Below are 55653 nucleotides of genomic sequence, written 5' to 3'. Positions count from 1 at the left end.
GACCCCGAGCGCGCCGGTCACCGCGTCGGTGACGCCGAAGCCGGCCCAGCCGGTGAAGGAGTTGCCCGTCACCAGGACCGTGCCGGTGGTGGTGTCGACCACCCCGGCGGCCCCGACCCCGACACCGGTCAGGGTCGCGCCGTGCCGGTCGAGCAGCACCGCCACCGCGTCGAGCGCCGCCGCCGTGATCTCGGCACCGCCGTCGTGCGCGGGTGTCGGCAGGTCGACGCGGTCGAGCACGTCGAGGTCCCCGGTCGTCAGCACCACCTTCGTGTTCGTGCCGCCCACGTCGACGCCGGCGATCGCGGCGGTCACCCGGCCACCGCGGCGAGGGTCGCCAGGCGCTCCGTCCGGCGCCGCCGTTGCAGCACCGGGTCGGGGACGGGCACCGCGGCGAGCAGGCGCCGCGTGTAGTCGGTCGTCGGGTGCAGCAGGGTGGTGTCGGTGGTGCCCTGCTCCTCGACGACACCGCGGCGCATCACGACGACCCGCTCGGCGAAGTGCTGCACGACGGCGAGGTCGTGCGACACGAACAGGCAGGCGAACCCGAGGTCTGCCTGGAGGTCGGTGAGGACCTCGAGCACGGTCTCCTGCACGCTCACGTCGAGCGCCGAGGTCGGTTCGTCGGCGACGAGCAGCCGCGGGTCCAGCACGAGCGCGCGCGCCAGGCTGACGCGTTGCCGCTGTCCGCCCGAGAGCTCGCGGGGAGCTCGGTCGGCCAGTGCACTCGGCAGCCGGACGGCGTCGAGCACCTCGGCCACCCGACGGCGGCGGTCGGCGGCCGAGGTGCCGCGGCGGTGCACGGCGAGCGGTTCGGCGATGCACTCGCCGACCGACATCCGGGCGTCGAGCGACGCGACCGGGTCCTGCAGCACGACGCCGATGCCCGAGCGCAGGGACCGTCGGCCGCGACGGGGTGTCCGGCGTAGGTCCTGCCCGAACAGCGCGACCGTGCCCGAGGTGGGCGCGACCAGGCCGAGCGCGACCCGCGCGGCCGTGGACTTGCCGGAGCCGGACTCGCCGACCAGGCCGACCGTCTCGCCCGCGTGCACCGCGACGTCGACCCCGCGGAGTGCGTGCACAGCGCGAGCCCCGCGCCCGAACGTCACCGAGACGTCCCGCAGGTCGACCACCGGGGCCGCACCGGGCCTCCCGGCCGCACCGGAGGAAGCCGGACCGGGCGGAACCGTACCGGACGGAACCGCACCGGACGGAACCGCACCGGACGGAACCGCACCCGACGCGACCGGACTCGACGGAGCCGTACCGGGCGCACCCGGCGCCCCCGGTGCTGCGACCCGCTCCCGCACCGCGAGCGACTCCGGGGTGTCGAGCCGCGGCACCGCGGCGAGCAGCCGCTTCGTGTACTCGTGCTGCGGACGGAGCAGGACGTCCTCGACGCTCCCGGTCTCCACGACCTCGCCCTGCAGCATCACGGCGACCCGGTCGGCGAAGTCCGCGACGACGCCCATGTTGTGCGTGACGAGGAGCACGCCGGTACCGGTGTCGGCGGCGAGCGCCCGGAGCAGTTCGAGGATCTCGGCCTGCACCGTCACGTCGAGCGCCGTCGTCGGCTCGTCGGCGATGAGGAGCTGCGGCGCGTTCGCGATCGCCATCGCGATGACGACGCGCTGTCGCTGCCCGCCGGACAGCTGGAACGGGAACGACCGCGCTCGCTCGGCGGGGTCGGGGATGCCGACCCGGTCGAGGAGGGCGACCGCCTCGGCGCGGGCCTCGGCGGCGGACACCTGCCGGTGGTTCCGGACGACCTCGGCGATCTGCGCGCCGACCCGGGTGAGGGGGTCGAGCGCGGTCGCGGGCTCCTGGAACACCATCGACACGGTGCTGCCGCGCAGTGCGCGCAGGGTGGGTTCGTCGGCACCGACGACCTGGTGGCCGGCGACCTCGACGCTCCCGGTGGCGGTCGCGTTCCCGGACAGCAGCCCCATCGCGGCGAGCGCCACGGTGGACTTGCCCGAGCCGGACTCGCCGACGAGCGCGAGGGTCTCCCCCGGTGCGACGGTCAGCGAGACGCCGCGGACGGCGTCGACCGGTCCGGACTCGGTGGTGAACACGACCCCGAGGTCGGTGGTCTGCAGCAGGTGGGTCATCCCCGTCCCCTCACGTCGAAGGCGTCCCGGAGCCCGTCGCCGACCGCGTTGAACGCGCAGACGACCAGGATCACGGCGAGACCCGGCGGCACGATCAGCCACCACCGTCCCGAGTACGCGGCGGTGAGCCCCGCCGAGAGCATCCCACCCCAGTCCGTCGCGGGCGGCTGCACCCCGAGGCCCAGGTAGGACACGTAGGCGACGAGCAGGATCGCGTCGGCCACCTGGAACGTCGCGGCGACGACGATCGTCGACACCGAGTTCGGCAGCAGGTGCTTGCCGATCGCGCGGGCGTGGGAGCCGCCGATCGCGCGCAGGGTGAGCACGTAGTCGCGGTTCTTCAGCGTCAGGGTCTCGGCGCGGACGAGCCGGGACGGCACGAGCCAGGACACCAGGCCGAGGATGACGATGAGCCCGCCGACCCCCGGCGTGGTGATCGCCGAGATGACGAGCAGGATGAAGAGCGCCGGGATCGCGATGCCGGCGTCGACGACGCGCATCATGACGGCGTCGACCCACCCGCCGACGTAGCCGGCGACCGAGCCCCACAGCGTGCCGACGACGGTGGCGAGGACGCCCGCCGCGATGCCGACCGTGAGTGACACCTTGCCGCCGTACATCAGGCGGCCGAGCACGTCGTGGCCGACGGCGTCGGTGCCGAGCCAGTGCGCGGCGCTCGGGGCCTGGTTCGCCTGCTCGAGCATCGTGTGCGTCTGGTCGGTCGGGTAGAGGAACGGGCCGACGAAGCAGAACAGCACGATCACGACGATGACGGCGAGGCCGACCACGGCGAGGGTGTTGTGGCGGAACCGGCGGGCGGCGAGGCGGAACCCGGTGGCGGCGACCGCGGCGGGCGCGCCGGGGGCCTCGGGGGCGATCTGGACGGTGGTCATGCGCGACCTGCCTTCACGGTGCGGGGTCGGGGTGTGCCGGTCGCACGCGACCGGCGCGTGCGGGGTCGGGGCGTGCCGGTCATGCGCGACCGGCCTTCACCCGGGGGTCGATGAGCGTCTGCGCGACGTCGGCCAGCAGCGACCCGACGACCGTCGCGACCGAGATGACGAGCACGCAGCCGAGCAGCGTCGGGTAGTCCGAGGACTGCGCCGCGTTCCAGAACAGCAGCCCCATGCCCGGGTAGTTGAACAGCTGCTCGGTGACGAGCGCGCCGCCGAACAGCACCGGCAGGTAGTAGCCGAGCATCGCGACCACGGGCGTCAGCGAGTTCCGGAGGACGTGCCGCCGCAGGATCGTCGTCGTCGACGCCCCGCCGGCGCGGGCGGTGCGGACGTAGTCCTCCTGCAGGTTCTCGAGCGTCGCGGCGCGCATGTACCGGCTGAACACGGCGATCATCGCGAGGGCACCGGTCAGTACGGGCAGGACGAGCCCGGCGGGGTCCTGGAACACCTCGGCGAGGGTCGTGCCGGTGGGCGCCTGCGACGGCAGCCACGGCAGCTGCTGGGTGAACACGACGATGAGGACGAGGCCGAGGAAGAACGCGGGCGTCGAGTAGAAGACGAAGGCGAGCGCCGTGACCGTGTAGTCCACCGCTCCGTTGCGGCGGGCCGCCTGCCACATCCCGACCGGGATCGCGATCGCGAGGCCGACGACGGCGGACAGGCCGGTGAGGACGAGCGTCTTCGGCAGCCGCTCGCGGATGAGCTGCGCGACCGGCTCGTTCAGGGTGAAGGAGGTGCCGAGGTCCCCGCTGAGCAGCCGCCCGAGGAACCGCAGGTACTGCACCGGCAGCGCCTGGTCGAGGCCCTGCGCCTGGTTGAACGCGGCGATCTGGGCGGGGGTCGCGGAGACGCCGAGGACCCCGCGAGCGGGTCCGCCCGGCAGCGCGTGCAGCAGGCAGAACACGACGATGGTGACGATGAGGACCACGACGAGTGCCTGGAGCACCCGCCTGGCCAGGGAGAGGACTGTGGTCATGCGGCTTCCGTTGGTCGGGTTCGGGCCTGGGTCGGTCGGGAGGCGCGGTGCGGGTCSGACCCGCACCGCGCCTCCCGGCCGTCTGGTCGCGTCAGCGACCGTCCGGTCGCGTCAGCGACCTACTTGCTCCACTTCCACTGGGCCGGGTGGAAGTTCGCGAGGGAGTCCTGCTCGAACCCGGTCAGGCCCTGCTTGACGACCGAGATCTGGTAGTCCGGGCTCGGCAGCCAGATCACCGGCAGGTCCTTCGCGACGGCGGCGCTGTAGTCCTGCACCGCACCCGCGTCGGTCGACGTGGTGGTCGCGTCGATGAGGGCGTCGACCTGCTTGTTCGAGTACGAGCCGAAGTTCGCCGAGCCGCCGGTCTGGAAGAGCGACTCACCGGTCGGGTACGCCGGGAAGTACCAGCTGCCCGCCGTGCCGAAGAACGACAGGTCCCAGTCGCAGCTGGCCTCGTCCTTCGTGCAGGTCGGGGTCTGCGACAGCACGCTCGACACCGGGGCGGTCTTGATCGTGAACCCGATGCCGGTCTTCTGCAGCGACGACTGGATGGCGCTCATCATGTTGTCGGTGACGGTCGAGCCGGACTGCGACAGGACCGACATCGTGAACTTCGTGCCCGCCGCGACGCCCGCGCCGCACTGGTCGTCGCCGGAGCCGGCGTCGGTGCAGACCATCGTGCCGCCCTGCTCGGTCCAGCCGTGGCTGGTGAGGAGCGCCTTCGCCTTCGACGTGCTGAAGGGGTACGGGTTGTCCTTCTGCGTGCTCGACACGTAGTCGGACGCCTGCGCCTGCGGGATCGGCCCGTAGGTCGAGGTGGCGGTGCCGTTGAAGACGACCTTCGACAGGCTGGCCTGGTCGATCGACATCTGGACGGCCTGGCGGGCGTAGAGCTGCTGGAAGACCGGGCCCATCGTCGGGTTGTTGAAGTTGTAGGGCATGTAGGTGATCGCCCACCCGGTCCACGGCTCCACGTCGTAGCCCTTCGACGTGAAGGAGTCCTTCTGGTCGAGGTCGGTCGCGTTGATGTAGCCGTAGTCGACGGCTCCCGACCGGACGGCGTTCGTCTCGGCGTCGGTGGTCGTGAACGGCAGCAGGTTGACGGTCGTGATCGACGGCTTCTCGCCCCCGTCGTACTGCTTGTTCGCGGTGAGCTGCACCTTGCCGGCGGTCGTGAACGCGGTGACGCCGTACGGGCCGGAGATGGTCTTCCACAGGTCGTCGGTCGCGTAGTCGGCGATCTTGCCGGCGGCGGTGTTGAGGTACTTCCAGACGGCCTTCGCCCCGTCGGCCGTGCGGTCCGCGTCGCCGACCGTCCCGCTGGCACTCGTCTTGTCCCAGGCGTGCTGCGGCAGCGGGATGATGTGGCTCAGCTGGTTGGCGAGCATCCAGTCGCTGTTGTACGCCTTGTCGAACGTGATCGTGAAGTGCGTGTCGTCGACGGCCGTGAACGAGGTCCAGTCGTCCGGTGCCTTGCCCTCGGAGTACGAGCCCCACTGGTCCTTGTTCGCCTTGATCAGGTTGAACCAGAACTCGACGTCGCGGCTCGTGATCGGCTTGCCGTCCGACCAGTGCCGGTCGCCGAGCGTCATCGTGACGCTCTTCCCGTCGCTGGCGAAGTCCGCTGCGGTGGCGACCGAGCCCGCCTTGTTCCAGGCGATCTTGCCGGTGGAGCCGTCGTAGGCGACGAGCGGCTCGTACAGCGACTGCGCGATCGAGCCGTTGTTCGTGTTGAGGTGCGCCGCCGTGCCGATCGGGAGGATCCAGTTCGGCGTGAAGTTCGCCGGCAGGGCGTAGTTGATCGCGTCGGACTTCGTGTTCGTGGCGGCGGAACCGCCCCCGGAACATCCGGCGAGCAGGGCGCTCACCGCGAGTGCGGCTCCGGTGAGCAGTGCCCAGCGACGGGGCTTCATCATGTGGACTCCTTGAGCGGGGACGTCGGTCGGGCGAGGACGTCGGGGTGCGCACAGTCAATGGCCAAAGTCGTTGGAGAAACAATTGTTCTCGTGTAAATAGTCTGTTTCTGCCGAACGGACGAAAGCGAAAGCGCGGCGAATCCTCCTAGAGTTCCTGGTAGGCGGCCGGATCGGTCGTGCTTCGTGCCTGATTGGAGAAAGTCGTGGCCGACCTCAGCTCACGGGTGTTGGAGCTCGTCGCCTCGGGCCAGGCGTCCAGCCGGACCGAGATCGCGCAGCTGCTCGGCGCCGCGCCGTCGACCGTCTCGCACGTCGTCGCGCAGCTCATCAGCCACGGCATCCTGGCCGAGGAGGGCACCGACGTCTCGACGGGCGGGCGCCCCCGCAAGGTGCTCCGGATCGGCGGCGTCGACGAGTACGCGGTCGCCGCCGACGTCGGCGGCGGGCACGCGCGCATCGGCGTCGTCCTGCCGGGAGGCGCGCTCGAGTCGGTCGCGGACGTCCCGTTCGCGCTCTCCGACGGCCCGGCGTCGGCACTGCAGCGCCTGGCGGCGCTGCTCGAGGACCTCGCCGAGACCCGTGGGCGCTCCGGCCTGCACGGCGTCGGGCTGAGCCTGCCCGGCCCGGTGGACGTCGAGGCCGGGGTCGTCGACCTGCCGAGCCGGATGCCCGGGTGGAACGGCTTCCCGGTGGCCTCGTGGCTCGAGGAGCGCTTCGGGGTGCCGGCCGCGGTGGACAACGACGCCAACTGCATGGCCGCGGGCGAGCAGACCGTGCAGGACCCGAGCCGGCGGCAGGCGATCACGGTCAAGGCCGGGTCGGCGATCGGTGCCGGGATCGTCATCGACGGGCGGCTGTACCGCGGGTCGACGGGGGCCGCGGGCGACATCACCCACGTGCGGATCGACGCCGCCGGGGACACCCCGTGCTCGTGCGGCAACACCGGCTGCCTGGAGACCGTGGCGTCCGGGGCGGCGCTCGTGCGGATCCTGTCCACCGCCGGTGCTCCCGTGACCAGCACCGCCGACGTCGTCCGGCTCGCATCGGACGCCGATCCCGAGGCGACCCGCGCGGTCCGCCTGGCCGGGCGCTACCTCGGCGAGGTCCTCGCCGCGAACGTGAACTTCTTCAACCCGGACGCCGTCTACCTGGGCGGCATCCTCTCCACGCTCGACCCGTTCGTCGCGGCCGTGCGGAGCCAGCTGTACGAGAGCTGCCACCCGCTGATGACCGAGCACCTCGCCATCGAGCGTGTCTCGCTCGGCGCGGACGCGGGTCTCGTCGGGGCCGGGCAGTTCGCCCTGCAGCGCGGGCTGGCCGCGACGCTGCAGGAGCTGTCCGCCCCGATCCCCCAGTCGACCACCAGGAACAGGAGCGTCCGTGTCTGAGACGAAGACGAGCAGCACCACATCCACCGCAGTGTCGGCCGCGTCGGCAGACGGCGCGCCGACGCGTCGGCCGGTGGTCGCGATCGCCGGGCTGGCGATCGAGACGTCGACCTTCACGCCGACCAGGACCCTGGCGCCGGCGTTCCACCCGGACCGCGGCGACGAGGTCGTCGCGCGGTACCCGTTCCTGGCGGACCTGGCCGACCGCGCCGCGTTCCGTGGCGCGCTGATCGGGCACGCGCTGCCCGGTGGGGTCGTCGCGCGTGAGGCGTACGAGGCGCTGGCGGGCGAGATCGTCGAGCGGCTGCGCGCGATCGTGGCAGCCGAGCACGTCGACGGGCTCTGGTACGACATCCACGGCGCGATGGTCGTCGAGGGGCTCGACGACGCCGAGACCGACCTGCTCGGACGGATCCGCGCGGTGGTCGGCCCGGACGTGGTGGTGTCGGCGTCCATGGACCTGCACGGCAACGTCACGGCCGAGCTCGCGCACCAGGTCGACCTGGTCACCTGCTACCGGATGGCACCCCACGAGGACACCCTCGAGACCAAGGAGCGCGCGGTCCGCAACCTGGTCGACGTGCTCACGACCCGGCCCGTCGGGTCGCAGCGACCCGTGAAGGCCTGGGTGCCGATCCCCGTCCTGCTCCCCGGCGAGCAGACCTCGACGCGCATCGAGCCCGCGGCGTCGCTGTACGCGCAGGTGCCGCTCGTCGAGCAGACCGAGGGCGTGCTCGACGCCGCGATCTGGGTCGGCTACGCGTGGGCCGACCAGCCCCGCGACCGCGCCGTCACGGTCGTCACCGGGTGGGACGAGGCCGCGGTGGCCGCGGGCGCCGAACGGCTCGCGCAGGCGTTCTGGGACGTCCGCGAGGACTTCGTGTTCGTCGCGCCGACCGGGTCGTTCGACGCGTGCCTCGACGCCGCGCTCGCCCCCGGTGCCGCGCGGCCGTACTTCCTCTCCGACTCCGGCGACAACCCGACCGCGGGCGGCTCGGGCGACATGACGTGGGGGTTGACCCGTGTCCTGGAGCGCCCGGAGTTCGCCGACCCCGCCGGCCCGGTCGTCCTCTACGCGAGCGTGCCCGGGCCCGCAGCCGTCGCGACCGCCGTCGCCGCGGGGGTCGGCGCGACCGTCACCGTCACGGCCGGGGCGGCCGTCGACGCCGTGCACGCGGGGCCGATCACGATGACCGGCCGCGTGCACGCGATCAAGCACGGGGACCGCGACGCCGGGACCGAGGTCGTGCTGCAGGTCGGCAGCGTCTTCGCGATCCTCACGGAGCGCCGCAAGCCGTACCACCACGAGCACGACTTCACCGACCTCGACCTGGCCCCGCGCGAGGCCGACGTCGTGGTCGTGAAGATCGGGTACCTCGAGCCGGAGCTCTTCGCGATGGCCGCCGACTGGATGCTCGCGCTGACGCCGGGCGGGGTCGACCAGGACCTCGAACGGCTCGGGCACCACCGGATCGTCCGACCGATGTTCCCCTACGATCGGGAGTTCCCCGAGGCGCCGGACCTGCGCGCCCGGATCATCCCGCCGTCGAACGAACCCCTCGGAGCCATCGCGTGACCACTGCCCCCGCGGACGCCCCGGCCACGCACGCCCGACCCGCCGGAGGACCGGTGGCGCTCGAGATCGCCGTCACCGCTCCGGCCGGGGCGCTCGTCGCGCGTGACGCCGGGGCCGACCGTGTCGAGCTGTGCACCGGGCTCGAGCTCGGCGGACTCACCCCGTCGCAGGCGCTCGTCGAGACCGTGCACGAGACCGGCATCCCAGCGCACGCGCTCGTGCGCTGCCGTCCTGGCGGCTTCGTGCACGAGCCCGACGAGGTCGCGCTCATGGAACGCGAGGTCCGCACCGTCCTGCGGTCCGGCGCCGCCGGTGTCGTCGTCGGTGCGCTCCGCCCCGACCGCACCCTCGACGAGGACACGCTCCGCCGCTTCGTCGATGCCGCCCGGTCGGTGAGCGCCGCCGCCGAGGTCACGCTCCACCGCGCGGTCGACCACGCGGTGGACCCGGTCGCAGCGGCCGCGGCGCTCGCAGCCCTCGGCTTCACGCGCGTCCTGACCTCAGGCGGCGCGGCGAGTGCCCGTGCCGGGTCTGCGACCATCGCCCGCATGGTCGAGGCCGCCGGACCGGTCCAGGTGATGGCGGGCGCCGGTGTCACGCCCGGTGACGTCCCCGTGCTCGTGGCCGCGGGGGTCGCCGCCGTGCACCTGTCGGCGAAGCGATCGTCGGGCGGTGGGCACGACGGCGTGCCGATGGGCACCGGGGACGACGGCTCGGCGCACTTCGTGACGGACGCGGGCGTGGTGGCGGCGGCGCGGGCCGCGCTCGACTCTCTCGTATGACAACTTTCAATATCGATTGCGGCCCTCTCGTTCGACCGACACGCTGGTCAGGCCGGCACTCCGCCGACACGAGAGGACGTCATGAAGGCCACGCGAGCAGTACTCCGGATCCTGGGCCTCGCGCTCTCCTGCGTCGGCGTCGCGTTGAGCATCACCGCGTTCGTCACCGCCGACAGCCCAGGCTCCCGGCCGCTCACCGCGGTGGCCTCGGCGACCGTCACGCTGGGGCTCGCCTGCCTGGTCGTCGCACTCGGGCTCGGACGGCAGGGCGAACGGCACGGCCGGTAGTCGAGCCCGTCGCTCCGTCACCCTGACGTCAGCCCAGTGTCACGACCCGGTCCGCCGCCGCGACGGCGACCGGGCCGTGCGCCGCGTGCACGACGACGACACCCCGCGCGGCCTCGTCGGCCAGCGCCGCCACGCGGCACCCCGTGGGGCTGACGTCACATGAGATCGCGAGCAGACGTCGGCATCCGGAGGAACGGCCGATCAGCTCGATCCATCGCGACCGCGACTTCGAAACCACGCTGCGCTGTCAACTCACCGTTTGCCACGAGTTCCTCGATCACCGCGCGACTGTCCCTCGCCACGATCCCCATGGTCTTTGCCACGCGCAGTGCCCCTCTGTCCTCACTCATCCACACACTCCCGGCGTACTGGGGCCGGGTGCGGAGGAGATGCAGTGTCTGGCTCTCGCCGAGGTGCTCGAGCGGGCGGTCTTCCTCGCCACCAAAACGATACTTTCGTATGCTTTCAATTGCTCGTTGATCCACCTCATCGACGAAGTCGATCGGCTCCCCGAACCAGTCGGCCACCGGCAACTTCGTCAGGTTCGGCACACGGTGCATCGAACGCTCGATCTCGTACCGAACCGCCTCGACGATCTTTCCCGCACCGTGGATGCTCGCCTGGAGGAGTTCGAGCTCGTCGACCGCTGCGAAGTTGCAGATCAACGAGTTGTCGGGAAACCAGTGGATCGCCATGTTCAGACCTGAGGCGCTTCCGGCGTGGCACCCTTCGTCTCGACGTCCTCGAGCGCGAAGAAGTCCTCGACGTCCTTGACACCCCAGCCGAGCAACTTCGCCACCGGTTTCGCGGTGATGTCGCCGTTCCGATACGCGTCGACGTAAGCGTTCACGATCGGCCAAGCGGGTCGAGGCTCCTGCGATGCCGTCGAGAGCTCCACGTACTCAGCAGGTTTTCCGAGATTCATGTAGACGGAACGAGCGCTGACCCCTCGGAGCTGCTCGCAGGTGTTGTCATCGATGAATCTCTCGTTCAGCAGACGCCAGGCCATCGCGTCCGGCGAGAGTTGGAAGTGCTCGACCAGCGAGGGGAACACGTCTTCCGCTGCCTGCCCGGCAAGGACGTTCTTGATCTCGTGCGCAGGCGCGAGGAACGCTGCGGCGAAGCTGTTCGCGCGCTTCTCCTCGTTGGTCTTCGTTTCCCACATGCGTTCTTCGAGAACACCCTGACGGGCGTCCCCGAACGCAATGTGCGCCACCTCGTGAGCGAGCGTGAAACGTTGACGAAGTGGTTGGTTCGTCGGAGCGAGGACGATGATGCGTGCATCATCGTCCTCGTAGGACAGACCATCGATACCCGCGGGCAGCTCCGCCACCTGTACTACGACACCGAAATGCTGTTCCACGGCCGCCATCATCTGGCTGGTCGAGAGCGCACCGAGGGGCTGATCGATCTGCGCGACGTACGAGGCCGCCATCCGAGAGACCTCCACCGTGTACCAACTCGATCGCGAGTCGAGGCGCGGAAGGACCGGTAGCGCGAAGGGCCTCCCCAACTCGTTGAGACCTCTGACGGCCGAAACGAGGCGCTCGACGACCTGGCTACCAGCCGAGTCCTCGACTCCCACCGCACGCGTTCGTCGGGCCAGCACCGGGCGGAACGGTGGTCGCCCCGTGATCAGCCAATCGACGCTCCGCCGGCCGACCTCCGCGATTCGCGCCAGTTCGAGGGACGAGAAGCGTCGGCGCCCGGACAGCGACTTCGACAGCTTGCTCGCGTCGAGGCCGATGGCCTCCGCGAAGTCGGACTTGGCCAGCCCTGATTCAGCAACGACCGCTGCAACCCGCTGCTCGATGGTCTCGCCCATGGAGAGATTCTACCGCACTTGCGATAATCGCAACAGGCAATCGTTGCGTGCCCGTCAGCAGAGAGTCACGATACGGCCGGCGGCTGCGATCGCAGTCTGGTCGTGCGCCGCGTGCACGACGACGACACCCCGCGCGGCCTCGTCGGCCAGCGCCGCCACGACGAGTGCGGCCGACGCCGCGTCGACACCGGCGGTCGGCTCGTCGACGAGCAGGACGGACGCCTGCTGCGCCAGACCGAGGGCCACGAACGTACGCTGACGCTGCCCGCCGGACAGCTCGTCGAGGGGACGGTCGGCCAGGTCGGCGATCCGCAGCCGGTCGAGCTGCTCGTCGACGACGGCGCGATCGGCGCGGGTCGACGGCCGCCACCAGGGGCGGGCACGCCAGCGGCCCATCGCGACGGTCGCGCGGACGGTCAGCGGCAGGGCGGTCGGCGGGACGGCCTGCGTCACGTACGCCGCACCGGAGGACGGGAGGCCCGTCACGGCCCCGGCGGACGGCGTCACCACTCCGGCGAGCGCGTCGAGCAGGGTCGACTTGCCGGAGCCGTTGGGGCCGGTCAGCGCGGTGACGACGCCGGCGGGGAAGGTCGCGTCGAGGGCGTCGAGCACGGTCCGGTCACCGCGCCGGACGACGAGCCCGCGGACCGCGACGGCCCGGTCGGCACCGGCGGCGACACGGGTACCGGCGGACGTGCCGGCACGGGCGGCGGCACGGGTGTCGGGGGCTGTGGGCACCTGTGGAGCCTATCAGTATCGATAGTCATTTTCATGTAGCGTCGTCGACCGTGACCTGGCTGACCGATCCGTTCTCCGTCGACTTCATGCTGCGGGCCCTCGCCGGCGGTGCCCTCGCCGCGGTGCTCTGCGCGGTCGTCGGGACCTGGGTGCTCGTGCGCGGGATGGCGTTCCTCGGCGAGGCGCTCGCCCACGGCATGCTGCCGGGCGTCGCGGTCGCCACGCTCGCCGGCTTCCCGCCCGTCCTCGGTGCCGCGGTCAGCGCGGGGGTCATGGTGCTCGGCGTCGGGGCGCTCCGGCGTCGGGCGCGCCTGTCGTACGACACCTCGATCGGCCTGCTGTTCGTCGGCATGCTCGCGCTCGGGGTGATCGTCGTCTCGTCGTCACGGTCCTTCGCCACCGACGTCACGGCGATCCTGTTCGGCGACGTGCTCGCGGTCACCCGCACCGACCTCGGCGGACTGGCCGTCGCGGTCGCGGTGGCGCTCGTCGTCGCCGCGGTCTTCCACCGGCCCTTCACCGCCACGGCCTTCGACTCCCGCAAGGCGGCGACGCTCGGTCTCCGCCCACGGCTGGCGGAGGTCGTGCTCATCGCCCTCGTCACGCTCGCGGTCGTCGCGTCGTACCGGGCGGTGGGGACGCTGCTCGTCGTCGGGCTGCTCCTCGCCCCGGCCGCGGCGGCACGGGCGTGGACCCGGCACGTCGGCTCGACGATGCTCCTCGCCGCCCTCGTCGGCACGGCCGCGGTGGCCGTCGGCCTGCTCGTGTCCTGGCACCTCGGCACCGCGGCCGGCGCGAGCATCGCGGGCGTCGCGGTCGCCGGGGTCGCCGTGTCGCAGGGCGCCGCAGCCCTGGTGCGCCGCACACCACGACGACGCAGCACCGAGCCGGTCCCCGTCTGACACGACCACACCCACCCGACCACCACGAGAGACGACCACGAGAGGCACCATGCGCCATCCGACCACCACCCCACGGACCCGCCGGCCCGCAGCCCGCGCCCTGACCACCACCGCGGCCACGATCGGCCTCGCGCTCGGACTCGCCGCGTGCTCGACCACCGACGCCGGCTCCGGCACCGGACCCGGCTCCGGCTCCGGCTCCGGCTCCGGCTCCACGAGCAGCAGCACCGCGAAGCCGCACGGCTACGTCGCGGGTGCGAGCGAGGCCCAGGAGCCGCAGGTCCGCCTGCTCGCCGTCGGGCCGGACGGCGCGTCCGCCGTGCACGACCTGCTCAGCGGCGAGGCGACCGGACTCGACCGCGTCGACGCCCCGACGCACTCGGCGACCGACGGACGGTTCCTCGTCACGACCACCGCGGAGCGCACCACGGTCCTGGACGGCGGCGCGTGGACGGTCGACCACGGGGACCACACGCACTACTACGCCGCCGAGCCCCGGGTCGTCGGGACCCTCGCGGGCGGCGGCCCGGTCGAGGTGCACTCCTCCGAGACGACCACCACGATCACGTGGCCGGAGCGGGGCGAGGCCGTCGCACTCGACCGCGCAGCGCTCGGCCAGGGTGACGTCGTCGAGACCGCCCGCGTCGCGGCCACGGTCCTGCTCCCGACCGCCGACGGACTCGTCGCCGGGACCCCCGAGGGCGTGCAGCTGCTCGACGCCGAGGGCGCACCGACCGGCACCCCCCAGGCCTGCGCGGACCCGGCCGGCGGCATCGTCACCCGGGCCGGTGCGGTCGTCGGCTGCGCGGACGGCGCGGTGGTCGTTGGCGAGGACGGGTCCACGAAGACCGTGGCGCTGCCCGCGGGCGCCGAGCGCCCGACCACCTTCGCCGCCCGCGCCGGCCGCCCCACGGTCGCCGGCCTCGCCGGGACGACCGGCTTCTGGCTGCTCGACAGCCGTGAGGGCACCTGGCAGCTCGTGCCGACCGAGCGGCCGCTGCGTGCCGTGTCCGCGGTGGACGACGAGGACGGGCACGTGGTCGCGGTGGACGACGCCGGACGCGTGGTCGTCGTGACGGCGTCGACCGGTGCGGTGGCCACGACGGCGCCGCTCGTCGACCCCGCCGCCGGACCGGTGCTGCAACTCGACGGCCAGCGCGCCTACGTGGCCGACGCGTCCGGGGCACGGGTGCACGAGGTCGACTTCGCCGACGGCGCCCGGGTCACCCGCACGATCGACCTGCCCGTCGCCCCGACCGCCCTCGCCGAGGTCGGGCTGTGACGCGCCGGTCCCGCGCGCTCGTCGCGGTCGCGGTCACCCTCGGGCTCGTGGGCGGCACGGCGGGGTGCAGCTCCCCCGGCTCCGACCGCCCGCTCGTCGCGGTGACGACGAACGTCCTCGGCGACGTCGTGACCGAGGTCGTCGGCGACGCGGCCGAGGTGATGGTGCTCATGCCCGCCGGCGCCGATCCGCACTCCTTCGAGGTCTCGGCGCAGGAGGCCGCGCGGCTCCGCTCCGCCGACCTCGTGGTCGAGAACGGCCTGGGGCTCGAGGAGGGCGTGTCCCGCCACGTCGAGGCCGCAGAGCAGGACGGGGTCCCGGTCACCACGGCCGGGGACGCGGTCGAGGCCCTGGAGTGGACGACCGAGGACGCGAGCGGTCCGGACCCGCACATCTGGACGGACCCGACCCGGATGGCCGACGTCGTGCGCGCGCTCGACACCGACCTGCGCGAGGTGGGCATCGAGCCGACCGGCACGGACGCGTACCTCGACGAGCTCGCCGCCCTCGACGACGAGATGACCGAGGCCTTCGCGACGATCCCGCAGGAGCGCCGGGCACTCGTGACGAACCACCACGTGTTCGGCTACCTGGCCGACCGGTACGGCTTCCGGGTGGTCGGCGCGGTGATCCCGAGCGGCACCACCCTGGCCTCGCCGAGCGCGGCGGACCTCCGCGACCTCGCCGACGCGATCGAGCAGGCCGGGGTACCGACGATCTTCGCCGACCTCTCGCAGCCCGCACGCCTGGCCGAGGTCCTCGCGGACGAGGTCGACGTCCACGTCGAGATCCGCTCCCTCGCCACCGAGTCCCTGACCGCCGACGGTGCGGCCGCGACGTACCTCGGCATGATGCGGGCCAACACCGCGTCGATCGTCGCCGGCCTGTCCGTTTTCAAATGAGAATGAGAATCAGTACAGTGAGAGGCATGACCACGTTCCGCACCGCACTCGCGCCCGCAGCACTGCTCGGCGCCGCCGCCCTCGTCCTGACCGGCTGCTCGGCCGGCTCCACCGACGCCGGCTCCGACACCGACCGCCAGGACCGGTCCGCCGACGGCGACCGTGTCGTCCTGACCTACGACGGCGGCCTGCTCACCCTGGACCGCGACCTCCGCGTCGTGTCGGACGACCCGATCGAGGGCTTCACCCGCGTCAACCCCGCGGGCGACGGTCGGCACGTGCTCGTCACGGTGCCCGCCGGCTTCCGGGTCCTCGACACCGCCGCGGAGCCCGCGCTCACCGACGCGGTCTTCCCCGCGGACACCGGCGGCCACGCGGTCGTGCACGGCGACACGACGGCGCTCTTCGCCGACGGCTCCGGCGACGTGACGGTCTTCGAGCACGACGAACTCGACGGCGACACCCTGCCCGACGTCGAGACCACGACGTCCGAGGCCCCGCACCACGGCGTCGCCATCCAGCTCGAGGACGGGACCCTCCTCACCACGATCGGCACCGAGGAGTCGCGCTCGGGCGTCCGCGCGCTCGACGCCGACGGCACCGAGACCGCCCGCTCCGAGGAGTGCCCGGGCGTCCACGGCGAGGGGGCCGTGCGCGACGAGGTCGCCGTCTTCGGCTGCACCGACGGCGCCCTCGTGTACCGGGACGGCGCGTTCTCGAAGATCGACGCCCCGACCGCGTACGGCCGCACCGGCAACCTGTTCACGACCGCAACGAGCTCGGTCGCGGTCGGCGACTACAACGACGACCCGGACAGCGAGGGCTACCTGCTCGACCAGGTCGCGATGATCGACGCCGAGTCGGGCGAGTACCGCGTCGTCGACATGCCGGAGGGCGTCGGCTTCACGTTCCGCGACCTCGCCCGTGGTCCGAGCGACGAGGCCGTCGTGCTCGGCTCGGACGGCGCGCTGCACACCTTCGACACCGAGACCGGTGCGGCGCTCGACACGATCGACGTCATCGCCGCGTGGGAGGGACCGGCCGAGTGGCAGGACGCGCACCCCGCGCTGAAGGTGGTCGGCGACGTCGCCTACGTCACCGACCCGGCCACGAAGCGGGTGCACGCGGTGGACCTCACCTCGGGCGAGGTGGTCGCCTCGAGCGACACCCTGCCCGGCGTGCCCAACGAGATCGCGGTCGCCTAGCGTCCGACGCGACCACCGGACGGACGGGAGGCGCGGTGCGGGCCCGCACCGCGCCTCCCGTCCGTCGTGTGGTCGCGACCCGGTCGCGCACGTCGCGTCAGCGCCGGCGACGGATCTGCGCCACCGACGCGTCAGCGCCGACGTCGCGTCAGCGCCAGCTGCTGCGCTCCGCGTCGAGCCGCGCCCGCGCACGGGCGATCAGCCCGCGCACGGTGGACGCGGGGAGCCCGACGACCTCGGCGACGTCCCGGTAGCAGAGCCCGTCGACGTGCCGCAGCTCCCAGCACCGCCGCTGCAGGGGCGGCATCGCGGCGAGTGCCCGCCGGGCTGCGGCGACCAGCGAGGCGCGCTCGACCACGGCCTCCGGGCGGTGGTCGACGGGGGCGACGGACTCCTCCGGCGCCTCGCCCCGACGGCGGTGCGCGGCGGCGCGGAGCCGGTCGACGCTCCGTCGCCGGGCGGTCGTCACGAGCCACCCGGCGATCGCGTCGCCCTCGACGACGTCGGCGAGGTGGAGCCAGGCCGCGACGAAGGTGTCCTGCACCACGTCGTCCACGTCGCACGAGCCGTCGAGCATGCCCGCCGCGACCGCGCGGACCAGACCGTGGTGCCGTCGGACGAGCTCGGCGAAGGCCCGGTCGTCGCCGGCCGCGACCCGACCGACGAGGCGCCCGTCGTCGGTGGTCGCCGGTGTCGAGGGCGGGACGCGCGTCGCGGGCGGCGCGTCGAGGGTCGTCGTGCGGGACGGCAGGGTGGTCCGGGTGGGGTCCGGGAGGGTCGCGAGCATGGTGCCCCCTGATCAGCGGCTGTGGTTGCCGGTGATTCGGAGGCGGGGCCGGTCCGGGTGCCTCGCCGACGACCCCCAGAAGGCGGGTGGAACGGCGGCGCGAGGGTGGGCGTACGCCTACCGGTCCGGGTCGCCGCTCGCGGTTCAGGACACCGCCGGACGCCACATCGACACCGGGGCCGCGGTGCCGAGACCGGTGATCGGCGCGCCCTCGCCGAACCCGTGCCGCCGGTAGAGCCGACGGTTCAGCGGGGTCGACGACTCCAGGTACGCGTGCCGACGCTGCCCGTCGACGCGGTCGAGCGCGTGCTCGAGCAGCAGTCCGCCGACGCCCTGCCCGCGGGCCGCTGCGGACACCCCGATCTCGGCGAGGTACCAGTGCGGTGCGTCCGGACGGGCGCGGTCCATCCGACGCAGGTGCCGGAGGGCACGGAGGGCACCCCCGACACCGAGGACTCCGAGCAACGCGGGTGCCTGCCGGAGGAAGGCGAGCACACTGCCCGGGTGCGGACGCGGGGCTTCCCAGAACGCCGCGCCCACCACACCCCCTGAGGTGGTGTCGACCGCGACGTCGACGGCGCGGCAGCGCTCCGGGACCGAGCGGATCAGCGCTGCGAACAGTCCGGTGAGCACGGCGGTGCGGTCCTCGCCCGGGCGCGCGGGGCGGAACGCGTGCAGCACCGGATCGTCGGCGAAGGCCTCGGCCAGGACGGTGGCGACTGCCGGGAGCTCGTGCGCGGCGGCGGGTCGGACGATGATCGGCATCGGGTCTCCTCCTTGATTCGGCCGTGTGGCCAGATCGAGTTTCCCGTCCGCTCCTGGGCACGGGCCGTACGCTGCCTGTGATGCCCCCTGGACCCGGACCCCGCGCCTACCGCAGCCGCGCCGCGCGCCGCGACGAGCTGCTCGACGCCGCTGCGCTGGTCGTGCGCGACGGGGGCCTCGACGCGCTCACGACCCGTGCCGTCGCCGAGCGGGCCGGGGTCGCGCACGGTGTCGTGCACTACGCCTTCGGGGCGCGGCGGAACCTCGTCGTCGCGCTGCTCGACCGGCAGGCACGCGACGTCCTCCCCCGGGTGCTCGCGGCCGCCGACGCCCATGCCGACCTCGCCGGGGCGCTCGACGCAGCCGTCGCCGCGTGGCTCGAGCTCGTCCGCGCCGAACCCGAGCGCTTCCTGCTGCTCGAGGCGGTCAGCGGGCCGGCACTCGCGGACGACGACGTCCTGGTCGCCGAGGAACGACGGGTCTGGCGCGAGGGCGTCGCCGCCGGGGTCGAACGGTGGACGACCCGGACCGGCGTGCGCCTGACCGAACCCGCCGAGGTGGTGGCGGACGCCGTGCTCGCCCTGATCGACGGTCTCGGCCGCGCGGCGTGGAGCGACCCGGACGGCGTCGCGACCGAACGGGCTCGCACGGTGCTCGTGCGCGGGCTCGCGGCGGCCCTCACCGTCTGACCGCCCGACCGTCCGACCGCCGCGACGTCGTCGGCTGCCGGTAGGGTGCGGGGACCATCACGACGAGGGGATCACGATGAGCGACGACGACCGACGACCGACCACGCCCGAGCAGCAGGCCTGGCAGCAGACCGCGGGGACGCAGCAGCAGGGGCAGCAGCAGCACGGCCAGCAGTTCGGCCAGCAGCAGTACGGTCAGCCGTACGGGCAGCAGGTCGTCGTGAACGCATACCAGCCCGCTCCGCCGCGCGGCCTGAGCATCACGAGCATGGTGCTCGGCCTGGTGTCGATCGTCGCGGGGTTCACGCTGATCGTCCCGGTGATCGGGCTGGTCCTCGGCTTCGTCGGCATCCGGAAGGAGCCGGCCGGTCGAGGGATGGCCATCACCGGGATCATCCTGAACGGCATCATCGTGGCCGGGTGGGCCGTGCTGCTCGTGGTCATGCTCGTCTTCGGGTTCGGCCTGTTCGGGGCGGCGGCGACGAGCGGCACGACCAGCCCCTAGCCACGACGGACGCGGCCGGCACGACGGGCCCAGCCGGCACGACGGGCCCAGCCGGCTCGACGGACGCGACCCGCACGACGGACGCGACCGGCGCCTCCCGCGCGACCCACGACGTGACGGGAGGCACGGTGCCAGCCGGCACCGTGCCTCCCGTCCGCGTCAGCGCGTCAGCGCGTCAGCGCGTCAGCGCGTCAGCGCGTCAGCGCGTCAGCGCGTCAGCGCGTCAGCCCTTGACCGGGATCGACTGCGCCTTGAGCGCCGCGATCGTCTTCGACTGCCCGTTCTCGAGCGCCTCGGTGAGCGTGCCTTGCCCGGACGCGGCCTGGCCGAAGCCGTCCGACACGTCCGCGTAGGTCTGCGTCATCGTGGGGCCCCAGGTGAAGGGCTGGATGTCCTTCGCGGCCGAGGCGAACTCCTCGTAGATCTTCTGGTTGCCGTAGAAGGGCAGGCCCTCGGTGAGCGCCGGCAGGTCGGCACCGGTCGAGGACGCCGGGTAGAGGTTCGCCTCCTTGTTCAGGGCGGACAGCGCCTCGGTCGAGGTGTTCAGCCAGACGAGGAACTTCGACGCCTCGGCCGGGTGCTTGCCACCCGCGAACACGACGTTGGACGAGCCGCCCCACGCGGCCGACTTGCTGTCACCCGACTTCCACTGCGGCATCGGGGCGACGGCCCACTTGCCCGAGGTCGACGGCGCACCGCTCGAGATGGTGTTGGCGCCCCAGACCGCGGAGACCCAGGTCCAGTCCTGGCCGCTGTCGTACGCGGCGTTCCACTGGTCGGTGAAGCTCGGGACGGTGTTGACGAGCTTCTTGTCGATCAGGTCCTGCCAGTAGTCGGCGACCTTCTTCGACGCGCTGTCGGTCAGGTTGACGTCCCACTGGTCGCCCGTGTTCGAGAACCACTGGCCGCCGGCCTGCGAGACGAGCCCGGCGAACTGGTTGACGTCGCCCTTGGCGAAGTTCGTGATGTTGCCGCCCTTGGCCTTGATCTCCTCGGCGGCCTTGGCGTACTCGTCCCACGTCGTCGGGACGGGGATGCCGGCCTGCTCGAACAGGTCCTTGCGGTAGTACAGCGCCATCGGCCCGGAGTCCTGCGGCACGGCGTAGACCGACTTCGACTCACCGAAGGTGACCTGGTTCCAGAGGCCCTCGGAGAAGTCCTTCTTCGCGGCGGCGACCCCGGCGCACGCGCCGATGTCCTGCAGGCCGCCCTGCACGCGGAAGGCCGGCAGCGAGTCGTACTCGACCTGGCCGATGTCCGGCGCCTGCTTGGCCTTCAGCTGGTTGAAGAAGTTCTGGTACGTGCCGCTGTTGCCGTTCGCGACGATGGAGACCTTGACCTGGATGTCCGGGTTCTCCTTGTTCCAGATCTCGACGACCTTGTCCATGTTCGGCACCCACGTCGTGAAGTCGAGGGTGACCTTGCCGCCCGAGGGCTTGCAGCTCGACGCCGCGGAGTCGGAGCCGCTGCTGCCGGAGCCGCCGGCGCTGCAGCCGGCGAGGGCGACGGTCGCCGCGACGGCGATCGCGGCTGCACTGAGGAACTTCGTTGTCTTCATGCTGTTTCCGTTCGGATGTGAGGGGTGGTGCGTCGGGAGGGTCTTGAGCCGGTCCGGGTGCCCCGGGCCAGCGGCGGGGGCCGGGGGCCGGGGCCGGGTGCCGGTGGCCGGGGCCGGGCGCCGGTGGCCGGTGGCCGGTTCGCGCTACTTGAGGCCGCCGGCGCCGAGGCCGGACCGCCAGAAGCGCTGCAGGGAGAGGAAGGCGACGAGCAGCGGGATGATCGAGACGAACGACCCGATGAGCACGAGCGTGCGCAGGTCCGGGTACTGGTTCACGCTCGAGTTCCACGTGTAGAGGCCGAGGGTGACCGGGAACAGCGACGTGTCCCGGAGCATCACGAGCGGCAGGAAGAAGTTGTTCCACACGGCGACGAACTGGAACAGGAAGATCGTCACGAGCGCGGGCGACATGAGCCGCACCGCCACGGTGAAGAACGTCCGGATCTCTCCCGACCCGTCGATGCGCGCGGCCTCGATGATCTCGTCCGGCACGCTCGACGCCGCGAACAGCCGGGACAGGTACACGCCGAACGGGCTGACGATGCTCGGCAGGAACACCGACCAGAACGTGTCGGTCAGGTCGACCTGGCTGAAGATGAGGAACAGCGGCAGGGCCAGCGCGGTCGCCGGCACGAGCACGCCGCCGAGGAACACGTTGAACAGGGCCTCGCGGCCGCGGAACCGGTACTTCGCGAGGGCGTAGCCGCACATCGCCGACAGCACGGTCCCGAGCAGTCCGGCGACCCCGGCGTACGCGATGCTGTTGGCCATCCAGCGCAGGTAGACGCCGTCCTGCCGGGTGAACAGCTCGACGAGGTTGCCGAGGAAGTCCTGCACCGAGGTCGCGCTGAACCACAGCGAGAACGTCGTGTTGAAGTTCGCGGCCGTCTTGGTCGACGACACCAGCAGCCAGAAGATCGGCAGCAGGAAGTACAGGGTGAAGACGCCCATCACGAGCATCGCGGCGCTGCGCGAGATGACGCTCTCGCGGGGACCGCGCGCTCCGCGCTGGTGCGGACGGGAGGCGCGGTTCGGCTCGAGCGGTCGGCCCGCGTCGGCGACGAGGTCGCGTCGGGAGGGTGCGTTGACGGTCATTCGGCGGCCTTCCGCTGGGTCAGTCGGAGGAACCCGATCGACAGGACGAACGTGGCGAGGGCGAGGACGACCGAGAACGCCGCCGCGAGGTTGAAGTTCGGCACCGACGAGGTCGAGTAGACGAGCATGTTCGGGGTGAACGTCGACGTGATCGTCGAGGTGAACTGGCGGAACACGGTCGGCTCGGTCAGGAGCTGCAGGGTCCCGATCACCGAGAACACGGCGGTGAGGATGATCGCCGGGACCACCATCGGGATCTTGATCGACAGGGCGATGCGCATCTGGGACGCGCCGTCGAGCTTCGCCGCCTCGTAGATCTCGGTCGGGATCGCCAGGAGCGACGAGTAGATGATGAGCATGTTGTAGCCGACGTAGACCCAGGTCACGACGTTGGCGACCGCCCAGAGCACGGTGCTCGCCGAGAGCAGGTCGACGTTCGAGGTCAGGAACGAGAACGGCGACAGGTCGGGGGCGTAGAGGTAGCCCCACATGATCGCGGCGATGACGCCCGGCACCGCGTACGGCGCGAAGAACGCCAGGCGGAAGAACCGCTTGCCGCGCAGCAGCGGGGAGTCGAGCAGCAGGGCGAACAGCAGCGCGAGCCCGAGCATCACCGGGACCTGCACGACACCGAACAGCAGCACGCGGAGGACCGAACCCCAGAACTCGGTGTCCTGGAACACGAGCACGTACTGGCTCAGGCCGCCGAACACCTGCGTCGGGGCGCCGAACGTGCCCTGGCGCTCGATCTTCTGCAGCGACTCCCACACGGCGTAGAGGATCGGTGCCAGGTAGAACGCGGCGAAGAGCACCGCGAAGGGGAGCACGAAGATCGCGATCGCGCCGCGGTACCGCGAGCTCCCGCCGGTTCGACGCCGACGCTCGGTCGACCCGCCTGGGGTCGGCCGGGCCGCGCGGCGCGACTGGGTGGTGGTGGTCATGAGCGGGCTCCGGGGGTGTGCTCGGTACGGATGATCTGGGTGCCGCCCGGGGCGACGACGGTGGTGCCGTCGACCGGCCGGTCGGCGACGAGCTCGTGGCCCGCCACGGTGTGCGCGACCTCGCGGTCGGAGTGGTTGAGCAGGAAGACCCACTCGTGCCGGTCGTCGCGGCGACGGACGACCTCGAGGCCGGGCTCGGCCTGCGGGTCGGGGGCGACGCCGGCCTCCGCGGTGACCCGGCGGAGCAGTTCGGCCCGCGCGGCGTCCTCGAGCACGGTGGACACGTACCAGGCGCTGCCCGCTCCGTGCGTGTTGCGGGTGACGGCGGGGGAACCGGCGAGGGGGCCCTCGGCGTAGGACGTCACCGTCTCGGCGCCGCGCAGCGCCACGGGCTCCGACCAGGTGCTCGCCCGGGTGCCGTCCGACAGCGCCAGGGTCTGCCCGGCGGCGAGCGGGCGGAACTCCTCGACGCGGACGCCGAGCAGGTCGCGGAACGCCCCGGGGTACCCGCCGGTACGAGCCCGGTCGGTCTCGTCGACGATGCCGCTGAAGAACGTCACGACGACGTGTCCCCCGCGCTCGACGTGCTCGGCGATCGCGGCGGCGTGCTCGTCACGCACGAGGTAGAGCTCGGGGACGACCACGACGCCGTAGCCGTCGAGTGGCGCACCCGGCGCGACGACGTCGACGGTGAGCCCGAGGTCGGTCAGCGAGGCGTGGAACGCGTGGACCTGCTCGAGGTAGCGGAGCGCGGTGGTGGGGTGCGCCTCCGTGTCGGCGGCCCACTGGACCTCCCAGCTGAAGACGACCGCGACGTCGGCGACGACGCGGGAACCGCGGAGTTCACCGAGGCGCTCCACGACGGCGCCGAGCGCGACGACGTCGCGCCAGACCTGCGAGTCGGTCCCGGCGTGCGGGAGCAGTGCCGAGTGGAACTTCTCGCTCCCCTGCACCGACTGGCGCCACTGGAAGAAGCAGACGCCGTCGGCCCCGCGGGCGATGTGCGTCGCGGTGTCGCGGAGCATCTGCCCCGGGTCCTTCGCGACGTTGTGCGGCTGCCAGTTCACCGCGCCGGTCGAGTGCTCCATGAGCAGCCAGGGGCCGCCCTTCGCGAGACCGCGCGTGGTGTCCGCGGCGAACGCGAGCTCGGCGTGCGGGCGGGGCAGGCGGTGGTCGAGGTAGTGGTCGTTCGCGATGACGTCCATGTCGTCGGCCCAGGACCAGTAGTCGAGCGCCGTGATGTGCGCGGCGACCATGAAGTTCGTCGTCACGGGCTTGTCGCTCAGCTCGCGCAGGACCGCGGCCTCGGCACGGTGGTGGGCGAGGAGTTCGTCGGACGAGAACCGGTCGAAGTCGAGCGTCTGCCCGGGGTTCGTGAACGAGAGGGTCGCGCGGGGCGGCAGGACCTGCTCCCAGGCGGAGTAGCGCTGGCTCCAGAACGAGGTGCCCCACGCGGCGTTGAGGGCGTCGAGCGTGCCGTAGCGGTTCCGGAGCCAGTCGCGGAAGGCGTCGGCGGAGACGTCGCAGAAGCAGTGTGCGTTGTGGCAGCCGAGCTCGTTCGACACGTGCCAGAGCTGCACCGCGGGGTGGTCGCCGTAGCGCTCGGCGGTGGCGCGGACCAGGGCGAGGGCGTGCTCGCGGTAGACCGGGGAGCTCGGGCAGAACGCCTGGCGGCCACCGGGCCAGCGGGTGGTGCCGTCGGCGACCACGGGCAGGACCTCCGGGTGGGCGGTCGTGAGCCACGGCGGGGTCGAGGCGGTGCCGGTGCCGAGGTCGACGCCGATGCCCGCGCCGTGGAGCAGCTCGATCACGTGGTCGAGGGCGGCGAAGTCGTACTCGCCCTGGTGCGGCTCGACGTGCGACCAGCCGAAGATGTTGATCGCGACGAGGTTCACGCCGGCCTCGCGCATCAGGCGGACGTCCTCGACCCAGACCTCGGGGTCCCACTGCTCGGGGTTGTAGTCGCAGCCGAACGCGAGTCCGGTCGAGCCGAGCCCGAGCGCCGTGGTGGCGGGTGCCGGGAGGGTGGTGGTCACGGTGGTCCTCGCTGGTCGTGGCGGTCTGCGCCGTCCGGTCGCGATGGACCCCTTCGACGGCGAAGGTACTGCTGTGTGGGAGCGCTCCCAGACTGCGCCGACCGATCGTGATCGGAGGGTTCTGGGAGCGCTCCCAGAGTGAACACCAGATCGCGGTGGCTGTCAACACGGCGCCGCTCGGAGCCGGCCGGGCGCGGTGCTGCGCCGCCACCCCGCGGTGCGGGGTGCTCCCGCACAACCGGGAGCRCGTCGCGCCACGGCGAACCACGGCGCGAGGTGCTTCCGGTTGTGCGCAGGGCGCYSAGGCAGGGCGKGGCGCAGGCCCCGGCCGGGGCCCCGCGACCCCGCACCCGGCCGCGCCGCGCGCGCCGATACGCTTGCGGGATGACCGACGTCCGAGCCGCGCGCTCCCGTGCGACGATCCAGGACGTCGCGGACGAGGCCGGGCTCTCCCGCGGCACCGTCTCCCGGGTCCTCAACGACGAGCCCTACGTCTCCGCCGAGGCACGCGAGGCCGTCCAGGCAGCCGTCCGCCGGGTGGGCTACGTCCGCAGTGCCGCGGCCCGCAGCCTGGTCACCCGTCGCTCCGGTGCGGTCGCGCTCATCGTGCACGAGCCGAGCGTCCAGGTGCTCGACGACCCGAACATCGGCAACATCCTCATCGGCACGAACGCCGTCCTGTCCGAGGCCGACCAGCAGCTCGTCACGATCATGGTCGACTCGGCCCGGGACAACGAGCGCGTGGTCGAGTACCTGCGCGGCGGGTTCGTCGACGGCGCGATCGTGCTCTCCGCCCGCGACGGCGACCCCGTGACCCGGGCGATCGAGGAGATCGGGCTGCCCGCGTGCTTCGTCGGGCACCCGTCCGACGCCGCGAACACCTCGTACATCGCGATCGACAACCGCGCCGCCGCCGAGGCCATCACCCGACGCCTGGTCGACACCGGCCGACGGCGCATCGGCATGCTCGCGTCCGGCCTCGACCGCGACTCAGGGCAGGACCGCCTGGAGGGCTTCACCGCCGCCCTCGGCGACCGCTTCGACCCCGACCTGGTCGCACGCAATCCCCTGTTCAGCTACACCGCCGGGGTCGAGGGCATGCGCGAGCTGCTCGACCGCGCGCCCGACGTCGACGGCGTGTTCGCAGCATCGGACGCCGTGGCCGCCGGGGCGATGGACGTCCTGCAGCGCGCCGGTCGCTCGGTCCCCGGAGACGTCGGCGTGGTCGGCTTCGACGACAGCGCCTGGGCCCTCCGCTGCGACCCGCCGCTGTCGACCGTGCGCCAGCCGGCCCGCACCCTGGGCGAGCACGCCGCACGCCAGGTGCTCGAGCAGATCGCCGGGACCGACGACGGACCGCGGGGCCTGATCCTGCCGACCGAGGTCGTCTGGCGCGCGAGCGCGTAGCCCCGCGAACGGCCGGTCACCGCCAGGTCGGCGCGAGCGGGCAGCCCCGACGCCGCCGGTCACCGCCAGGTCCGCGCGACCACCCACCCGTCCCCCTCGGGCACGATGTCGACGACGACCGCGTCCCCGTCCGCGCTCACCTGGAACCGCCACCCCACGGTCCGCTCGGGCGCGTGCGTCATCGCGGACGGCAGGAACTCGGCCGTGGCGGTCAGCCGCGTCGGGCTGTCGCTCACCCGCCAGCGCCGCTCGCGCCACACCATCCGGTCCGGCACACCGCGCTCCCACCACACCGTGGCGACCTCGTGCGTCAGCATCATCTCGACCTCCCGTTCGAACGTGTGTTCGAATGGTACGCGACGGCGCGGACATCGGCACCCGTCGGCGTGCCCCGGACAGGACGGCGGACGGGAGGCCCGTGGCGGCGCCGCCACGGGCCTCCCGTCCGCACCCTCGTCGCGCCGTCAGCCGCCCTGCGCGACCCGGGGCCTGCTCACCGGAACAGGCCGACGACGCGCGTCGTCGGACGCGGTCAGGACCGCCGCGAGACCGGGGCGTCCGGCGGGCCGGACGACGAACGACCCCGCCGGGTGCGGGGCACGAGCATCGCCCCGCCCACCGTCACGGCCAGCGGGAGCAGCACCGCGAGCACGCCCTCCACCTGCCACAGGACCGGACGCGCGTCGGGGGCGGCGTCGAAGACCGCACGGGCGAGGATGCCGACCAGACCGAGGCCGACGATGGCCGCCGCGGGGGCCACGAGCAGGAGCCAGGCGACCGGTGGAGCGCGGTGGACCAGCAGCCACGCGGCGAGGAGCGCGGCGCAGCCGAGGCTCCCGCCGACGAGCCAGGCCACCCCGTCGAGGAACAGGCCGACCACCAGGACCGTGCTCGCGAGGGTCGCGAGGCCCAGTGCCACCGCACGTCCCACCGCGTCGGTCGGCACCCGCGACAGCGCCACGAGCACGAGCACGAGCGGCACCACGAACCCGAGGACGCCCATCACGACCTCGCCGGTGCGGAGCTGCAGCTCGCTCGTCACGACGAAGAAGACCCGCTGCAGCACCGCCGCGAGGAGCACGGACAGCACGGCACCGGCCAGGAGCAGCCGGGCCTCGTCCGTCCGGCGCGCGGGACGGGGCGGCGCCGAGCGTGCGCGGAGGGAGTCGGTCATGGCGGGAACCTACCGCGAGATCGCTCCTCCGACCGGCGGACCCCGGGTTCGTCCGCACGGTGGACCCCGGTCATCCGCCCGAAGCTCACCCCGGCGACGACTCAAGGACGAGGCTCGGAGGACAGCGGCGGGACGCCCGCCCACGACGAGAGGAACGACCGTGACCGACCACGCCCATCCCCTGCCCACCGACCCGTACGCCCCCGCGCCGCGGGTCGACCGGACGAGTTCGCTCGCGATCGCGGGCTTCGTCCTCGCGTTCGTCGCGAACGTCGTCGGGCTCGTCGTCTCGATCGTCGCCCTCGTGCGTATCCACCGGACGGGCGAGCACGGCCGCGGCCTCGCGATCGCCGGCATCGCCGTCGGGGGTGCCTGGATCGCCCTGTTCGCGGTCGCCCTGCTCGCACACGCGCTCGTCGTCACCGTCGGGCACTGACTCGTCGTCACCGTCGGGCACTGACGCGTCGTCACGGTCGGCCACTGAACCGGCCCCTCGGAGGAGCAGCGCGGGCCCCGGGGTACGCCGGTCGCGCGGGAGCACAGTCGCCCACCACTAGAAGGGCATGATGACCACTTCCTCCCGTACCCCGCTCGGCGTCACGCTCGTCGACGGCGGCGCCAACGTCGCGCTCTTCTCCAGCACCGCAGAGCGGGTGGAGTTCTGCCGGTTCGACGAGGACGGCACCGAGCACCGCACCGAGCTGCGGAACCGCACCGGGTACACCTTCCACGACGTGGTCCCCGACGTGGCGGTCGGCACCCGCTACGGCTTCCGCGTGCACGGCGCGTGGGACCCGGCGAACGGCCTGCGCCACAACGCCGCCAAGCTCCTGCTCGACCCCTACGCCACCGCGATCGACGGCGAGTACACGTGGGGCCAGGCGCTCTTCGGGCACGACATGGAGTCGCCCGAGCAGATCGACGAGACCGACTCGGCGAGCGCCATGCCGAAGTCCGTCGTCGCCGACCGCGAGTTCGACTGGGACGGCGACACGCAGCTCCGCACCCCGTACGCCGACACCGTCGTCTACGAGGTGCACGTGAAGGGCTTCACGAAGCAGCACCCCGACGTCCCCGAGGAGATCCGCGGCACCTACGCGGGCCTCGCGCACCCGGCGGCGATCAAGCACCTGACCGACCTCGGCGTCACCGCCGTCGAGCTGCTGCCGACGCACCAGTTCGTGCAGGACTCCACCCTCGCCGACAAGGGCCTCCGCAACTACTGGGGCTACAACTCCATCGGCTTCTTCGCCCCGCACGACGAGTACGCGTCCTCGGGCACGGCCGGCCAGCAGGTCGCCGAGTTCAAGGAGATGGTCAAGGCCCTGCACGCCGCCGGGCTCGAGGTCATCATGGACGTCGTCTACAACCACACCGCCGAGGGCAACCACATGGGCCCGACGCTGTCCTTCAAGGGCATCGACAACGCCTCGTACTACCGCCTGGTCGAGGGCGACGAGGCGAACTACTTCGACACCACCGGCACGGGCAACAGCCTCAACGTGTCGCACCCGTCGGCGCTCGGGCTCATCACCGACTCGCTCCGCTACTGGGTCGAGGAGATGCACGTCGACGGCTTCCGCTTCGACCTCGCCACGACGCTGACCCGCCAGGACGGCGAGGCCGAGAAGCACTCCGCGTTCCTCGACATCATCCACCAGGACCCGGTGCTCCGCGAGGTCAAGATGATCGCCGAGCCGTGGGACACCGCGGGCTACCAGGTGGGCGGCTTCCCGGCCGACTGGTCCGAGTGGAACGGCAAGTACCGCGACGACCTGCGCGCGTTCTGGCGCGGCGACGAGGGCACCCTGGGCGACGCCGTCCAGCGCGTCCTCGGCTCGCCGGACGTGTACGAGGGCTCGCGCCGCTCCCCGCTCTGCTCGGTCGACTTCGTCACCGCGCACGACGGCTTCACGCTCGCCGACCTGACGATGCACGCCGAGAAGCACAACGAGGCGAACGGCGAGGACAACAACGACGGCGAGAGCAACAACACGTCGTTCAACGGCGGCATCGAGGGCCCGACCGACGACGGCGCGGTGAACGACTACCGCGACCGCCAGCGCCGGAACTTCCTCGGCACGCTGCTGCTCTCGGCGGGCATCCCGATGATCCTCGGCGGCGACGAGATCGCCCGTTCGCAGGGCGGCAACAACAACGCCTACTGCCAGGACGACGAGATCTCGTGGTTCGACTGGGCTGCCGCCGACCAGGACCTGCTCGCCTTCACGACGGCCGCGATCGCCTTCCGTGCCGCGCACCCGGCGCTCCGGCCGGAGTGGTACCGCACCGCGCCCGGCGACTCGGCGTCGACCGTCTCGGTGCTCCGCGCCGACGCGAACGGCTTCGAGGACGGCGACTGGGCCGACGGCGGCAACCGTGCGGTGATCCTCGTGCTCGCGCAGGGCGACGACACCGTGGCCGTGCTGCTGAACGCGTCCGAGACCACGGTGGAGTTCACGCTGCCGGAGAAGCCGGGCGGCGGTGCGTGGGAGCTCGGCCTGTCGAGCGACCACGACCAGGCCGTCGAGGAGGGCGCGACCACGCTGCTCGTCCGCGACGCGTCCTTCACGGCACTCGTCTGACCCGCAGGGCCGGCCGACGGACGGCGGCCCGGCCCGACAGCGGTCGCCGGACGGCGGCCGGCGGCCGGCCCGACAGCGGTCGCCGGACGGCGGCCCGGACCGACAGCGGTCGCCGGACGGCGGCCGGCCCGACGGTGGGCAGCCCCGTCGGACCGCCCACGGCCCGCGAGGTGACCGGATGACGGACAGGAGGCGCGGTGCCGACCGGCACCGCGCCTCCCGTCCGTCCGCCCCTACTGCAGGTGGATGCTGTCCAGCTCGGCGTAGCCCGTGCCGCCGGCGTAGTTCGGCGAACCCTTCGCGAGTCGGATCACGTTGTACCCGGCCCGGAGCTGCACCGTGACGTCGACGCTGCCGGTGGGGTTGCCCCAACCGGACGTGGTCGGCGGGTAGCTCACCGTCGAGAAGGCTCCGCCGTCGGAGGCGAGCCCCTGCGTGGCGGTCGCACCGGTGGCGTTCGCGTACTTGATGGTCATCGTGTAGGAACTGGCGGTCGGCACGTCGACCAGGAAGTCCACGAAGCTGTCCGTCCGCGCGTCACCGTTCCCGTCGATGCGGCCGACGTACCCGCCGTTCGACGCCGTGGACGAGGACAGCCGGCTCGCGTTGACGACGGTCGCGTTCTCCGCCTCGTAGGTCTGCTGGTACGTCGGCGTCCCGGACGTCGGGGTGATGAGCAGCTGGTACGCCGCGACGGCGTCCATGTTCGACACCGGGACCGAGATCGACCCGTCGACGACGGGGTAGGTCGTCGTCGACAGCAGGTTCGGCGCGGCCTGGTTCGTCGTGCGACCCGTGGTGTTCGTCGACGAGAGCTGCACCGAGACCTGACTGCCGAGCCCGGCGAGCCCGTTCACCTTGACGGTGTTCGTGCCGCCGTCACCGCCGAAGACGACGTTCACCTGCTTCCGGCTCGCGTCGTACGAGGCGACGCCGTCGAGGTACGACTGGGGGACGGTCTGGACGACGTTGCCGGACTGGTCGCCGTACCACTTGTACGCCCAGTAGGACGCCGTCGGCAGGTTGTTGTACAGCAGCCCGTCCATCGTGCCGGCCTCGTACCAGTAGGCACGCTCGGCGTCGTGGATGCCGGCCCGCTCGAACGCGGCCATGTAGTGCACGCCGATGCTCGGCTCGTCGACCTGCCCGGGCGAGGCGTACTCGTTGATCGAGATCGGGATGTGCGGCAGCCCGAGGGAGTCCTCGATGCCCCGGAAGTCCGTGACGTGCGCCTGGACGTCCTGGTAGCTGAAGTCGCCGAGCTCGTGCCACACCGCGACGGAGGGCAGCGTGCCGGTGTTCTTCGCGTTCGTCATGAAGCCGAGCATGAAGTCGTGGCTGTAGCTGCTGGCGCCCGGTCCGATGATCGGCGTGAGGGTGTCGACCGCGCGGATGTCGCGGTAGGTCCGCGTCCACATGTCGAGGTAGCTGCCGGCGTTCGGGTCGTTCTTCGTGCTGGCCGCCCAGTTCGCGTCCGGCTCGTTCCAGATCTCGTACCCGGCGATGTTGGTCGTGCTGGTCGCGTCCACGCGGGCCGAGATCATCGTCCCGATCTTCGACTCCCAGTCCGGCCAACTCACCCAGTTGTACGGGAAGGTGCTGAAGACGTCGGGCAGCCGGAGGTACTGCTGTCCGCCCGCGTCGGTGATCTTCCCGGCCACCTGGAGGCCGTCGCAGCAGGGGTGCGTGGCACCGTTGCCGAGCTGCTGCGTGCCGGGCGGCGGCTGCGTGAAGGTGTTCACGTGCAGCGGGTAGAGCTGGCTCAGCGGCGGGGTGCTGCCGGTGTCGACGCCGTACAGGCCACCGGCGGCGACGTGGGTGACGGGGCGGACGGTCGTGCCCACGTTCACCGTCAGGGTGTTGCCGTCGGCGTAGGCGGGCGCCGTGGACCCGAACCCGAAGGCCGCCGTCCCCGCGACCACGAGTGCGGAGAGGACCGCTGCGGCCCGTCGGGGTCGACCCCGACGGCGTCCGGGTCGGACCGGTGTTCGAAGATGCGTCATTGCTTCCTCCTCGTCGTGTTCCGGGTGGTCCCGGAACGCTGGTGGGTCACTCCGCCGCGTCGGCGGGGTGCTTGTGGAGCCGGCCGAGCCGCTCGGCCTCGGCGTTCCGCTCGTAGCCCAGGTACGCGATGACCGCGAGCACGCGGTGGCGGTTCGCCGGGCGCACGGTCTCCGGGCAGTTCAGGACGCGCGAGACCGTCTGGTGGGACACGCCCGCCACGAACGCGACGTCGTAGATGGTCGGCTTGTCGGTGCGGTCGAGCGTCATCGCTCCTCCTCTCGGTCCGTCCGGCAGGCGGTCGGGCGGACGGCCCGCCGGTCGGACGGTCGGCCCGCCGGTCGGACGGTCGGCCCGCCGGTCAGGCGGTCTGTCCGCCCGGTAGGCGGCCTGTCCGCCCGGTAGGCGGTCTGTCCGCCCGGCAGGCGGTCGCCGTGGTGCGGACGGGAGGCGCGGTGCGGCTCCCGTCCGCGGCTCCCCTACCCGACGGGCAGGAAGACCCGCATGGTCGACGGTCCGCGGTTGCCCCACGTCGCGTACGGGACGAGTCGGACCTCGCGCGGCTCGTCGGTCGCCACGGCGCCGCCACCGTCCCCGTACGGCAGGCCGGTCGGCTCGGGCACCGCCACGGTGCGGACCGCGAGCCGGACGTCGTCCGCGCCGTGGTCGACGGGTTCGGCACCCACCGGGACGAGCAGGTCGCGGACGTCCGAGCCCGCGTCGATCGACTCGACCGCGTACACGAGCGGGCCGCGCTCGACCGCGACGGTGCCGCGGACCGCGTCGATGCGCGGGTCCGGGACCGTGGTGCGCGCCTGCACGGGGACGTCGAGGACGATCCGGTCGCCCGCGGCGAAGACCCGGCGCACGGTGACGGTGTCGCCCTCCACGGGCACCGCCTGGCCCGCCACGTCGAGCGCGGCACCCGAGGACCAGGACGGCACCCGCAGCCGGAGGGCGACGGGGGCGTCGCCGCCGACGGTGGCGACCACCTCCACCCGTCCGGCGCGCGGCCAGTCCGACCGGACCGAGAACGCCGCGCGGGTCCCGTCACCGAGCACGGTGTCGACCTCGAAGTCGCCGTACTGGTGCAGCTGCAGGCCGTCGTCGCTCACCGTGGCGAACACGGTCTGCACGCTCGCGAGCGTCCGGGACAGGTTCGTCGGGCAGCACGAGACCTCGAACCAGGGGGCACGGAGGCTCGACAGGGCGCGACGGCTGACCTCGTCCTCGGGCGGGACGGTCCCCTCGACCCGCTGGTGCATGGTGTTCGCGTAGAAGAAGGCGCGGCCGTCCTCGCGCGGGGCGACCATCACGGCGTTGTACAGCGTGCGCTCGATGAGGTCCGCGTACTTCGACTCGCCCGTCTCGAGCAGCAGCCGCCACGAGAGCATGTTCGAGGCGATCGCGGCGCAGGTCTCGCCGTACTCGCGGTCCGGCGGCAGCTCGAAGTCGGCCCCGAACGCCTCGTCCTGGTGGTGCGCGCCCATCGCACCGGTCAGGTAGGTGCGCTTCGCGACGGTGTTCGTCCACTGGGTCTCGACCGCCCGCAGGAGTCCGACGTCGCCGGTCTCGACCGCGACGTCGACCGCACCCGCGGCCAGGTAGAGCGCGCGGACGGCGTGCCCGCGCAGGACCTCGGCGTCGCGGACCGGGACGTCGTCCTGGAAGTACTCCTGGCCGTACTCGATCGGCGCGAGCAGGCCGTGGCCGCGGCGCTCGACGAACGTCCGCGCCAGCTCGACGTACCGGTGGTCGCCGGTCGCCCGGCCGAGCTCCACGAGGGCCGGCTCGATCTCCGGGTGCCCGCACACCGCCTCCCGTCCGCCCTCCCCGAACACGTCGACCAGGTGGTCGGCGACGCGGACCGCCACGTCGACGAGCCGTCCGCCGCCCGCGGTGCGCAGCCGCGCGACCGCGGCCTGCAGGAGGTGCCCCATCGAGTAGAGCTCGTGCCCCCACTCCAGGTCCGACCACCGGGGCCGCTGCCACGGACGGCCGAAGCTGGTGTGCAGGTAGCCGTCGGCGTCCTGCGCCCCCGCGACCCGCTCGACCAGCCGCTCGTACCGCGCGGCGAGGTCGTCGTCGGGCTGCACGCCGAGCTGCCAGGCCATCGCCTCGAGGAGCTTGTAGACCTCGGAGTCGACGAACTCGATCCCGGCGTGCTCGAACGGCTGCCCGGTGGCCGCGGCGTCGAAGTTCCCGGTCCAGCCGATCCGCTCCATCCAGGTCTCGCAGTGGCGGATCACGGTGTCGGCGTTCCGCTGCTGCCAGTCGGCCCAGTAGCCGCCGGTCAGGCGCAGGTCACCGAGCGGGAGCGGTCGGAGCGCACCCGTGGACGGGACGACGGGCCCGGCCGGGACGGTGGTGTGGGTGATGGTCACGATGTCCTCCTCGGACGTGGGGAACGGGTGCGTCAGTCCTTGACCGCGCCGGCGGTGACACCGGCGGCGACGTAGCGCTGGGCGAGGACGAGGAGCACCGCGGCGGGGATCGACGCGACCACGGCGGTGGCCATGATCGAGTTCCACTCCTGGTTGTTGTTGCCGATGTAGGCGTAGATGCCGAGCGTGATGGGCTTCGCGTCGCCACCGCCGTCGAGCGTGTTGGCGAACAGGAAGTCGGACCAGGCCCAGAGGAAGCTGAAGAGCGACACCGTCACGACCGAGTTCCGGCTCACCGGCATCACGACGGCGGTGAAGGTGCGCCAGGTGCTCGCCCCGTCGATCCGGGCGGCGTTGAGCAGCTCGTCCGGGATCCCACGCATGAACGCGGTGAAGATGAGCACGCCGAAGGGCACCGCGATCGTCGAGTCGGCGAGGATCAGCCCCCACACGGTGTCGAGGATCCCGAGCTGCACGTAGATCGTGTAGAAGCCCATCGCCATGATGATCGCGGGGATCATCTGCGCGATGAGGAGCACGAAGCTCATCGCTCCCCCGCCCCGCGGCCGGAGCTTGGCGAGGGAGTACGCCGCCGGTGCCGACAGCACGAGGGTGAGGACGACGGTGCCGAGCCCGACGAGCAGGCTCGTGCCGAGGAACGGCAGCTGCTGGCCGAGCACCGTGCTGTAGCCGTGCAGGGTGCCGTCGATCGGGATGAGGTTCGGCGGGCTCTTCCGCATGTCCTGGTCGCGGGTGAGCGAGACGTTCACCATCCAGTAGACGGGGAACAGCATCACCGCGGTGAAGACGACACCGAGCACGGTCCGCCACCACCGCTTCGCAGCGGGCCCGGTCGCGGTGGCGCGCTGCCGTCCGCCGCGGGCGTTCCGCGTGGTGACGGCTCGGGTGACGGTCGTGGTGGCCATCTCACACCTCCAGGCGGCGCTGCACGCGCGCGTAGACGAGGCCGACGACCAGGGCGATGACGATGAGCACGTTCCCCACGGTCGCGGCGGAGCTGAAGTCGGGCAGCAGCGAGCCGAAGCCCAGCTGGTAGGACCAGATCGCGAGCGTCGTGGACGAGCCCGACGGGCCGCCCTTCGTCATGATCCAGATGATGTCGAACACCTTGAGCGTGTAGACGAAGCCGAGCAGCAGGGTGATCGCCGTGACCGGGCGGAGCAGCGGGAACGTGATCCGCCAGAAGCGCTGCCAGCCGTTCGCGCCGTCGAGGGACGCCGCCTCGTACAGCTCGCCCGGGATGCCCTGCAGCCCGGAGTACATGATCACGAGGTTGAACGGGATGCCGATCCAGATGTTCGCGACGAGCACGGCGAACAGGGACCAGGTCGGCGAGGTCAGCCAGTTGATCTGCCCGATGCCGACCGACTCGAGGAAGGCGTTCACGATCCCGGAGTCGCTGTTCATCATCCAGGACCAGGTGCTGGCCGACACGAGCAGCGGCAGGAGCCAAGGCACGAGGAACAGCGCCCGGAGGAGTCCGGACAGCGGGAAGTGGTTGTGGAAGAACACCGCGAGGGCGAGTCCGAGTGCGAACTGCACGAGGATCGACACGAGGACGAAGACCGTGGTGTTCCAGATCGCCGGGGCGAAGGTCGCACTCGAGAACACCGAGACGAAGTTCTGCAGGCCGACGAACGGGGCGTTGCCGGAGACGAACGACGTCACCGTGTAGTGCCGGAGGCTCAGCTCGACGTTCTTGTAGAGCGGGTACGCGTAGAAGAGCAGCAGGTAGAGGGCCACCGGGGCGAGGAACGCCCAGGCCGTGAGCTGTGCTCTCCGCTGCGCGTGGGCGCGGCGGGCCCGGGCCGAGGCAGGGGTGCCCTCGGCCCGGGGACGCGCAGCCGACGGTCGCAGTGACGTCGTGTCGGTCGTCATGGTCGTGTCGACTTCCGTTTCCGTGGTGGTGCGGTGGGTGGTGTCCGCGTGGTGCGGTCGTGCGGTCGGGCGGTCGGGCGCCTACTTGGTGAGCTTCGCGTCGACCGCCTGCTGGGCCGCCTGCAGCGCGTCGGACGGCGATGCGGAACCGGACTCGGCCTTCTGCACCGCGGTCCAGAGCTGCTCCGAGATGACCGGGTACTTCACGCCGAGGTCGTCGCCGGTGCGTGCCCGCGCGGCCTTGACCGCGTCGACCCAGGTGGACAGGTCCTTGTTCGCGGCGAGCTGCTGCTGCTGCAGGCTGGACGACGCGGCGATGTAGTTGAGCGTGTTGTCGGTCTTCACGACGTCGTCGCCCGACGACAGGCACGAGACGATCTTCTTCGTCGTCGCGTAGCGGGCGTCGTCCTTCTGCACGGGGACCGTGAAGAACTCGCCACCGGTCGGCACCGGCGCGGCGCCGCCGTCCTTCGCCGGGATCGTGATGACGCCGGCGCCCATCTGCTTCGCCGCGTCCTTCTGCCAGGTGCCGTTCTCGCCGAACGCGAAGTCACCGGACTGGAACTCCTGCCAGCTGGTGGTCTGGGTGTTCTGGATCACCGAGTTCGGCGCGTAGCCCTTGTCGATCCAGTCCTTCCACAGGTTCAGCGCGGATTCGGCCTTCGACGAGTCGAGCTTGGTCAGGTCGGCGTCGGCGCCCCAGAACCACGGGAGGAACTGGAACGAGCCCTCCTCGGTGTTGATCCCGGAGAAGGTGATGCCCTTCTTGCCGGCGGCCTTCACCTTCGCGAGGGCCGCGGTCAGCGAGTCCCAGTCCTTGATCGTGGAGACGTCGACCCCGGCGGCCTCGAGCACCTTCGGGTTGTAGTACAGCGCCAGGGTGTTCGCGCCGATCGGGACGCCGTACGTCTTGCCGTCGATGACGCCCGCGCCGAGGATGTTCTTGGAGATCGACCCGGTCTGCAGGCCGTTCGTCCCGGTGTCGGTCAGGATCCCGGCCTGGGCCAGGGTCGAGACGACGGGGTTGTCGACGAGCAGGACGTCGGGCGACTTGCCCTGCTGGCCGGCGAGCAGCGCCTTGTTCGTCAGGTCGGAGGTGTCGTAGCCGGTGCGCTTGACGGTGACACCGGCGTCGGTGCCGCACTTCGCGACGAGCTTGCCCCACGCGGAGGACGCGTCGTACTGGGGGTACGGGTCCCAGAACGTGTAGGTGCCCTTCGCGGCGTCCGACGAGCCGGAGGACTGGGCCGAACAGCCGGTGAGACCGGCGACGACGCTGGCTGCTGCCACCAGCGCGCCGATGCGGATTGCGGTCTTGGTGCGCATGATCACGGGTTCCTCTCTGAATGCGACGTGATCGCAGGTTCGGGTCCGGCAGCGGTCCCCTCGGCGACGCTGCCTCGCCGTCGAGGGAACCGAAACCGGTTTCGGGAGGAATCTACGATCAGCGCTACCGAGGTGTCAAGGAAATTCGTAAACTAGTTTCGGAGGCACCATGAGCGACGACGACAGCGGCACCGACACCACGGCGACGACCGTCACCCTGGCCGACGTGGCACGGGCAGCGGGGGTCTCCGTCGCGACCGCGTCCAAGGCGCTGAACGGGAAGGCGCACGTCAGCGCGCGGGCACGCGAGGCCGTGACGGCCGCGGCGTCCGCCCTCGCGTTCGTCCCGAACCCGTTCGCCCGAGCCCTGAACCGTGCGCCCACCAACACCATCGGCATGCTCACGAGCGACCTCGACAACCGGTTCGTCCTGCCGATCCTGCTCGGGGCGGAGGACGCGTTCGGTGCCGGGTCGCTGAGCGTCCTGCTCGCGGACGCGCGGGACAGCGTGCTCCGCGAGCAGCTCCAGCTGCAGTCCCTGCTCACCAGGCGGGTCGACGGCGTCCTGGTCGTCGGCCGCACCACGAACCCCCGCCCGCCGATGCAGTCGAAGCCGAACGTTCCCGTCGTCTACGTCTACGCGCCGTCGACCGACGACCAGGACCTGTCGTTCGAGCCGGACAACGAGCTCGCCGGGCGCCTGGCCGTCGACCACCTCGTCGCCGTCGGTCGCCGACGCATCGCGATCGTCAACGGCGAGGACACCTACGCCGCCGCCCGGGACCGCCTCCGGGGGGCAGCCGCCGCGACCGAGGACCACGGGCTCGAACTCGTCGGCACCCCGGGCCTGGTGTTCGGCAGCTGGAACGAAGCCTGGGGACGCCAGGCGACCGTCCGGCTCCTCGAGGCGCACCCCGACGTCGACGCGATCGTCGCCGGCAGCGACCACATCGCCCGCGGGGTCATGGACGCCGTCCGCGAATCGGGGCGGCGGATCCCGGACGACGTGGCGGTCGTCGGCTTCGACAACTGGGACATCCTGGTCGAGGGCGCACGCCCGCACCTGACCAGCGTGGACATGAACCTGCAGGAACTCGGACGCCTGGCCGCCGAGGCCCTCGTCGACACCATCGACGGGAACGTCCGGCGCGGCCGGGTCCGCAACCCGGTGCAGCTGGTGGTGCGGGGGTCGAGCGCTCCCGCGCGGGAGCCGGGCGCGCACTGACCCCGTCGACGCGGGCTGCGGTCCGTCGCCCTAACCGGCGCGCGCCGACCCCGACGACGCGGGCGGCGGTCGTCGACGTGACCGGCTGACGGACGGGAGGCGCGGGGCCGGCCCGCACCGCGCCTCCCGTCCGCCCCGACCCGGCCCACCACGTCGGCGACACCGCCGGGACGCGGCGGCGGGCAGATCGTCGCCCCGACCCCTTGCGCTCGCTATCCTACATAAGTAGCTTCAAGGTGTGGATCCGATCAGACGCGTGACCGCCCCGACGCTCGACGTCCTCGAGTCGCTGCTGTCCAGCAGCGAGCCGACGTGGGGACTGCTGGTCATCAAGGCGACCGGCCGACCCGCAGGAACCGTCTACCCGATCCTGGAACGACTGGAACGGCAGGGGTGGATCCGTTCGACCTGGGACGACGACGCCGACCGGGCGGGGCCCCGACGCCGACTCTACGAGTTCACCGCCGAGGGGGCCGTGGCGGCGAAGGACCTCGTCGACGGCCGGGCCGGGGCCGCTCGGGCCGCTGCTCGCAGCGCCGGCGCCGCCCGCCCGACGAACCGGCCGGTCGTGCGGTGAGCACCCTCGACCGGATGCTCGTGTCGGCCGCGGTCGCCGCGTCCCCACGCTCGCGCCGCGCCGCACGTCGTGAGCAGTGGCTCGCCGACGTCCGCGACGCACGCGAACTCGACCTCTCGCCGACCGCACTCGCGTTCGGCGCACTCACCACGGCGCTCCTCCACCGACGCGCCGACCGCCGATCCTCCTGGGGGAACAGCATGACCACGATGCCGGGCACCGTCCGCACCACACCGTTCACCGTCCCCGCGATCCCGGTCGTCCTCGGGTTCGCCGTGCTCGCGTTCCTCGCGGCGAGCGCCGGACTCGGACTCCTGCAGCGCTACAACGGGTACACCGGAGCCGTGTCGGCGATCCTGCTCGTCTCGATCGCCCTCACCATCGTCCCGGCGATCGCCGTCGCGGTGAGCGTCCTCCTCGCCACCGGGGCGCCGCTCCGGCGGCGCGCGATCGGCGCCGTGGTCGCACTCGCCGTCGGTGCCCTGTGGTGGTCCGTCGTGACCGGACACCTCGACCCGCTCGTGTGGCCGTCGCTCACCCTCGGAGCCGTCGCCGCCGCGTGGCTCGCCGTCTGGCTCGTCGTCCTCCGGCGTCCGGGGTGGACGTGGCCGCTGCTGCTCCTGCCCGTCGCTGCCTCCGCCCTGGTGTTCCCGCTGGCGAACAGCGTCTCCGGCACCGGACTCACGTACTCGATGGGGGCTGCGGTGGCGACGGCACTCGACCTCGTCCCGTTCGTCGTCGGCATGGTCGCCGCGGGGATCGCCGGACGGCCGGACCTGACGGCACCGCGCGCCGGAGCGGGACCGGAGCGCGCGTCCTCCGGGGTCATCGGCTGACCGGGTCCCGGTCCGCGGCACACACATGCCTGCCGCCCTTCGCGGCGTGATCGGGTGACGGACGGGAGGCACGGTGCGGGCTGGCACCGTGCCTCCCGTCCGTCACGACCCGGGCAGCGCGAGCTCGGCGGACGCCGGTCGACCGCGCGCCCCTGCGCCGGGCGCGACTGGTGCAGGATGGCGGGATGCGCAAGCCGGTGCCCGAGCGTGACGAGTGGCTCGTCCGGGTCTTCGTCGACCACGGCGACAGCCCGGTCTGGTACCGCGGGCCCCGCGACCACGACGAGATGCACCTGTCGCCCGACCTCGATCGTGACCTCCGGGCGTTCGACGCCTGGTTCTCCGAGGCCGGAGATCCTCGGGACCCGTACGCGGTCCGTGCGGAGGTCAGACGGGCCTTCGAGCGCGAGGGGGAACGGCTCGCGCAGGCGCTCGCGGTCGAGCTCGGGACACCGTTCACCGTGCAGGTGCTGCACCCTGGGCAGGGCTCGGGATCGCGCACCTACCGGTCGACGTCGCCCGCCACGAACGAGCGGGCCCACGAGGCGTTCGTCGCGTTCCACGACGAGGCCTGCTGAGGGCCACCGAGCTACCGAGCGGCGGGACGCGAGGAACGCCGCCGGGAGAGGGGCAGGGCGACCCCGGGTGCGACCACGAGGGCGGCGCCGGTCACCGCGACGGCGGTCAGCGTCCAGTCGTCCTCGGGGACCGTCACGGTGCTGCCGTCCGGGCCGGAGAGCGTGCAGTCCGTCCCGAGCGGCCAGTACGACGGCGTGATGCTGACGCCGGTGCCCTCGGCGGACGCGGCTCCGACGGCGGCCTGGTCCGTGACGCAGTCGGCACCGTCGTCGCCCCCGATGAGACGTCCCTGGGCAGCGACCACCGCACCGCCGAGGAGCACCAGACCGACGACGACCGACGACGCGGACAGGAACCAGGAGCGCGCCGCGCTCGGGGAGGCCTGTCGGTGGCCGTCAGCGTCCACGCTGTCGAGCCGAGCGGATCGACGTCTCGGGCAGCAGCACCGGAGCGGTGCTGCTGCCCGAGAGCCCGTCAGCGCTCGGAAGGGGATGTCGGACCACTTCCACCTCGGCGACGCGCGGCTGCGACGACGCCGCAGACGACGAGTGCCACGATCCCGATGGCGAGGAGCCAGAGGCCGACCTGGAAGCCTCCGACGATGCCGTCGGAGGTGTACCCGGGTTCCGCGCCGGTCGCTTCCTGCATGCGGTAGTCAACGCCCATCGCGACGAGGAACCCGATGGCCGTGAGCGCTCCGACCCCCGCTGCGGCAGCGGAAGCGATCATCCACTTCTTCATGCGCTTCTCTCTGATCGGTCGTGCAACGGTCACCAGTTGCAGCGGTGGGAGGCAACTCCTGCGACCCAGTTCGAGCGGTTCGCCCGGTACCGCTCGAGGTTGTAGTCCTGCGTGAACGGCAGCCCGTACACGCTCGCCGCGACGTGGCAGTTGTACTGCTGCTGCAGCGTGGCCTTGTTCGTGATCGCCGGCCACTTGGCCTTCCACTCATCCCAGCCCGCACCGCGGAACACGGCCTGTCCGGCTGCGTACCCGCCCACTCCGCCACCACCGCTGAGGACCAGTGCGCCGGGACCGGTCACCCAGGCGCTGTAGCGGTGGTCGCCGTGGTAGGTGTCGCGCTTGAAGCTCTTGAAGAGCGTGATCCCGAGCCACGGGTCGGCGACGACCGGGTACTGGGTGCCCGGAGCATGCTCCACCACCTGCGTCAGGGTGTTGCCCTGCACCTCGTAGTGGGTTCCGATCGGCGCCCCCGTCGCGTCCTTCGCCCAAGCCGGTGCCACGGTGCCGGCGAAACCGCCGTTGCGATCGGTGATGATGACGACGCCGTCCTCGCGGATCGTCATCTGTCCACCGCTGGGGACCGACAGGTCGTAGTCGTACCGGGTGGGCGCGCTGGCATCGTCGATGATCGTGAGGATCTGCAGACTGCCGTCCTCTCGTGCGATCGGCGCGGTCGTCGACGAGTTCTGGTTGTCGAACGTCGTCAGTCCCCCGCCGACGTCCACGGCGTCTGCCGCCTGGTTCGCGAACGGCAGCGACACGGTGAGCTCGTGGTTCCCTGCCTGCAGGACGGCGCCGTCGCCGGCATCCTTCGGGACGGTGATGTCGACGCCGCTGGCGACGTACGTCGAGGCGTCACCGTCGGCACTGTCGGGCGACGCGACACCTTCCAGGACCTCCGGCGCGATCCCCTCGACAGCGGCCATCGCGTCGACCTGTTCGGTGTCGTCGGCGAACGCGACCGTGGACGTCCCCGCCATGGCGGCGACGCACAGCAGTCCGACCCCCGCGAGCCCGAAGGCTCTTCCCGTCAACAGCATTGATTCCCCCATCTGATGGCAGGGGCCCTGCGCCCCGGCACGCCCCCGAATCTATGAGAGCACTCAGGATTCACCCTCATCCGATCGGATGAGGTTCGCGCGCGGGCAGCTGGCCAGCAGGCCATCGAGCGTCCGGCCACCATCTCGCACGCAGGAGATCCGCTGTGACCCTTCGACATCGTCAGCTGTTCGCCCCTTCGATCGGAACAAGCGCGACGATCCCGGCACGAACGCCGCGAAGACCCGCGCGGTGAGCCGGTCGACGCCCGAAGCAGCGCCCGACACGGCACCACGACGTCTGATGACGGGTCCACCGTGCCCCAGTCGAGCAGCGCGCGCAGCACGACATCAGCGGCCCGGCCGTCACACCCTGGCTCCTGCACCGGGCCTGGCCCGGGAGCCGGCTCGTGCTCGTCGAGGGCGAGGGGCACGGCGGCCCGGAGGAGATGCGACTCGCGCAGGAAGCCATCGACGCCTTCGCGTCCGTGCGGTAGCCCAAGAGTCGACGGTCGACGGCATGGTCCTGCGAGACTCACCGCATGGAACTCGACGACCTCGGCCCGCGGATCTGCATCCTGGGGCCGTCGAACAGCGGCAAGTCGACCCTCGCGGCCGCCATCGGCCGAGCTCGGTCCCTTCCGGTGGTCCACCTCGACCAGTACCGACACCTGCCCGGGACGCAGTGGGTCGAACGTCCCGACGGTGAGTTCGCTCGCATGCACGCCGAGGTGCTGGGAACGGAACGATGGGTCATCGACGGCAACTACTCGCGCTGGCTCCCTGAGCGGTTGCAGCGAGCGACCGGTCTGGTGCTCCTGGACGCGTCGACTGCAGCGAGCGTCGTCCGGTACGTCCGCCGCACCCTCTTCGAACCCGACCGCGCCGGGAGCTTGGAGGGCACGCGCGACCGCCTCCGTGTCCAGATGATCCGGTTCCTGCTCGGACCTACCAGGAAGAACCGGATCCAGTACCGACGCGCCTTCGACGAGTTCGACCGGCCGAAGGTGCTGCTACCGGACCGCGCGGCGCTGGAGACCTTCGCCCGCCGCAACGACCTGGTCCGGCACGATCGGTGACCGCTGTCCCGTCCGGTCGACCATCACCCGACGGGAGGGCGTGCAGAGCAGATCCGCGGTCTCGCGCGGCGCGAAGCGCTGCTCGAAGTCCCGTTCGTTCGGCAGCCAGACGTCCTGCCACAGCGCGTCGTGGCTGCGGCCGAGTGCCCGGTCCCGAGCGATCCCGCGGCGGGCAGCCGTGTCGAGGTCGACGTCGCACCAGACGGTCACGTCGAGTGCGGGGAGCGCCTCAGGGTGGAAGAGCCCGATGAGGTCGACCACGAGCATCCTCGCCAGCGGTACCGGTTCCTCGGGGCCGAGGGCCCTCCGGCCCCAGTCGTACCGTCGGAAACGGCCGGCGCGTCCGTCCCGGAACGGTTGCAGCACCGTCTCGACCAGGCGCGCACGCTCGACGCCGTCCCAGTCCGCCGAACGGAGGTGTGACCGTGCCGGATCGAGGAAGTCGTCGCCACGCATCCGCACGGCACCGGGAAGTGCTCCGACCAGGCTGCGCGCGAGCGTCGACTTGCCGGACCCGCAGAAGCCGGAGATGCCGATGACCAGCGCGCGCTCCGACACCTGTTCCTGCTCGACGATGTGCGCGAGGACGTCGACCTGATCCATCCGGAGAGCGTACGAGGAGATCTCGACCTGCGTGCGCTCGTGATCGACCGACGACGAGACCCGCGATGCGACCGCCGCGCTCGGCTCAGTCGCGGGTCGATCGCGTCGCGCGCACCGAGAGCCCCACGAACACCACCGCGATGAGCAGCGCCACGCCCGCGAGCGCCAGCAGCGGACCGGACCGGGACGCGTCCCACACGAACGCGAGGACCAGGCCGACGACGCCGAAGCCCGTCGCGACGAGACCGAGGGCGAGACCGTTGCGCACGACACCACGCTCGCGTGGATGCCGAGGTCCTGTCAACCCGGCTCCCGCGGAGCCCCGATGCGCCGACCTCAGTCGAGGAGCGCGCGCAGCCGCCGGATCGCACGGGCGTTGAACGGGGCGTCACCGTGGTACCCGCGCACGCCGGGCGGGCGACGACCGCTGAGCAGGTAGCCGATGACCTGCGGCCCCGACATCCCGAGCGACCGGAGGTGTTCCACCGCCTCGCGCGCACGGCGCACCGACCGCTCGTCGGGCAGTCCTCCGCGGGTCGCGTCGAGGAGGCGGACGAACCCGTCCTCGACGGCATCGCCCACGTCGAGACCCTGGACCTCGCCGCTGTCCAGGTCGAGCGCTCCGACGAACTGCGCCCACCCGGAGAGCGGCTCAGCCGGGTCCTCGGCCACGACGACGACGCAGTCCGCTCCGAGCCGGAGGCCGGCGAGCAGCTCGTAACTCGGCCGGACCACCGCCACCGCGGTCCGGTCGGGGATCGCGGTGCGGGTCCGGAGGGTGCGGTGGGGCCAGGACGACAACAGGTCCGGCACGAGTGCCTTCTCGTTCGCGACGACCAGACCGCCGAGGTCGCGGTCCTGCCGGAGCTCGATCGCGGTCCGCGCCGCGCGGTCGACGCTGGACGGCCCCCACGGGACGAACAGCACTGCAGGGGGCGCGACGGTCACCGGCACCTCGTGGACCTCACTCGTCATCGGTCACTCCTGCCCGCGGACCGCGCATCGTCCGCGCGGCCCAGCCACGCAGCGCGCGTCCGGTCGCCGACTCGTTCCAGGAGGCGGTGCTGGCGCCGGACGCAGCGCGGTGCGACCCGCCGTGGCCGTCCGGCTCCCCGCAGCGCCAGCGGTCGAAGACGCTCGTGCAGAAGGCGACGACCGCCGCGTCGATGCCGGGTGCGGCGCCACCGGTCGGGGGCGCTGCCTGCGGGGTGGACCCGTCGGGTACGTCGTTCGTGTCGTGGTCCATCTCACCGTGAAGACGTGCGCACGAGGCGGAACGTCACAGATCCACGGGTGACACGCCGTTCGGGCGGCGCTCGACCGCGCGGTGCATGCTCGGAGGTCCGACCGGTCCGCGTCGGGACGGCCGAGCGACGGGTGGGGATGAGCGACGACGACCCGCTCGCGAGAGCCGCTGACGCGACGCTCGTGGTCCGCGCCGCGGACGGCGACGTCCTCGCCTTCGAGGTGCTCGCTCGACGGCACGGGCCGCTGATGCGGGTCTACGCCGAGCAGGTCCTCGCGTCGAACGTCGAGTCCGACGACGTCGTGCAGGAGTCCTTCCTCACCGCGTGGCGGAAGCTCTCCGAGCTCGAGGAGCCGGCACGCTTCCGCGCCTGGGTGCTGCAGATCACCACCCGGAAGGCCCTCGACCGGCTCCGCCGTCAGCGGCACCACGACGACGTCGACGAGGTCGCACACCCCGCCGATGCCGTCCGGACGCCGGAGCGTATCGTCGAGACACGGCAGCAGACCGACGCCCTGTGGGCAGCCCTCGACCGTCTGCCCACCGACCAGCGCCGGTGCTGGCTCCTGCGCGAGACCGCGGGCATGTCCTACCAGGAGATCGCCGAGGAACTCGAGCTGTCCCCCTCGACCGTGCGGGGGCTCCTGGCCCGTGCGCGACGGTTCCTCGCAGTGGAGATGGAGGGGTGGCGATGAGCGACGACGTGACCGTGCACGACGGCGACGACCTCGACGGCCACACGATCGAGGAGCTCGCGGAGTACCTCGACCGCGGTCGCACCCCCGTCGACCCCTCGATCGAGCGATCGGCCGGGTGCCGCCTCGCCCTGTCCAACCTGCAGCGACTCCGCGAGCTGTCGACGGACGCGCTGCTCCGTCGCGCCGACGACGACGCCGACCGCGAGACCGGGTGGATCGACCGGCTGCTCGACGCCATCCGCTCCGAGGTGCGCTCCGGCCGGGACGTCCCCGTCCCGCACCCCGACCCCCGACTCCGGCTCGCCGTGACCGAGGCGGCCGTCCGCGGCATCGTCCGGCGTGCCGGCGACGGGATGCGGACGGTCCTGATGGGCCGGTGCTCGCTCGACGGCGACATCGGCACGCCCGACGCCCCCGTCCGCGTCGACATCACCGCGGGCCTGCTCTACGGCGCCTCGGCCGACGAGACCGCCGACGAACTCCGCGCGGTCGTGCAGCGCGCCCTCGAACGCCACACCGCACTGCGGATCGAGTCGATCGACGTCCGCTTCGACGACGTCTTCCGGCCGTGAGGAGCACCCTGTGAACGACGACGAGCTCTCCCGGACCCTCACCACGGCCGTGCGCGGGGTCCCCGGCGTGGTCGCCGTGCACCCGCCGCGACCGATCGCACACGCGGCCGCCGAGATCGCGGCGGCGGCCTTCGCGCTCCACGAGCCGGACGCGGTCGTCGACGTCCAGCGACACGGCTCCGCGCTGCGGATCGTGACCGGCATCGCCGTCGCCGACGAGCGGCCCGCCACGGACACCGTCCGCGAGGTCGGCGAGCGCCTGCGCGACGTCGTCGACGGGCTCGGCGGCACGCGCGCCGACGTGATCGACGTCTGGGTGCGGCTCGTCGAGGGCGTCTAGACCGCCTTCCGGACACCAGCTCGACATCGTCGGCCCAGCGGGGCGCTCCGCCGTGGGGAGACCGACTGGTCTCCGCTCGTGACGTGTTCGGGAACGTGAACCTGGTCGTCACCGTCGTCGTGCTCGTCGCCGTGGTGGCGCTCGTCTCGTGGGGCGTGCAGTCGCTCGTCGCGCGTCGGCGTCGCTCGCTCGACACCCGCCGGGAGGATTGAGGTCCTCGGCGGTCGGGGCATCCGTGCGCTGCACCACGCCGCGGCCCGGCGCGCGGCCGTGGACAGCGAGCACGGCACGCTCGACGCGCCGGTGCAGCTCGCCCAGCCGGTCTAGACCGCCCGCTCCCCCAACGTCGCCGCGACGTCCGCCGCCAGCTCGTCCCGCGTGGGCGGGTCCGCGCCCGGCCGCGACACCGTGACCGCCGCGCACGCCAGCGCGAGGGCCGCGAGCCGCCCGAGCTCGTCCTCGTCGAGGTCGACCGGGGCCGTCCCCGTCGCGAGGACGCCGGCGAGCAGCCCGGACATGAACGAGTCGCCCGCACCGATGGTGTCCGCGACGTCGACCGCGGGCGCCGGCAGCGTTCGGCGCGCACCTGCGGTGGCGATCGCGCAGCCCGAGCCGCCGAGGGTCACGGCGGCGAGGCCGGCCCCGTGCTCGAGCAGGCCGTCGAGCACCGCGTCGACGTCCCGGTCCGGCCAGAGCCAGGCCGCGTCCTCGTCGCTGCACTTCACGACATCGGCCTCGGCGAGCAGTGGCGCGAGGGTCGCGAGCACGCCGTCGCGGTCCGGCGTGATGGTCGGTCGCACGTTCGGGTCGACCGACACCAGGGCACCGGTCGGGCGGGAGCGGACGGCGTCGAGCACCACCTGCGCGCCCGGCTGCAGCACCGCGCCGATCGAACCGACGTGCACGAGCGGGGTGCCCGCGGGGACGTCGACGGCGTCGAGCCGCCAGTCGAGGTCGAACTCGTACGAGGCACCGCCGTCCTCGCCGACGGTCGCGACCGCCGTCGAGGTCCGGTCGATCGCGGTCGCGTCCACCTGCACGTCGCTCGCGCCGACGTGGTCGCGGACCGACGCACCGCGGGCGTCGTCGCCGAGGGCGCAGACGAGCCGTGCGGGCCGGCCGAGCCGCGCGAGGCCGACGGCGACGTTCATCGGGCTGCCGCCCGGGTGCTCGACCCGCCCCTCGGGGCGGTCGACGACGTCGACCAGGGCTTCTCCGATGACGATGACGGTGTCCATGCCGCCCACCCTGGCAGAGTGCGCGCGGGTTCCGCAGCGTCCCCACGGGGCGGACGGGAGGCACGGTGCGGGCCCGCCCCGCGCCTCCCGTCCGCGCCCGAGCGCGTCGCGTCGTCCGGGGCACGCGCTCACCAGGCTGCTGGCCGGTGCCCAGGAGTTGACTGCTGGGACCCGACCCGACCGTCGAGATGGAGTCCCGATGCTGTCCCTGATCTACTCGAGCATCGCGACGCGTCCGCTCGGTGACGACGACCTGGCCCACCTGCTCGAGCAGAGCCGACGGGCGAACGCCGAGAACGACATCACCGGCGTGCTGCTGTTCCGGAACGGGTACTTCCTGCAGCTGCTCGAGGGGCCGGACCGGGCGGTGCGCACGAAGATGGAGACCATCAAGCACGACGACCGGCACACCAAGGTGACCGTCCTGCTCGAGGACGTCGTCGAGGAGCGGCAGTTCCCCGAGTGGACGATGGGCTACCCGGCCGAGGACACCGACGTCGAGCAGGCGCCCGGCTACCGGACCACGTTCGACGACCTCGACGGCGGCGCCCAGGTGGCGTCCCTGCCGGCGCTCCGTGAGCTCATCCGGTGGTTCCGGCCCCGCGGGGACTGACGGGGCAGGGTCAGTCCGTGGTCAGGGCGCGGTGCAGGTACGCCAGGCGCGCGCCTGACCGGACGGCCGGGAGGCGCCCGCCGTTCTCGAGGGTCGCCAGCCCGTGGACCGCGGCCCAAGCGACCTCGGCTGCCGTCCCGTCGCATCCGGGGAACGCTGCCTCGATCGCGGCGAACGCGCGCTGCAACGGCCCGGCCCCGGCACCGGTGCCGAACTCCAGGCCCGACGGCATCGAGAACATCGCTTCGTAGACACGCGGCTGGTCGGCCGCGAACGCCAGGTACGCCTGCATCCGCGGGAGCGGCTCGGCGGGGACCGCCTCGAGCCCTGCTGCGATCGCCTCGAAGCCCCGGAGTGCGACCGCGTCGATCACCGCCTGTCGCCCCCCGGGGAACGCCGAGTAGACCACCGGCTGCGTCGCCCCCAGCGCACTCGCGAGCCGTCGCATCGTCACGGCCTCCCACCCTTCGCCCTCGGCGACGGCACGAGCGGCCCGGACGATCTGGTCGCGTCGGAGGTCGAGGTCGGGAGCGGGTCGAGGTGCCATGCGAGCACCGTAGCAAGAGGCGTTAGGTAACAGCACTAGACAGGCGTTCCCCCGAGCAGTACGCTCGAAGAAGAACGTTGTTATCTAACCTCGAAAGGCATCACCCGTGGTCACAGTCGCCCTCATCGTCGCCGTCCTCGTCCTCGCGCTCGCCTGAGCACGCAACCCGGCCGCGCGCCCGGCTCCCTCGCTGCGCCCCGTCGACTCCTTCCGCACCACCGACTCCGAGAGGTCACCCTGATGAGCACCACACACGACACCGACGACACCACCACCGAGGACGTCGTCCGCGCGTTCTACGAACCGTTCCGCACCGGCGACACCAGCGCCTACGACGAGGTCCTCGCCGAGGACTGGACCGACCTGCCGCTCGCACCGGGCCAGGAACAGGGGCCGGCGGGCATGAAGGGGCAGATCGCGCAGTTCCGGCAGGCGATGCCCGACTACGCGGTCGAGCACCAGGACTTCGTCGTCCAGGGCGACAGGGTCGCCGTCCGGAACACCGTGTCCGGCACCCACCAGGGCGTCTTCATGGGACACCAGCCCACCGGCAAGCGCATCGAGATGCGCACCATGGACGTCCACCAGGTGCGCGACGGGAAGATCGTCACGACCTGGCACCTGGAGGACTTCGCCGGCCTGATCGCGCAGCTGAACGCTCCCGCGGACGCCCCCACCCCGGCAGCCTGGGGCTGACGGCACGCGACACAGGACGGGTGCGGACGCGACACGGGTCCGCACCCGTCGATCGCGCTCGGCCGACGGCCGTGGGTGCGGCGCGACGCCGGGCCGCACCACGTCCGGCACGTCCCGCGGACGGGAGGCGCGGGTCTGGCCGGCACCGCGCCTCCCGTCCGGCACGTGGTCCGGACACCGGTCGCGGCGCGGCCGGTCAGGACCGGCCCGGCTCCGCGACGTCGCGGGCCGACCCGGCCGGCCCGACGGAACCGGCCGCCCCGTCCTGTCCGGCCGACCCGTCCTGTCCGGCCGACCCGTCCTGTCCGACCGCCCCGTCCTGACCGTCGGGCCGGAGGACCGCCGCGAGCTGCGCGCGCCCCCCGATCCCGAGCTTCCGGTACGCCGCGTACAGGTGCGCCCCGACGGTGCGCGGCGACAGGAACATCTGCTGCGCGATCGCCCGGTTCGTCAGCCCGGTCGCCGCGAGCGTGCAGATCCGCAGCTCCTGCGGGGTGAGCACCGGGACACCGGACGGCGGCGCCTCGGGCAGGCGTTCCCCGGTCGCCCGGAGGACCTCGCGCGTGCGTCGTGCCCACGCGTCCGCGGCGGTGTGCTCCAGGACCGACAGCGCCGCGTGCAGCACCGGACGGGCGTCCGCACCGCGACCGGACCGGCGGAGGTGGTCGCCGGCGAGCAGCAGCGCCCGGCCCTGCACGTACGGCATCGGCAGGGGCTCGGCGAGGAGTCGCCGGACGGCCGCGTCGGGGTCCCGCTCGAGGGCCAGCGCGGACTCGGTGTAGCGCAGGGCAGTCACGAGGATCGGTCCGTGCCACCGCTCGTGCAGGGCGGCCAGCCGATCGCGGTGCCGTTCGACCAGGTCACGGGCGTCGGTGGCGAGCGCGGCGTCGACGAAGTCCTGCGTGGTGAGCACCGCGAAGGTCGGGTTGTGGCCGTCGGCGTCCGGGTCGAGCAGGTGCCGCAGTGCCTCGCGGGCGTCGCGCGGACGCCGGTCGAGCAGCGCGCTCACGGCCGTCGCACCGGCAAGGTTGGCGCGCATCACGCTCGACTGTAGGACGTGCGCGCCCTCCTCCGAGCCGCCGGCGATCGCGTCGCGGTCCGGTGGGACGCCGTCGATCGCGGCGAACCAGGCGACGCAGGAGCGGGCCGCGGTCGTGTAGCCCGCGTCGCCGAGGTCGCGGCCGAGCACGACGGCCTCCTCGGCCAGCTCCCGCGCGCGCACGGTCCGGCCGGCCTGGTAGTTGCTCATCGAGGCGCCGAGGAGCGCCTGCGGGAGCACCCGGATGTCGCCGAGCGCCCGGAGTCCGGCGACGGCGTGGTCGAGGCGTTCCCGGGCACCCTCGATCTCGCCCGCGACGTTCAGTGCGTAGCCGAGCCACCAGGCCTGCTCGGGGTCGTCGGTGACGCTCGGGTCGAGCGCGAGGACGCGGGCGACCACCTCGTCGCCGCGGGCGATCGGCTCGGTGACCGCGGCGAGCACGACGGCGCGGGGGTCGTCCTCGGGGAGCGGGAGCGCGCGGACCGCGGTGAGCATGGGGGCGTCCGGGAACGCCTGGCGGTTGTGGTCCCAGGCGATCGCCGCGAGGTGCAGCAGCGCACCCGTGGCGAGGTCCACCGCGCCGTGCCGCTGCAGGTCGCCGACCGCGGCGAGCGCCGGACCGAGGTCGCCCCGGGCCAGCGCCGTGTGTCCGGTCGGCAGCGTCTCGCGGATCCACGCGGCGCGGGCGAGCAGCACGGGGTCGGTCGTCTCGGTGACGGCGCGCTGCAGGAGCAGCGCCGCGTCGGTCACGCGTCCGGCCAGCCCGGCGCAGTCCGCCGCGTCGAGCAGTCGTGCGACCCGACCGCCGCCGGCCGGGGTGAGCTCGGCCGCGCGCTCGGTCGCCCGCGCGGCGGTGACGAGGTCGCGTGTCGTCAGGGCGTCGGCTGCGTGCGCGGCGAGCTCGTCGGCGAGCGCCGGGTCCGGGCCGGTCGCGAGTTCGGCGCGCCACCACAGCGTCCGGTCCGGGTCGTCGGCGTGCTCGGTCACGAGGGCACGGAGCACGGCGGCACGTTCGGACGGACGGCTGATGTTCGTCACGGCGGTCTGCACGAGCGGGTGCCGGAAGCGCAGGCCCCCGCGGTCCGACCAGACGAGGAGCGACGCGGCCACCGCCCGGTCGATCCACGAGGGGTCGGGGTACCGGCCGAGCGCGGCGTGCACGGCGCGTCCGGCGTCCTCGGCGGTGGCGGTGCCGCCGAGCGCGACCGCGAGCACGGCCAACCGGGCGGGCTGGTCGAGCTCGCCGAACCGCTCGGCGAAGGCGGACTCGAGGCGCCGGGTCACGGCGCCGTCCTCGCCCGCGGTGCCGTCCCGCCCGCTCAGCTCGACGAGGGCCAGCGGGTTGCCCTGGGCGAGGTCGAGCAGGGCCCGTCGTGCGGCGCCCACCGGCGGTCGGTCGAGCGCGTCGAGCAGCGCCTCGGCGTCGTGGCCGTCGAGCGGTCCGAGGTGCACGCGGTCGAGGTCGGTCTGGTCGCCGTCGGGCGGCAGGCGGGTGGTCACGAGGACGACGACCGGGTCCTGACCGATGCGCCGGGCGAGCATGCGGAGCGCCCACTGCGACTCGGGGTCGACCCAGTGCAGGTCCTCGACGACGAGCAGCACGGGCCGTTCGGCGGAGGCGTCGGTGACGAGCGTGAGGGCCGCGAGCCCGGCCATCAGCGGTGTCGGTGCCGCGGCGTCGGACCGGCCGAAGGCGGCGTCGAGGGCGTCCCGCTGCGGTCCCGGCAGGGCGTCGACCGCGTCGCGCAGCGGGTGGAGCAGGAGCTGCAGGGCGGCGTACTGCGCGCCCGACTCGGACAACGAGCCCGCGGTGCGCAGCACCCGGACGCCGCGGTCCTGCGCGTACGCGGCGACCGCGTCGACGAGGGTGGACTTGCCCACGCCGGCGTCACCGTCGACGACGACGGCCGAACCCCGGGTGGCGATCTCGTCGACCAGACCACGGAGACGCCGGAGCTCCCCGTCCCGGCCGACGACGGCGGCACGCTCCTTCACACGCCCAGTGTGGCACCGACGCGCGGATCGGACACCTCGGCACGACGACCCGGGCGGGCCGTCGCGTCGACGGCGGCGAGTGCTGCGGCCGCGGGGCTCCCCGGCGTCCCGTAGAAGGTGGTGAGGAACGCGGCACCCCCGTGCACCTCGAGGGTCTGCGAGCGGAACGTCACCGCGGTGGCCGTGCTCCCGGTGACCGCGCCCCCGTCGGCCGCCCCGTCGGTGCGGGCCGTCCCGACGTCCACGGTGACCGTGCCCGCCCGCCGGGGACGGGCCTCCTGGCTGTCCCACACCCGGCGGACGACCGCGGACCGCGCGGACAGCCCGCGGACGAGCGCCGCCAGGCGCGGCGAGGCCGGGTCGCCGTGGAACCGGAGGGCGGCCGTCGCGTCGGCGACCGCGATCTCGCGCTCCCGCAGCAGGCGGGGGTCGGTCGTGTGCGCGACCTGGTCGACGAGCGCCTCGAGCAGGTTGTCGCCGACATCGCTGCCGGACGGGACGAACCACCGCCCGAGCGCGTTCACGACCACGAGGTCCTGGTGCCGGTCGACCACGACCGCCGGGACACCCGACCAGGCGGACACCATCGCGACCAGGCCCTCGAGGTCGGCGGACGGTGCGCTCGACCTCGGACCGTGCTGCCCGGCGAGCCGGAACAGGTGGTCGCGACCGTCGGGGTCGAGGTGGAAGGTGCGGGCCAGGGCGGACAGCACCTGCACGGAGGGGCGGCGGTCCTTGCCCTGCTCGAGGCGCAGGTAGTAGTCGGCGCTGATCCCGGCGAGCTCGGCGACCTCCTGGCGGCGGAGCCCGAGGACCCTGCGCCCCCGGGTCACGGGCAGGCCGGCCTGGTCGGGTCGGAGGCGGTCGCGGTGCGCCCGCAGGTACGCCCCGAGCTGCACGGTCTCGTCCGCCCCGAGCTGCACGGTCTCGTCGTCCACGGTGCGGCCTCCCTCCCGGTCTCGACGGTAGGGCAGCGGCGACGAGCGACCCAAGCCGTCGACGACCTAGATCCGGGGCGCGGGGTACCTAGATCCGCGCCGCCTCCCCCGTGTCCGCGCGGCTGCGGCGAGGGTGACCGCAGCGGGGCCACGACGGGCGCCCCGGTCGCTCCCTAGCGTTCGGGACGTCCGCGGGTCGACGCACCGGCGGGAGCAGCCGGGTCTCCACCCGACACCAGCACCAGCACCAGCACCAGCACCACGACAGAGAGGAACGTCGATGTCGACACCCACCATCGTGCTCGTCCACGGAGCGTTCGCGGACTCCGCGAGCTACGCCCCGGTCACCCGCGCCCTGCTCGACCAGGGCCACACCGTCCGCGTGCCCGCGGTGCCGAACCGCAGCCTGCTCGGCGACGCCGCGTACGTCCGCTCGGTCGTCGAGCAGATCGACGGCCCCGTCCTGCTCGTCGGCCACTCGTACGGCGGCGCGGTCATCACCGTCGCCGGCGCCGCCGAGAACGTCGTGGGGCTCGTGTACCTCGCCGGCTACGCGCTCGACGAGGGCGAGAGCCTCGGCGCGCTGCAGGGCGGCTTCCCGGACTCCGACCTCGCGGCGAACCTCGTCTACACGCCCTTCCCGGTGCCCGGCGCCGAGGACGGCACGGACGTCTCCGTCGACGTCACCGCGTTCCCCGAGGTCTTCGCCGCCGGGGTCGACCGCCGGACCACCGAGGTCCTCGCCGTCTCGCAGCGCCCCCTCGCGGCCCTGGCCTTCGGCGAGGAGGCCCCCGTCGCCGCCTGGCGGACGAAGCCCGCGTGGGGCATCGTCTCGGCCGCCGACCACACCATCAACCCGGCCGTCGAGCGGTTCGGCTACGAGCGCGGCGGCTTCCGCTCGGTCGTCGAGCTCGACGCCCCGCACCTCGTCATGCTGTCGCACCCCGACGAGGTCGTCGCTTTCATCGCCGACGCCGCCACCGCGGTCGCCTGACCGCCCCGAGCCCAGCACGGTCGCCCCGCGACCCGGCCCCGCCGCGCTCGCCCGACCG

The 55653-nt window shown here is 72.6% G+C and carries 58 protein-coding genes (1 of these 58 only partly in view); 25 read left to right on the top strand and 33 right to left on the bottom strand.

All coding sequences use genetic code 11. The features are described 5' to 3' along the window. The 5 genes from BEP24_RS05335 to BEP24_RS05315 all read right to left on the bottom strand — a co-directional run. Positions 1-315, bottom strand: the 5' end (the start) of a protein-coding gene (locus tag BEP24_RS05335) for an ROK family protein (protein WP_065961071.1). The gene continues 612 nt to the left of window position 1, outside the view; only the first 315 of its 927 coding nucleotides appear in the window; it begins with the start codon at positions 313-315; its stop codon lies beyond the left edge, outside the window. Then, the gene (locus BEP24_RS05330; RefSeq protein WP_065961069.1) at positions 312-2111 is read right to left on the bottom strand and encodes an ABC transporter ATP-binding protein; all 1800 of its coding nucleotides are present in this window, start codon (positions 2109-2111) and stop codon (positions 312-314) included. The genes BEP24_RS05335 and BEP24_RS05330 overlap by 4 nt, the downstream gene beginning before the upstream one ends. Further along, positions 2108-3004 carry an ABC transporter permease gene (locus BEP24_RS05325; protein WP_065961066.1) on the bottom strand — a complete coding sequence of 299 codons (897 nt, stop codon included), beginning with the start codon at positions 3002-3004 and terminating at the stop codon, positions 2108-2110. The genes BEP24_RS05330 and BEP24_RS05325 overlap by 4 nt, the downstream gene beginning before the upstream one ends. Positions 3005-3083: 79 nt before the next feature. Continuing rightward, complete coding sequence (locus BEP24_RS05320) at positions 3084-4043, bottom strand: ABC transporter permease (protein WP_065961063.1); 960 nt, start codon at positions 4041-4043, stop codon at positions 3084-3086. Positions 4044-4162: 119 nt separating this feature from the next. Then, positions 4163-5959 (bottom strand): peptide ABC transporter substrate-binding protein, encoded by a 1797-nt coding sequence (locus tag BEP24_RS05315; protein WP_171898728.1) that lies wholly within the window; start codon positions 5957-5959, stop codon positions 4163-4165. A gap of 203 nt (positions 5960-6162) precedes the next feature. Here BEP24_RS05315 and BEP24_RS05310 point away from each other — a divergent pair, with 203 nt between their 5' ends. The 4 genes from BEP24_RS05310 to BEP24_RS05295 all read left to right on the top strand — a co-directional run bounded on the left by BEP24_RS05310 (position 6163) and on the right by BEP24_RS05295 (position 9993). Next, positions 6163-7347, top strand: coding sequence for an ROK family transcriptional regulator (locus BEP24_RS05310; protein ID WP_083230105.1), 1185 nt, complete (start codon positions 6163-6165; stop codon positions 7345-7347). Beyond that, positions 7340-8923: a M81 family metallopeptidase gene (locus BEP24_RS05305; RefSeq protein WP_171898727.1), complete on the top strand. Its 1584-nt coding sequence runs from the start codon at positions 7340-7342 to the stop codon at positions 8921-8923. Before BEP24_RS05310 ends, BEP24_RS05305 begins: the two co-directional genes overlap by 8 nt. Then, a complete protein-coding gene (locus tag BEP24_RS05300; RefSeq protein WP_253181584.1) occupies positions 8920-9705 on the top strand; it encodes a copper homeostasis protein CutC in 786 nt (261 codons plus the stop codon). The genes BEP24_RS05305 and BEP24_RS05300 overlap by 4 nt, the downstream gene beginning before the upstream one ends. Positions 9706-9786: 81 nt before the next feature. After that, positions 9787-9993 (top strand): hypothetical protein, encoded by a 207-nt coding sequence (locus BEP24_RS05295; protein WP_065961054.1) that lies wholly within the window; start codon positions 9787-9789, stop codon positions 9991-9993. A 155-nt stretch (positions 9994-10148) separates the two neighbouring features. Here BEP24_RS05295 and BEP24_RS05290 read toward each other — a convergent pair whose 3' ends face one another. From BEP24_RS05290 to BEP24_RS05280, 3 genes are read right to left on the bottom strand one after another with little or no spacing between them, the layout of a single operon-like run. Then, a complete protein-coding gene (locus tag BEP24_RS05290; RefSeq protein ID WP_065961050.1) occupies positions 10149-10688 on the bottom strand; it encodes a hypothetical protein in 540 nt (179 codons plus the stop codon). 2 nt (positions 10689-10690) lie between these two features. Further along, entirely contained in the window at positions 10691-11818 is a 1128-nt protein-coding gene (locus tag BEP24_RS05285) for an ImmA/IrrE family metallo-endopeptidase (protein WP_065961047.1), read from the bottom strand. A 54-nt stretch (positions 11819-11872) separates the two neighbouring features. After that, a complete protein-coding gene (locus tag BEP24_RS05280; protein WP_253181582.1) occupies positions 11873-12556 on the bottom strand; it encodes an ATP-binding cassette domain-containing protein in 684 nt (227 codons plus the stop codon). 50 nt (positions 12557-12606) lie between these two features. Between BEP24_RS05280 and aztB the strand changes: the two genes are divergently transcribed. From aztB to BEP24_RS05260, 4 genes are read left to right on the top strand one after another with little or no spacing between them, the layout of a single operon-like run. Next, positions 12607-13458 (top strand): zinc ABC transporter permease AztB, encoded by an 852-nt coding sequence (gene aztB / locus BEP24_RS05275; protein WP_065961044.1) that lies wholly within the window; start codon positions 12607-12609, stop codon positions 13456-13458. A gap of 49 nt (positions 13459-13507) precedes the next feature. After that, entirely contained in the window at positions 13508-14740 is a 1233-nt protein-coding gene (locus tag BEP24_RS05270) for a YncE family protein (protein WP_065961041.1), read from the top strand. 47 nt (positions 14741-14787) lie between these two features. Continuing rightward, the gene (locus BEP24_RS05265; RefSeq protein ID WP_065961091.1) at positions 14788-15642 is read left to right on the top strand and encodes a metal ABC transporter substrate-binding protein; all 855 of its coding nucleotides are present in this window, start codon (positions 14788-14790) and stop codon (positions 15640-15642) included. 26 nt (positions 15643-15668) lie between these two features. After that, positions 15669-16847: a hypothetical protein gene (locus tag BEP24_RS05260; RefSeq protein ID WP_065961037.1), complete on the top strand. Its 1179-nt coding sequence runs from the start codon at positions 15669-15671 to the stop codon at positions 16845-16847. 148 nt (positions 16848-16995) lie between these two features. Here the strand turns inward: BEP24_RS05260 and BEP24_RS05255 are convergent, their stop codons facing one another. Together BEP24_RS05255 and BEP24_RS05250 are read right to left on the bottom strand one after the other, a co-directional pair. Further along, positions 16996-17634, bottom strand: a complete 639-nt coding sequence (locus tag BEP24_RS05255) for a sigma-70 family RNA polymerase sigma factor (RefSeq protein ID WP_083230102.1) — start codon at positions 17632-17634, stop codon at positions 16996-16998. Positions 17635-17778: 144 nt separating this feature from the next. Beyond that, on the bottom strand, positions 17779-18399 hold the full coding sequence (locus BEP24_RS05250; protein ID WP_065961033.1) for a GNAT family N-acetyltransferase: 621 nt from the start codon (positions 18397-18399) through the stop codon (positions 17779-17781). A gap of 80 nt (positions 18400-18479) precedes the next feature. Between BEP24_RS05250 and BEP24_RS05245 the strand changes: the two genes are divergently transcribed. Both BEP24_RS05245 and BEP24_RS18010 read left to right on the top strand, forming a co-directional pair. Beyond that, positions 18480-19088: a TetR/AcrR family transcriptional regulator gene (locus BEP24_RS05245; RefSeq protein WP_065961029.1), complete on the top strand. Its 609-nt coding sequence runs from the start codon at positions 18480-18482 to the stop codon at positions 19086-19088. 76 nt (positions 19089-19164) lie between these two features. Continuing rightward, positions 19165-19593: a DUF4190 domain-containing protein gene (locus BEP24_RS18010; protein ID WP_253181580.1), complete on the top strand. Its 429-nt coding sequence runs from the start codon at positions 19165-19167 to the stop codon at positions 19591-19593. Positions 19594-19816: 223 nt separating this feature from the next. On the opposite strand, the gene BEP24_RS05235 is transcribed toward BEP24_RS18010, so the two are convergent. The 4 genes from BEP24_RS05235 to BEP24_RS05220 all read right to left on the bottom strand — a co-directional run bounded on the left by BEP24_RS05235 (position 19817) and on the right by BEP24_RS05220 (position 25223). Further along, positions 19817-21151: a sugar ABC transporter substrate-binding protein gene (locus BEP24_RS05235; protein WP_065961025.1), complete on the bottom strand. Its 1335-nt coding sequence runs from the start codon at positions 21149-21151 to the stop codon at positions 19817-19819. Between the two features lie 144 nt (positions 21152-21295). Next, on the bottom strand, positions 21296-22246 hold the full coding sequence (locus tag BEP24_RS05230; RefSeq protein ID WP_253181579.1) for a carbohydrate ABC transporter permease: 951 nt from the start codon (positions 22244-22246) through the stop codon (positions 21296-21298). Beyond that, positions 22243-23187: a sugar ABC transporter permease gene (locus tag BEP24_RS05225; RefSeq protein ID WP_065961022.1), complete on the bottom strand. Its 945-nt coding sequence runs from the start codon at positions 23185-23187 to the stop codon at positions 22243-22245. The genes BEP24_RS05230 and BEP24_RS05225 overlap by 4 nt, the downstream gene beginning before the upstream one ends. Beyond that, entirely contained in the window at positions 23184-25223 is a 2040-nt protein-coding gene (locus tag BEP24_RS05220; protein WP_065961021.1) for a beta-galactosidase, read from the bottom strand. Before BEP24_RS05220 ends, BEP24_RS05225 begins: the two co-directional genes overlap by 4 nt. 384 nt (positions 25224-25607) lie before the next feature. Here BEP24_RS05220 and BEP24_RS05215 point away from each other — a divergent pair, with 384 nt between their 5' ends. Then, positions 25608-26630, top strand: a complete 1023-nt coding sequence (locus BEP24_RS05215) for a LacI family DNA-binding transcriptional regulator (RefSeq protein WP_065961019.1) — start codon at positions 25608-25610, stop codon at positions 26628-26630. A gap of 59 nt (positions 26631-26689) precedes the next feature. Here BEP24_RS05215 and BEP24_RS05210 read toward each other — a convergent pair whose 3' ends face one another. Beyond that, positions 26690-26950, bottom strand: a complete 261-nt coding sequence (locus BEP24_RS05210; RefSeq protein ID WP_065961017.1) for a hypothetical protein — start codon at positions 26948-26950, stop codon at positions 26690-26692. Positions 26951-27162: 212 nt separating this feature from the next. Beyond that, a complete protein-coding gene (locus BEP24_RS16910) occupies positions 27163-27804 on the bottom strand; it encodes a hypothetical protein (protein ID WP_065961014.1) in 642 nt (213 codons plus the stop codon). Positions 27805-27964: 160 nt separating this feature from the next. Between BEP24_RS16910 and BEP24_RS17420 the strand changes: the two genes are divergently transcribed. Further along, positions 27965-28240 carry a DUF4190 domain-containing protein gene (locus tag BEP24_RS17420; RefSeq protein ID WP_065961013.1) on the top strand — a complete coding sequence of 92 codons (276 nt, stop codon included), beginning with the start codon at positions 27965-27967 and terminating at the stop codon, positions 28238-28240. A gap of 130 nt (positions 28241-28370) precedes the next feature. Continuing rightward, a complete protein-coding gene (gene glgX, locus BEP24_RS05195) occupies positions 28371-30389 on the top strand; it encodes a glycogen debranching protein GlgX (RefSeq protein ID WP_253181577.1) in 2019 nt (672 codons plus the stop codon). A gap of 233 nt (positions 30390-30622) precedes the next feature. Here glgX and BEP24_RS05190 read toward each other — a convergent pair whose 3' ends face one another. From BEP24_RS05190 to BEP24_RS05165, 6 genes are all read right to left on the bottom strand, one after another. Next, positions 30623-32392 (bottom strand): hypothetical protein, encoded by a 1770-nt coding sequence (locus BEP24_RS05190; RefSeq protein ID WP_083230099.1) that lies wholly within the window; start codon positions 32390-32392, stop codon positions 30623-30625. A gap of 46 nt (positions 32393-32438) precedes the next feature. Further along, on the bottom strand, positions 32439-32660 hold the full coding sequence (locus tag BEP24_RS05185; RefSeq protein WP_065961007.1) for a LacI family DNA-binding transcriptional regulator: 222 nt from the start codon (positions 32658-32660) through the stop codon (positions 32439-32441). A 209-nt stretch (positions 32661-32869) separates the two neighbouring features. After that, positions 32870-34774, bottom strand: coding sequence for a beta-L-arabinofuranosidase domain-containing protein (locus BEP24_RS05180; protein WP_065961006.1), 1905 nt, complete (start codon positions 34772-34774; stop codon positions 32870-32872). Positions 34775-34806: 32 nt separating this feature from the next. Further along, positions 34807-35568: a carbohydrate ABC transporter permease gene (locus tag BEP24_RS05175; RefSeq protein ID WP_065961079.1), complete on the bottom strand. Its 762-nt coding sequence runs from the start codon at positions 35566-35568 to the stop codon at positions 34807-34809. Between the two features lie 133 nt (positions 35569-35701). Then, entirely contained in the window at positions 35702-36673 is a 972-nt protein-coding gene (locus BEP24_RS05170; protein ID WP_065961004.1) for a sugar ABC transporter permease, read from the bottom strand. An 81-nt stretch (positions 36674-36754) separates the two neighbouring features. After that, positions 36755-37999 (bottom strand): extracellular solute-binding protein, encoded by a 1245-nt coding sequence (locus BEP24_RS05165; RefSeq protein ID WP_065961077.1) that lies wholly within the window; start codon positions 37997-37999, stop codon positions 36755-36757. Positions 38000-38168: 169 nt separating this feature from the next. Here BEP24_RS05165 and BEP24_RS05160 point away from each other — a divergent pair, with 169 nt between their 5' ends. The 4 genes from BEP24_RS05160 to BEP24_RS05145 all read left to right on the top strand — a co-directional run bounded on the left by BEP24_RS05160 (position 38169) and on the right by BEP24_RS05145 (position 41215). Then, entirely contained in the window at positions 38169-39224 is a 1056-nt protein-coding gene (locus tag BEP24_RS05160) for a LacI family DNA-binding transcriptional regulator (protein WP_065961003.1), read from the top strand. A 256-nt stretch (positions 39225-39480) separates the two neighbouring features. Beyond that, the gene (locus BEP24_RS05155; RefSeq protein WP_253181575.1) at positions 39481-39801 is read left to right on the top strand and encodes a helix-turn-helix transcriptional regulator; all 321 of its coding nucleotides are present in this window, start codon (positions 39481-39483) and stop codon (positions 39799-39801) included. Next, positions 39798-40637: a hypothetical protein gene (locus BEP24_RS05150; protein ID WP_065960999.1), complete on the top strand. Its 840-nt coding sequence runs from the start codon at positions 39798-39800 to the stop codon at positions 40635-40637. Before BEP24_RS05155 ends, BEP24_RS05150 begins: the two co-directional genes overlap by 4 nt. Before the next feature lie 185 nt (positions 40638-40822). Next, complete coding sequence (locus BEP24_RS05145) at positions 40823-41215, top strand: hypothetical protein (RefSeq protein ID WP_065960997.1); 393 nt, start codon at positions 40823-40825, stop codon at positions 41213-41215. An 11-nt stretch (positions 41216-41226) separates the two neighbouring features. On the opposite strand, the gene BEP24_RS05140 is transcribed toward BEP24_RS05145, so the two are convergent. The 3 genes from BEP24_RS05140 to BEP24_RS05130 all read right to left on the bottom strand — a co-directional run bounded on the left by BEP24_RS05140 (position 41227) and on the right by BEP24_RS05130 (position 42994). Beyond that, positions 41227-41622, bottom strand: coding sequence for a hypothetical protein (locus BEP24_RS05140; RefSeq protein WP_065960995.1), 396 nt, complete (start codon positions 41620-41622; stop codon positions 41227-41229). A gap of 68 nt (positions 41623-41690) precedes the next feature. Then, entirely contained in the window at positions 41691-41990 is a 300-nt protein-coding gene (locus BEP24_RS05135) for a hypothetical protein (RefSeq protein ID WP_141693359.1), read from the bottom strand. Beyond that, positions 41987-42994, bottom strand: coding sequence for a hypothetical protein (locus BEP24_RS05130; protein WP_141693358.1), 1008 nt, complete (start codon positions 42992-42994; stop codon positions 41987-41989). Before BEP24_RS05130 ends, BEP24_RS05135 begins: the two co-directional genes overlap by 4 nt. 545 nt (positions 42995-43539) lie before the next feature. Between BEP24_RS05130 and BEP24_RS05125 the strand changes: the two genes are divergently transcribed. Next, positions 43540-44076, top strand: a complete 537-nt coding sequence (locus tag BEP24_RS05125) for an AAA family ATPase (RefSeq protein WP_065960988.1) — start codon at positions 43540-43542, stop codon at positions 44074-44076. Here BEP24_RS05125 and BEP24_RS05120 read toward each other — a convergent pair. From BEP24_RS05120 to BEP24_RS16895, 4 genes are all read right to left on the bottom strand, one after another. Continuing rightward, on the bottom strand, positions 44011-44679 hold the full coding sequence (locus BEP24_RS05120) for a uridine kinase (RefSeq protein WP_065960984.1): 669 nt from the start codon (positions 44677-44679) through the stop codon (positions 44011-44013). The genes BEP24_RS05125 and BEP24_RS05120 overlap by 66 nt on opposite strands. 85 nt (positions 44680-44764) lie before the next feature. After that, positions 44765-44947 (bottom strand): hypothetical protein, encoded by a 183-nt coding sequence (locus tag BEP24_RS05115; protein ID WP_065960982.1) that lies wholly within the window; start codon positions 44945-44947, stop codon positions 44765-44767. A 68-nt stretch (positions 44948-45015) separates the two neighbouring features. Beyond that, a complete protein-coding gene (locus BEP24_RS05110; RefSeq protein WP_065960981.1) occupies positions 45016-45654 on the bottom strand; it encodes a hypothetical protein in 639 nt (212 codons plus the stop codon). Then, a complete protein-coding gene (locus BEP24_RS16895; protein WP_065960978.1) occupies positions 45644-45925 on the bottom strand; it encodes a hypothetical protein in 282 nt (93 codons plus the stop codon). Before BEP24_RS16895 ends, BEP24_RS05110 begins: the two co-directional genes overlap by 11 nt. 137 nt (positions 45926-46062) lie before the next feature. Between BEP24_RS16895 and BEP24_RS05100 the strand changes: the two genes are divergently transcribed. The 4 genes from BEP24_RS05100 to BEP24_RS18120 all read left to right on the top strand — a co-directional run bounded on the left by BEP24_RS05100 (position 46063) and on the right by BEP24_RS18120 (position 47747). Further along, positions 46063-46620, top strand: a complete 558-nt coding sequence (locus BEP24_RS05100; protein WP_065960975.1) for a sigma-70 family RNA polymerase sigma factor — start codon at positions 46063-46065, stop codon at positions 46618-46620. Then, positions 46617-47195 carry an Asp23/Gls24 family envelope stress response protein gene (locus BEP24_RS05095; RefSeq protein ID WP_065961076.1) on the top strand — a complete coding sequence of 193 codons (579 nt, stop codon included), beginning with the start codon at positions 46617-46619 and terminating at the stop codon, positions 47193-47195. Before BEP24_RS05100 ends, BEP24_RS05095 begins: the two co-directional genes overlap by 4 nt. Positions 47196-47205: 10 nt before the next feature. Next, a complete protein-coding gene (locus BEP24_RS05090) occupies positions 47206-47535 on the top strand; it encodes a hypothetical protein (protein ID WP_065960973.1) in 330 nt (109 codons plus the stop codon). Positions 47536-47618: 83 nt separating this feature from the next. Then, positions 47619-47747, top strand: a complete 129-nt coding sequence (locus BEP24_RS18120) for a hypothetical protein (protein WP_290439172.1) — start codon at positions 47619-47621, stop codon at positions 47745-47747. A 111-nt stretch (positions 47748-47858) separates the two neighbouring features. On the opposite strand, the gene BEP24_RS05085 is transcribed toward BEP24_RS18120, so the two are convergent. After that, entirely contained in the window at positions 47859-48773 is a 915-nt protein-coding gene (locus BEP24_RS05085; protein ID WP_065960971.1) for a carbohydrate kinase, read from the bottom strand. A 199-nt stretch (positions 48774-48972) separates the two neighbouring features. On the opposite strand from BEP24_RS05085, the gene BEP24_RS05080 reads away from it, so the two are divergent. Then, on the top strand, positions 48973-49386 hold the full coding sequence (locus tag BEP24_RS05080) for a BLUF domain-containing protein (protein WP_065960970.1): 414 nt from the start codon (positions 48973-48975) through the stop codon (positions 49384-49386). Positions 49387-49396: 10 nt separating this feature from the next. Here BEP24_RS05080 and BEP24_RS05075 read toward each other — a convergent pair whose 3' ends face one another. After that, positions 49397-49933, bottom strand: a complete 537-nt coding sequence (locus BEP24_RS05075) for a TetR/AcrR family transcriptional regulator (RefSeq protein WP_065960965.1) — start codon at positions 49931-49933, stop codon at positions 49397-49399. 240 nt (positions 49934-50173) lie between these two features. On the opposite strand from BEP24_RS05075, the gene BEP24_RS05070 reads away from it, so the two are divergent. Continuing rightward, positions 50174-50629, top strand: a complete 456-nt coding sequence (locus BEP24_RS05070) for an ester cyclase (RefSeq protein WP_065960963.1) — start codon at positions 50174-50176, stop codon at positions 50627-50629. A 196-nt stretch (positions 50630-50825) separates the two neighbouring features. Here BEP24_RS05070 and BEP24_RS05065 read toward each other — a convergent pair whose 3' ends face one another. Further along, positions 50826-53663, bottom strand: a complete 2838-nt coding sequence (locus BEP24_RS05065) for a LuxR family transcriptional regulator (protein WP_065960961.1) — start codon at positions 53661-53663, stop codon at positions 50826-50828. Beyond that, positions 53660-54601: a helix-turn-helix domain-containing protein gene (locus BEP24_RS05060; RefSeq protein WP_171898726.1), complete on the bottom strand. Its 942-nt coding sequence runs from the start codon at positions 54599-54601 to the stop codon at positions 53660-53662. Before BEP24_RS05060 ends, BEP24_RS05065 begins: the two co-directional genes overlap by 4 nt. 280 nt (positions 54602-54881) lie before the next feature. Between BEP24_RS05060 and BEP24_RS05055 the strand changes: the two genes are divergently transcribed. Then, positions 54882-55595: an alpha/beta hydrolase gene (locus BEP24_RS05055; RefSeq protein WP_065960959.1), complete on the top strand. Its 714-nt coding sequence runs from the start codon at positions 54882-54884 to the stop codon at positions 55593-55595. The last annotated feature ends 58 nt before the right edge of the window (positions 55596-55653 follow it).

The sequence above is a fragment of the Curtobacterium sp. UCD-KPL2560 genome, from assembly GCF_001705035.1.
Classification (GTDB): domain Bacteria; phylum Actinomycetota; class Actinomycetes; order Actinomycetales; family Microbacteriaceae; genus Curtobacterium.
This window is presented reverse-complemented; position numbering and strand designations above follow the sequence as displayed.

Excerpts from the sequence above, each read along its gene's own strand:
- BEP24_RS05330 (WP_065961069.1), bottom strand. The coding sequence starts at position 2,111 with ATGACCCACCTGCTGCAGACCACCGACCTCGGGGTCGTGTTCACCACC.
- BEP24_RS05325 (WP_065961066.1), bottom strand. The coding sequence starts at position 3,004 with ATGACCACCGTCCAGATCGCCCCCGAGGCCCCCGGCGCGCCCGCCGCG.
- BEP24_RS05320 (WP_065961063.1), bottom strand. The coding sequence starts at position 4,043 with ATGACCACAGTCCTCTCCCTGGCCAGGCGGGTGCTCCAGGCACTCGTC.
- BEP24_RS05315 (WP_171898728.1), bottom strand. The coding sequence starts at position 5,959 with ATGATGAAGCCCCGTCGCTGGGCACTGCTCACCGGAGCCGCACTCGCG.
- BEP24_RS05295 (WP_065961054.1), top strand. The coding sequence starts at position 9,787 with ATGAAGGCCACGCGAGCAGTACTCCGGATCCTGGGCCTCGCGCTCTCC.
- BEP24_RS05290 (WP_065961050.1), bottom strand. The coding sequence starts at position 10,688 with ATGGCGATCCACTGGTTTCCCGACAACTCGTTGATCTGCAACTTCGCA.
- BEP24_RS05285 (WP_065961047.1), bottom strand. The coding sequence starts at position 11,818 with ATGGGCGAGACCATCGAGCAGCGGGTTGCAGCGGTCGTTGCTGAATCA.
- BEP24_RS05270 (WP_065961041.1), top strand. The coding sequence starts at position 13,508 with ATGCGCCATCCGACCACCACCCCACGGACCCGCCGGCCCGCAGCCCGC.
- BEP24_RS05260 (WP_065961037.1), top strand. The coding sequence starts at position 15,669 with ATGACCACGTTCCGCACCGCACTCGCGCCCGCAGCACTGCTCGGCGCC.
- BEP24_RS05255 (WP_083230102.1), bottom strand. The coding sequence starts at position 17,634 with ATGCTCGCGACCCTCCCGGACCCCACCCGGACCACCCTGCCGTCCCGC.
- BEP24_RS05250 (WP_065961033.1), bottom strand. The coding sequence starts at position 18,399 with ATGCCGATCATCGTCCGACCCGCCGCCGCGCACGAGCTCCCGGCAGTC.
- BEP24_RS05245 (WP_065961029.1), top strand. The coding sequence starts at position 18,480 with ATGCCCCCTGGACCCGGACCCCGCGCCTACCGCAGCCGCGCCGCGCGC.
- BEP24_RS18010 (WP_253181580.1), top strand. The coding sequence starts at position 19,165 with ATGAGCGACGACGACCGACGACCGACCACGCCCGAGCAGCAGGCCTGG.
- BEP24_RS05235 (WP_065961025.1), bottom strand. The coding sequence starts at position 21,151 with ATGAAGACAACGAAGTTCCTCAGTGCAGCCGCGATCGCCGTCGCGGCG.
- BEP24_RS05230 (WP_253181579.1), bottom strand. The coding sequence starts at position 22,246 with ATGACCGTCAACGCACCCTCCCGACGCGACCTCGTCGCCGACGCGGGC.
- BEP24_RS05225 (WP_065961022.1), bottom strand. The coding sequence starts at position 23,187 with ATGACCACCACCACCCAGTCGCGCCGCGCGGCCCGGCCGACCCCAGGC.
- BEP24_RS05215 (WP_065961019.1), top strand. The coding sequence starts at position 25,608 with ATGACCGACGTCCGAGCCGCGCGCTCCCGTGCGACGATCCAGGACGTC.
- BEP24_RS05210 (WP_065961017.1), bottom strand. The coding sequence starts at position 26,950 with ATGATGCTGACGCACGAGGTCGCCACGGTGTGGTGGGAGCGCGGTGTG.
- BEP24_RS16910 (WP_065961014.1), bottom strand. The coding sequence starts at position 27,804 with ATGACCGACTCCCTCCGCGCACGCTCGGCGCCGCCCCGTCCCGCGCGC.
- glgX (WP_253181577.1), top strand. The coding sequence starts at position 28,371 with ATGACCACTTCCTCCCGTACCCCGCTCGGCGTCACGCTCGTCGACGGC.
- BEP24_RS05190 (WP_083230099.1), bottom strand. The coding sequence starts at position 32,392 with ATGACGCATCTTCGAACACCGGTCCGACCCGGACGCCGTCGGGGTCGA.
- BEP24_RS05185 (WP_065961007.1), bottom strand. The coding sequence starts at position 32,660 with ATGACGCTCGACCGCACCGACAAGCCGACCATCTACGACGTCGCGTTC.
- BEP24_RS05175 (WP_065961079.1), bottom strand. The coding sequence starts at position 35,568 with ATGCTGTTCCCCGTCTACTGGATGGTGAACGTCTCGCTCACCCGCGAC.
- BEP24_RS05170 (WP_065961004.1), bottom strand. The coding sequence starts at position 36,673 with ATGACGACCGACACGACGTCACTGCGACCGTCGGCTGCGCGTCCCCGG.
- BEP24_RS05165 (WP_065961077.1), bottom strand. The coding sequence starts at position 37,999 with ATGCGCACCAAGACCGCAATCCGCATCGGCGCGCTGGTGGCAGCAGCC.
- BEP24_RS05160 (WP_065961003.1), top strand. The coding sequence starts at position 38,169 with ATGAGCGACGACGACAGCGGCACCGACACCACGGCGACGACCGTCACC.
- BEP24_RS05145 (WP_065960997.1), top strand. The coding sequence starts at position 40,823 with ATGCGCAAGCCGGTGCCCGAGCGTGACGAGTGGCTCGTCCGGGTCTTC.
- BEP24_RS05125 (WP_065960988.1), top strand. The coding sequence starts at position 43,540 with ATGGAACTCGACGACCTCGGCCCGCGGATCTGCATCCTGGGGCCGTCG.
- BEP24_RS05120 (WP_065960984.1), bottom strand. The coding sequence starts at position 44,679 with ATGGATCAGGTCGACGTCCTCGCGCACATCGTCGAGCAGGAACAGGTG.
- BEP24_RS05110 (WP_065960981.1), bottom strand. The coding sequence starts at position 45,654 with ATGACGAGTGAGGTCCACGAGGTGCCGGTGACCGTCGCGCCCCCTGCA.
- BEP24_RS16895 (WP_065960978.1), bottom strand. The coding sequence starts at position 45,925 with ATGGACCACGACACGAACGACGTACCCGACGGGTCCACCCCGCAGGCA.
- BEP24_RS05100 (WP_065960975.1), top strand. The coding sequence starts at position 46,063 with ATGAGCGACGACGACCCGCTCGCGAGAGCCGCTGACGCGACGCTCGTG.
- BEP24_RS05095 (WP_065961076.1), top strand. The coding sequence starts at position 46,617 with ATGAGCGACGACGTGACCGTGCACGACGGCGACGACCTCGACGGCCAC.
- BEP24_RS05085 (WP_065960971.1), bottom strand. The coding sequence starts at position 48,773 with ATGGACACCGTCATCGTCATCGGAGAAGCCCTGGTCGACGTCGTCGAC.
- BEP24_RS05080 (WP_065960970.1), top strand. The coding sequence starts at position 48,973 with ATGCTGTCCCTGATCTACTCGAGCATCGCGACGCGTCCGCTCGGTGAC.
- BEP24_RS05075 (WP_065960965.1), bottom strand. The coding sequence starts at position 49,933 with ATGGCACCTCGACCCGCTCCCGACCTCGACCTCCGACGCGACCAGATC.
- BEP24_RS05070 (WP_065960963.1), top strand. The coding sequence starts at position 50,174 with ATGAGCACCACACACGACACCGACGACACCACCACCGAGGACGTCGTC.
- BEP24_RS05055 (WP_065960959.1), top strand. The coding sequence starts at position 54,882 with ATGTCGACACCCACCATCGTGCTCGTCCACGGAGCGTTCGCGGACTCC.